The sequence below is a fragment of the Nonomuraea indica genome, assembly GCF_002850745.1.
Classification (GTDB): Bacteria; Actinomycetota; Actinomycetes; order Streptosporangiales; family Streptosporangiaceae; genus Nonomuraea; species Nonomuraea indica.
In genome coordinates, this window is the sequence record NZ_KZ559475.1 from 87,867 (window position 1) to 144,975 (window position 57,109).

Annotated in this window: 50 protein-coding genes, 1 tRNA gene and 2 pseudogenes (2 of these 53 only partly in view); 25 read left to right on the forward strand and 28 right to left on the reverse strand. The window is 72.5% G+C overall.

Features of this window, described 5'->3' with window-relative positions; translation table 11 throughout:
- Positions 1-171 carry the 3' end of a SpoIIE family protein phosphatase gene (locus CXR44_RS24495; protein WP_101788470.1) on the forward strand. 1,923 nt of this gene lie to the left of the window's left edge, so only the last 171 of its 2,094 coding nucleotides appear in the window; its start codon lies off the left edge, out of view; it ends in the stop codon at positions 169-171.
- A 242-nt stretch (positions 172-413) separates the two neighbouring features.
- Complete coding sequence (locus CXR44_RS24500) at positions 414-2,054, forward strand: RNA polymerase sigma factor (protein WP_180903682.1); 1,641 nt, start codon at positions 414-416, stop codon at positions 2,052-2,054.
- 239 nt (positions 2,055-2,293) lie between these two features.
- Here CXR44_RS24500 and CXR44_RS24505 read toward each other — a convergent pair whose 3' ends face one another.
- Complete coding sequence (locus tag CXR44_RS24505; RefSeq protein WP_101788472.1) at positions 2,294-3,028, reverse strand: YaaA family protein; 735 nt, start codon at positions 3,026-3,028, stop codon at positions 2,294-2,296.
- Between the two features lie 99 nt (positions 3,029-3,127).
- Here CXR44_RS24505 and CXR44_RS24510 point away from each other — a divergent pair, with 99 nt between their 5' ends.
- Positions 3,128-3,820 carry a GNAT family N-acetyltransferase gene (locus CXR44_RS24510; protein ID WP_101788473.1) on the forward strand — a complete coding sequence of 231 codons (693 nt, stop codon included), beginning with the start codon at positions 3,128-3,130 and terminating at the stop codon, positions 3,818-3,820.
- Positions 3,821-4,064: 244 nt separating this feature from the next.
- Here CXR44_RS24510 and CXR44_RS24515 read toward each other — a convergent pair whose 3' ends face one another.
- The gene (locus CXR44_RS24515) at positions 4,065-4,295 is read right to left on the reverse strand and encodes a DUF7455 domain-containing protein (RefSeq protein WP_101788474.1); all 231 of its coding nucleotides are present in this window, start codon (positions 4,293-4,295) and stop codon (positions 4,065-4,067) included.
- 246 nt (positions 4,296-4,541) lie between these two features.
- Between CXR44_RS24515 and CXR44_RS24520 the strand changes: the two genes are divergently transcribed.
- A complete protein-coding gene (locus tag CXR44_RS24520; RefSeq protein WP_101788475.1) occupies positions 4,542-6,608 on the forward strand; it encodes a DNA gyrase/topoisomerase IV subunit B in 2,067 nt (688 codons plus the stop codon).
- A gap of 419 nt (positions 6,609-7,027) precedes the next feature.
- Here CXR44_RS24520 and CXR44_RS24525 read toward each other — a convergent pair whose 3' ends face one another.
- Positions 7,028-7,783, reverse strand: a complete 756-nt coding sequence (locus CXR44_RS24525; RefSeq protein ID WP_101788476.1) for a tyrosine-protein phosphatase — start codon at positions 7,781-7,783, stop codon at positions 7,028-7,030.
- A 196-nt stretch (positions 7,784-7,979) separates the two neighbouring features.
- Here CXR44_RS24525 and CXR44_RS24530 point away from each other — a divergent pair, with 196 nt between their 5' ends.
- Both CXR44_RS24530 and CXR44_RS24535 read left to right on the forward strand, forming a co-directional pair.
- Complete coding sequence (locus tag CXR44_RS24530; RefSeq protein WP_101788477.1) at positions 7,980-9,164, forward strand: MFS transporter; 1,185 nt, start codon at positions 7,980-7,982, stop codon at positions 9,162-9,164.
- Positions 9,165-9,227: 63 nt separating this feature from the next.
- Positions 9,228-10,205: a zinc-binding dehydrogenase gene (locus CXR44_RS24535; protein WP_101788478.1), complete on the forward strand. Its 978-nt coding sequence runs from the start codon at positions 9,228-9,230 to the stop codon at positions 10,203-10,205.
- A gap of 30 nt (positions 10,206-10,235) precedes the next feature.
- Here the strand turns inward: CXR44_RS24535 and CXR44_RS24540 are convergent, their stop codons facing one another.
- Positions 10,236-10,730 (reverse strand): beta-class carbonic anhydrase, encoded by a 495-nt coding sequence (locus CXR44_RS24540; RefSeq protein ID WP_101788479.1) that lies wholly within the window; start codon positions 10,728-10,730, stop codon positions 10,236-10,238.
- Positions 10,731-10,868: 138 nt separating this feature from the next.
- Here CXR44_RS24540 and CXR44_RS24545 point away from each other — a divergent pair, with 138 nt between their 5' ends.
- A complete protein-coding gene (locus CXR44_RS24545) occupies positions 10,869-11,183 on the forward strand; it encodes a hypothetical protein (protein WP_101788480.1) in 315 nt (104 codons plus the stop codon).
- A 12-nt stretch (positions 11,184-11,195) separates the two neighbouring features.
- Here the strand turns inward: CXR44_RS24545 and CXR44_RS24550 are convergent, their stop codons facing one another.
- Positions 11,196-11,759, reverse strand: a complete 564-nt coding sequence (locus tag CXR44_RS24550; protein WP_101788481.1) for a thioredoxin family protein — start codon at positions 11,757-11,759, stop codon at positions 11,196-11,198.
- Between the two features lie 51 nt (positions 11,760-11,810).
- Between CXR44_RS24550 and CXR44_RS24555 the strand changes: the two genes are divergently transcribed.
- Positions 11,811-12,179 carry a VOC family protein gene (locus tag CXR44_RS24555; RefSeq protein ID WP_101788482.1) on the forward strand — a complete coding sequence of 123 codons (369 nt, stop codon included), beginning with the start codon at positions 11,811-11,813 and terminating at the stop codon, positions 12,177-12,179.
- 182 nt (positions 12,180-12,361) lie between these two features.
- Here the strand turns inward: CXR44_RS24555 and CXR44_RS24560 are convergent, their stop codons facing one another.
- On the reverse strand, positions 12,362-15,415 hold the full coding sequence (locus tag CXR44_RS24560; RefSeq protein ID WP_101788483.1) for a glycoside hydrolase family 3 N-terminal domain-containing protein: 3,054 nt from the start codon (positions 15,413-15,415) through the stop codon (positions 12,362-12,364).
- A gap of 360 nt (positions 15,416-15,775) precedes the next feature.
- Positions 15,776-18,361 (reverse strand): DNA gyrase/topoisomerase IV subunit A, encoded by a 2,586-nt coding sequence (locus tag CXR44_RS24565; RefSeq protein ID WP_245899379.1) that lies wholly within the window; start codon positions 18,359-18,361, stop codon positions 15,776-15,778.
- 345 nt (positions 18,362-18,706) lie between these two features.
- Between CXR44_RS24565 and CXR44_RS24570 the strand changes: the two genes are divergently transcribed.
- Complete coding sequence (locus tag CXR44_RS24570; protein WP_101788484.1) at positions 18,707-19,528, forward strand: TauD/TfdA dioxygenase family protein; 822 nt, start codon at positions 18,707-18,709, stop codon at positions 19,526-19,528.
- Positions 19,529-19,666: 138 nt separating this feature from the next.
- The gene (locus CXR44_RS24575) at positions 19,667-21,778 is read left to right on the forward strand and encodes a RecQ family ATP-dependent DNA helicase (protein ID WP_245899380.1); all 2,112 of its coding nucleotides are present in this window, start codon (positions 19,667-19,669) and stop codon (positions 21,776-21,778) included.
- 352 nt (positions 21,779-22,130) lie between these two features.
- Here the strand turns inward: CXR44_RS24575 and CXR44_RS24580 are convergent, their stop codons facing one another.
- Positions 22,131-23,024: a carbohydrate kinase family protein gene (locus tag CXR44_RS24580; protein ID WP_101788485.1), complete on the reverse strand. Its 894-nt coding sequence runs from the start codon at positions 23,022-23,024 to the stop codon at positions 22,131-22,133.
- Positions 23,025-23,235: 211 nt separating this feature from the next.
- Between CXR44_RS24580 and CXR44_RS24585 the strand changes: the two genes are divergently transcribed.
- The 4 genes from CXR44_RS24585 (at position 23,236) to CXR44_RS39635 (ending at position 28,701) form a co-directional block, all read left to right on the forward strand.
- The gene (locus CXR44_RS24585; RefSeq protein WP_101788664.1) at positions 23,236-25,932 is read left to right on the forward strand and encodes a bifunctional acetate--CoA ligase family protein/GNAT family N-acetyltransferase; all 2,697 of its coding nucleotides are present in this window, start codon (positions 23,236-23,238) and stop codon (positions 25,930-25,932) included.
- An 82-nt stretch (positions 25,933-26,014) separates the two neighbouring features.
- Positions 26,015-26,605 carry a DUF5998 family protein gene (locus CXR44_RS24590; protein WP_101788486.1) on the forward strand — a complete coding sequence of 197 codons (591 nt, stop codon included), beginning with the start codon at positions 26,015-26,017 and terminating at the stop codon, positions 26,603-26,605.
- A 132-nt stretch (positions 26,606-26,737) separates the two neighbouring features.
- On the forward strand, positions 26,738-27,865 hold the full coding sequence (locus tag CXR44_RS39630) for an alkaline phosphatase family protein (RefSeq protein ID WP_180903683.1): 1,128 nt from the start codon (positions 26,738-26,740) through the stop codon (positions 27,863-27,865).
- Between the two features lie 23 nt (positions 27,866-27,888).
- The gene (locus CXR44_RS39635) at positions 27,889-28,701 is read left to right on the forward strand and encodes a sulfurtransferase (protein WP_180903684.1); all 813 of its coding nucleotides are present in this window, start codon (positions 27,889-27,891) and stop codon (positions 28,699-28,701) included.
- On the opposite strand, the gene CXR44_RS24600 is transcribed toward CXR44_RS39635, so the two are convergent.
- The 4 genes from CXR44_RS24600 to CXR44_RS24615 all read right to left on the reverse strand — a co-directional run bounded on the left by CXR44_RS24600 (position 28,641) and on the right by CXR44_RS24615 (position 33,669).
- Positions 28,641-31,166 (reverse strand): CHAT domain-containing protein, encoded by a 2,526-nt coding sequence (locus tag CXR44_RS24600; RefSeq protein WP_144070070.1) that lies wholly within the window; start codon positions 31,164-31,166, stop codon positions 28,641-28,643. The two genes, CXR44_RS39635 and CXR44_RS24600, sit on opposite strands and share 61 nt — an antisense overlap.
- A 441-nt stretch (positions 31,167-31,607) precedes the next feature.
- Positions 31,608-32,054, reverse strand: a complete 447-nt coding sequence (locus CXR44_RS24605; protein ID WP_101788488.1) for a hypothetical protein — start codon at positions 32,052-32,054, stop codon at positions 31,608-31,610.
- The gene (locus CXR44_RS24610; protein ID WP_101788489.1) at positions 32,051-32,587 is read right to left on the reverse strand and encodes an RNA polymerase sigma factor; all 537 of its coding nucleotides are present in this window, start codon (positions 32,585-32,587) and stop codon (positions 32,051-32,053) included. Before CXR44_RS24610 ends, CXR44_RS24605 begins: the two co-directional genes overlap by 4 nt.
- 68 nt (positions 32,588-32,655) lie before the next feature.
- Complete coding sequence (locus tag CXR44_RS24615; protein WP_101788490.1) at positions 32,656-33,669, reverse strand: S8 family peptidase; 1,014 nt, start codon at positions 33,667-33,669, stop codon at positions 32,656-32,658.
- 175 nt (positions 33,670-33,844) lie between these two features.
- Here CXR44_RS24615 and CXR44_RS24620 point away from each other — a divergent pair, with 175 nt between their 5' ends.
- A complete protein-coding gene (locus tag CXR44_RS24620; protein WP_101788491.1) occupies positions 33,845-34,339 on the forward strand; it encodes a DUF3145 domain-containing protein in 495 nt (164 codons plus the stop codon).
- A 389-nt stretch (positions 34,340-34,728) separates the two neighbouring features.
- Here the strand turns inward: CXR44_RS24620 and CXR44_RS24625 are convergent, their stop codons facing one another.
- The 9 genes from CXR44_RS24625 to CXR44_RS24665 all read right to left on the reverse strand — a co-directional run bounded on the left by CXR44_RS24625 (position 34,729) and on the right by CXR44_RS24665 (position 43,000).
- Positions 34,729-36,147: an acyl-CoA carboxylase subunit beta gene (locus CXR44_RS24625; protein WP_101788492.1), complete on the reverse strand. Its 1,419-nt coding sequence runs from the start codon at positions 36,145-36,147 to the stop codon at positions 34,729-34,731.
- 5 nt (positions 36,148-36,152) lie between these two features.
- Positions 36,153-37,385 carry a beta-ketoacyl-ACP synthase II gene (fabF, locus tag CXR44_RS24630; RefSeq protein ID WP_101788493.1) on the reverse strand — a complete coding sequence of 411 codons (1,233 nt, stop codon included), beginning with the start codon at positions 37,383-37,385 and terminating at the stop codon, positions 36,153-36,155.
- 64 nt (positions 37,386-37,449) lie between these two features.
- Positions 37,450-37,689: an acyl carrier protein gene (locus CXR44_RS24635; RefSeq protein WP_101788494.1), complete on the reverse strand. Its 240-nt coding sequence runs from the start codon at positions 37,687-37,689 to the stop codon at positions 37,450-37,452.
- 84 nt (positions 37,690-37,773) lie between these two features.
- Positions 37,774-38,730, reverse strand: coding sequence for a beta-ketoacyl-ACP synthase III (locus CXR44_RS24640; protein ID WP_101788495.1), 957 nt, complete (start codon positions 38,728-38,730; stop codon positions 37,774-37,776).
- A complete protein-coding gene (locus CXR44_RS24645; protein WP_101788496.1) occupies positions 38,727-39,623 on the reverse strand; it encodes an ACP S-malonyltransferase in 897 nt (298 codons plus the stop codon). The genes CXR44_RS24640 and CXR44_RS24645 overlap by 4 nt, the downstream gene beginning before the upstream one ends.
- Before the next feature lie 98 nt (positions 39,624-39,721).
- Positions 39,722-40,846 carry a PucR family transcriptional regulator gene (locus CXR44_RS24650; protein ID WP_101788497.1) on the reverse strand — a complete coding sequence of 375 codons (1,125 nt, stop codon included), beginning with the start codon at positions 40,844-40,846 and terminating at the stop codon, positions 39,722-39,724.
- Between the two features lie 172 nt (positions 40,847-41,018).
- Positions 41,019-41,450 (reverse strand): DUF350 domain-containing protein, encoded by a 432-nt coding sequence (locus CXR44_RS24655; protein ID WP_101788498.1) that lies wholly within the window; start codon positions 41,448-41,450, stop codon positions 41,019-41,021.
- Positions 41,447-42,595 carry a glutathionylspermidine synthase family protein gene (locus CXR44_RS24660; RefSeq protein WP_101788499.1) on the reverse strand — a complete coding sequence of 383 codons (1,149 nt, stop codon included), beginning with the start codon at positions 42,593-42,595 and terminating at the stop codon, positions 41,447-41,449. Before CXR44_RS24660 ends, CXR44_RS24655 begins: the two co-directional genes overlap by 4 nt.
- 3 nt (positions 42,596-42,598) lie before the next feature.
- On the reverse strand, positions 42,599-43,000 hold the full coding sequence (locus CXR44_RS24665) for a hypothetical protein (protein WP_101788500.1): 402 nt from the start codon (positions 42,998-43,000) through the stop codon (positions 42,599-42,601).
- 96 nt (positions 43,001-43,096) lie between these two features.
- Here CXR44_RS24665 and CXR44_RS24670 point away from each other — a divergent pair, with 96 nt between their 5' ends.
- From CXR44_RS24670 to CXR44_RS24680, 3 genes are all read left to right on the forward strand, one after another.
- Complete coding sequence (locus CXR44_RS24670; RefSeq protein WP_101788501.1) at positions 43,097-44,122, forward strand: PHP domain-containing protein; 1,026 nt, start codon at positions 43,097-43,099, stop codon at positions 44,120-44,122.
- Positions 44,123-44,584: 462 nt separating this feature from the next.
- Positions 44,585-45,304, forward strand: a complete 720-nt coding sequence (locus CXR44_RS24675) for a helix-turn-helix transcriptional regulator (protein ID WP_101788666.1) — start codon at positions 44,585-44,587, stop codon at positions 45,302-45,304.
- A 92-nt stretch (positions 45,305-45,396) separates the two neighbouring features.
- Positions 45,397-45,756, forward strand: coding sequence for a VOC family protein (locus tag CXR44_RS24680; RefSeq protein ID WP_101788502.1), 360 nt, complete (start codon positions 45,397-45,399; stop codon positions 45,754-45,756).
- Between the two features lie 430 nt (positions 45,757-46,186).
- On the opposite strand, the gene CXR44_RS24685 is transcribed toward CXR44_RS24680, so the two are convergent.
- The 3 genes from CXR44_RS24685 to aceE form a co-directional block, all read right to left on the reverse strand.
- Positions 46,187-47,068 (reverse strand): maleylpyruvate isomerase family mycothiol-dependent enzyme, encoded by an 882-nt coding sequence (locus CXR44_RS24685; protein ID WP_180903685.1) that lies wholly within the window; start codon positions 47,066-47,068, stop codon positions 46,187-46,189.
- A gap of 133 nt (positions 47,069-47,201) precedes the next feature.
- Complete coding sequence (locus tag CXR44_RS24690; protein ID WP_101788504.1) at positions 47,202-48,698, reverse strand: alpha/beta hydrolase; 1,497 nt, start codon at positions 48,696-48,698, stop codon at positions 47,202-47,204.
- A gap of 157 nt (positions 48,699-48,855) precedes the next feature.
- Positions 48,856-51,603, reverse strand: a complete 2,748-nt coding sequence (gene aceE, locus CXR44_RS24695) for a pyruvate dehydrogenase (acetyl-transferring), homodimeric type (protein WP_101788505.1) — start codon at positions 51,601-51,603, stop codon at positions 48,856-48,858.
- 554 nt (positions 51,604-52,157) lie between these two features.
- Here aceE and CXR44_RS24705 point away from each other — a divergent pair.
- From CXR44_RS24705 to CXR44_RS24735, 7 genes are all read left to right on the forward strand, one after another.
- Positions 52,158-52,340: a DUF1918 domain-containing protein gene (locus CXR44_RS24705; protein ID WP_101788506.1), complete on the forward strand. Its 183-nt coding sequence runs from the start codon at positions 52,158-52,160 to the stop codon at positions 52,338-52,340.
- A 9-nt stretch (positions 52,341-52,349) separates the two neighbouring features.
- Positions 52,350-52,757, forward strand: coding sequence for a secondary thiamine-phosphate synthase enzyme YjbQ (locus CXR44_RS24710; RefSeq protein ID WP_101788507.1), 408 nt, complete (start codon positions 52,350-52,352; stop codon positions 52,755-52,757).
- 116 nt (positions 52,758-52,873) lie between these two features.
- Entirely contained in the window at positions 52,874-53,302 is a 429-nt protein-coding gene (locus CXR44_RS24715; protein WP_101788508.1) for a DUF3052 domain-containing protein, read from the forward strand.
- A gap of 41 nt (positions 53,303-53,343) precedes the next feature.
- Complete coding sequence (locus tag CXR44_RS24720) at positions 53,344-53,793, forward strand: peroxiredoxin (RefSeq protein WP_101788509.1); 450 nt, start codon at positions 53,344-53,346, stop codon at positions 53,791-53,793.
- 13 nt (positions 53,794-53,806) lie between these two features.
- Positions 53,807-54,115: a hypothetical protein gene (locus CXR44_RS24725; protein WP_101788510.1), complete on the forward strand. Its 309-nt coding sequence runs from the start codon at positions 53,807-53,809 to the stop codon at positions 54,113-54,115.
- Positions 54,116-54,161: 46 nt separating this feature from the next.
- Positions 54,162-55,112, forward strand: coding sequence for an ROK family protein (locus tag CXR44_RS24730; protein WP_245899381.1), 951 nt, complete (start codon positions 54,162-54,164; stop codon positions 55,110-55,112).
- Positions 55,113-55,129: 17 nt separating this feature from the next.
- A tRNA-Val gene (locus CXR44_RS24735) sits at positions 55,130-55,201 on the forward strand.
- A 174-nt stretch (positions 55,202-55,375) separates the two neighbouring features.
- On the opposite strand, the pseudogene CXR44_RS42220 reads toward CXR44_RS24735, so the two are convergent.
- From CXR44_RS42220 to CXR44_RS42305, 4 genes and pseudogenes are all read right to left on the reverse strand, one after another.
- Positions 55,376-55,636, reverse strand: a pseudogene (locus CXR44_RS42220) (site-specific integrase); the annotation flags it as partial.
- Positions 55,543-56,193 carry a site-specific integrase gene (locus CXR44_RS41130; RefSeq protein ID WP_281260300.1) on the reverse strand — a complete coding sequence of 217 codons (651 nt, stop codon included), beginning with the start codon at positions 56,191-56,193 and terminating at the stop codon, positions 55,543-55,545. The pseudogene CXR44_RS42220 and the gene CXR44_RS41130, both read right to left, overlap by 94 nt.
- A 23-nt stretch (positions 56,194-56,216) precedes the next feature.
- A pseudogene (locus CXR44_RS42300) lies at positions 56,217-56,372 on the reverse strand (site-specific integrase); the annotation flags it as partial.
- Positions 56,372-57,109: the 3' portion of a replication initiator gene (locus CXR44_RS42305; RefSeq protein WP_342748594.1), read on the reverse strand. Its footprint extends 12 nt past the window's final position; only the last 738 of its 750 coding nucleotides appear in the window; the start codon falls outside the window, past its right edge; it ends in the stop codon at positions 56,372-56,374. The pseudogene CXR44_RS42300 and the gene CXR44_RS42305, both read right to left, overlap by 1 nt.

The window sequence follows — 57,109 nt, forward strand, 5'->3', positions numbered from 1 at the left end:
GCGGGACTCGCGGAGATTTGCAGTGTTGTGACCGAAGCGCCGCCCGAGGTCGTGAGAAGTCCGCACATGCTGCTGGACTTCCTGGTTGACCGGATGTTGTCGGGATATGAACAAGATGATGACGTTACCGCCCTGGCCATTCACGTGCCGCCCGCCACGAAGAGTGACTGAATGAAACAGTCATAAGGGTTGCTTTCGGGTATCAGTGGCGCGCTTACGTACGCACTACTGTCTGGGTCGGCCTAGGGTGGAGGTCAACCGCCGGGAGGTGGCCGTATGGAGCGCGAGGTCGTGCCACAATGCTGGGCAGGTCCGTCGCGGTCCGCACGGCCTCACCGATCTCCGAGAGAGGCATCAGCCCCCCAGCGGGCATCTGGGTCCATTGTCGCCACGCGTTCGTTCGAGAGGTGTTCGTGTCGCCTGCAAGTTCGACTCGCTCGAAGCCACAAGAGCTGAACGAGCCCGTCATTCAGCGACTGCTCGAGCGTGGGCGCTCGCAGGGTTTCCTCGAGTCCGAGGATGTCCGCCAGGCCTTCGAGGAGGCGGACATCCCCATGTCGCACGCCGCCGCGTTCTTGCGGAACCTCAGCAAAGAGGGCGTGACCGTGGTGGTGACCGCCGCGGATTCGGCTGCGCCGAAGAAGTCTCGTGGTCCAGCAAAGCGCCGCACTGCCGCCCCCGTCAAGACCAAGGCCGCAGCGGCCGCCAAGGAGCAGAAGCCCGAGACCGTGACCGCGGTCGTGGGCACCGCCGAGGCCGAGCCCGCTGCCAAGAAGCCGGTCCCCGCCAAGAAGGCCGCCCCGGCGGCCAAGAAGGCGGCGCCGCCCGCCAAGAAGGCCAAGCCCGAAGCCGCTGGGCCTGCCGAGACCAAGCCGAAGCCCGTCGACGGCGTGGACGACGACGAGGACATCGAGCTCGACGGTGACGTGGAGCTGGAGGACCTCGAGGACATCGCCATCGACGACGACGAGATCGTCGCCGAGGCCGAGTCGGAGTCCGACGACGACTCCGACTCCGACGACGAGCCCAAGGCCGCCGACGTGGCCGCCACCGTCGCGACCCAGAAGAGCGAGGACGAGGTCCTCATCCTGTCCGACGACGACGATGACGCCCCGGTCGCGCAGGTCGCCGCCGCCGGTGCCACCGCCGACCCGGTCAAGGACTACCTCAAGCAGATCGGCAAGGTTCCCCTGCTCAACGCCGAGCAGGAGGTCGAGCTGGCCAAGCGCATCGAGGCGGGCCTGTTCGCCGAGGAGCAGCTCGGCAGCCCCGAGGCCGAGAGCCTGCCGGTCGACGTCCGCGCCGAGCTGGAGTGGATCGCCGAGGACGGCCGCCGCGCCAAGAACCACCTCCTGGAGGCCAACCTCCGTCTGGTGGTCTCGCTGGCCAAGCGCTACACCGGCCGCGGCATGCTGTTCCTGGACCTGATCCAGGAGGGCAACCTCGGCCTGATCCGCGCGGTCGAGAAGTTCGACTACACCAAGGGCTACAAGTTCTCCACCTACGCCACGTGGTGGATCCGGCAGGCGATCACCCGCGCCATGGCCGACCAGGCGCGGACCATCCGCATCCCGGTCCACATGGTCGAAGTGATCAACAAGCTGGCCCGGGTTCAGCGGCAGATGCTGCAGGACCTCGGCCGCGAGCCCACGCCCGAGGAGCTGGCCCGCGAGCTGGACATGACGCCCGAGAAGGTCGTCGAGGTCCAGAAGTACGGTCGCGAGCCCATCTCGCTGCACACCCCCCTCGGCGAGGAGGGCGACAGCGAGTTCGGCGACCTCATCGAGGACTCCGAGGCCATCGTCCCGGCCGACGCCGTCAGCTTCACGTTGCTGCAGGAGCAGCTGCACTCCGTTCTCGACACGCTGTCGGAGCGCGAGGCGGGCGTCGTGTCGATGCGGTTCGGCCTCACCGACGGGCAGCCCAAGACGCTCGACGAGATCGGCAAGGTCTACGGGGTGACGCGTGAGCGCATCCGGCAGATCGAGTCGAAGACGATGTCCAAGCTGCGCCACCCGTCCCGGTCCCAGGTGCTGCGCGACTACCTCGACTGACCGTCCCGCACGACGCCCGAGCCCCGCCCTGCCGCGCAGCGCGGGGCTCTCGCGTTCCCGATCCTCCCCACGCCCTTGCCGCCCTGAAGCTGGTGGACGGCGGGCCCGGACAGCACGCCGGGGCCGGCGTGGCGGCCGCGGGCCCGAGGGCATGCCCGCTTGATCGGAAAGCTCACCGGGAGAGCCGGGCAGGTGGTGCTGTCCGGGCCGTCAGGGCGTCGTCCGGGGCGGGACGGTGCTCACAGGCGGATGTCGAGCGTCCACGGGCGGGTGGGCCGGGCAGGGGCCGACAGGTCTACGACGTAGCCCAGCGCGTCCAGGGTCTTGGCCAGCTCGGCGGGGGAGGCGGGGTCGGCGCCGGACTCCAGGAGCGCTCTGGCGACCTGGCCGCGGGTGGCCTTGGCCATGTGGCTGACCACCTTGCCGTCCTTGAACACCCGTACCGCCACCGACCGGTCGCCCGGCTGCCAGGCCCCCGCGTACGTGGCCGACCGCAGGTCGACCACCAGCCCCGGGAGCGGATCGAGCTGCTTCGTCACCAGCGGGCGCCAGAAGGCGGCCAGCCCGCCGAGCGGAGGCAGGTTGACGCCCATGGACAGCCGGTACGGCGGCACGCGGTCGGTGATCCGCAGCACGCCCCACAGCCCCGAGAAGACCAGCACCGACTCCTCGGCCCGCCGCCTGGCCTCGCCGTCCAGGGTGCCGAGGCCGAGGTTGTCGTACAGGACGCCGGTGTAAAGCTCGGCCGCGGGCAGCGTGGCGGCCGTCTGGAGCACCAGGTTTTTGGCGAGCTCGCCGGCCAGGCCCGGGCTCAGCCCCAGCACCTCCAGGGCGTCACGCCGCCGGGACGCTTTGGCGAGCGCGGTGCGCACCCGCTTGCGCGGCCGGTCGAGCGCCGGGAAGGAGAGATCGCCCAGGGGAGGGCCACCGCCTTCGGACGCCTTGCCCTCGGACGGCGGCAACAGAATCAGCACGGCCCCATTGTCCCAGGCCAGCCCGCCGCGTCGGCCACGGCCTCCCGTCCGCGCGGCCCGCTCCCCGCGCGACGGAGCGGGGTGGCTAGGCTCCTGTGGGTGAACGTCGACCTCCTCGTCCACGAGGCCTGGCCCGCGTACGAGCAGCGGCGGCACGGCGGCTGGATCCTCCGGTACGCGGGCGGGGTCACCAAGCGGGCCAACTCGGTCCTCGCGCTGGACGTCCCCGCCGACCTGGACGCGGCCATCGGCGTCGCCGAGGACTTCTACGCCTCCCGAGGCCGGCGCTGCGTGTTCGCGGTGGGGGCCGCCCCGGAGCTGGACGCCGCGCTGGAGGCCAGGGGATACGCTCTCGTCGACCCCACCGTCGTCATGACGGGCCCCGGCGGGTCGCCGGAGCCCGAGCACGAGGTGCGCGTCGAGGACCGTCCGTGGCCCGCGTGGCTGCGGGCGTGGTGGTCCGTGGACGGCCGCTACGGCAGCGGGCTGGAGGAGGCCGAGCGCATCTGCACCGGCGTGCCCGCCTGGTACGCCGCCGTGGAGGAGGACGGCGTGCCACTGGCGGTGGGGCGCGGTGTGCCGCAGGGGGACACCCTGGGCGTCTACTGCATGGCGACCCTGCCGCGGGCGCGCCGCCGCGGGCTGGCCCGCAGCGTTCTGCGCGCTCTCGTGCGTCAAGGCGGGACCCGCTCGGCCTACCTCGTCACCACCACGTCCAACGTGGCCGCGCAGGCGTTGTACAGGAGTGAGGGCTTCGAGATCCGGGGCGGCTACCACTACCGGATCCGCTGACCCGGCCGGCCGCGTCTCGGCCCCTCGGGCGGGAAGGCCGAACGCGGGACGAGAACGCGGGACGAGAGCCGAACACGGGACGAGAGCCGAGTCCGGGACGAGAGCCGAACGCGCGGCGGAGCCGAACCCGGGCGGGCGGAATGTCGAAGGTGGGTGGGAATGCTGAACGGCGGTCACGGGCATGCCGCGACCGCCGTTCGACGCTTGTGCGATATGTGGTTATCTCATCACGACCAGCGCGGTGTCAGCGCTCGTCGTTGCGGGCAATGGAAGGGGTTTCGCTGAGCCGAGCCGACTCGTCCAGGATGTCGGCGCCCTTTTCGCGCAGTGCCGCGATGTGCTGACGCCCGTGGTGGGCGCAGAACAGCAGCTCCCCACCCACGGGCAGGGTCGCGCGAATGTAGGCCTGGGCGCCGCAACGGTCGCAGCGGTCGAGGGCCGTCAGCGGCTTAACGGGGGCGAGAGCTCCAGTCACGTATCGCCTTTCGGGTCACCCCCGCCGAAGCGAGGATCTGGCGTCAGTCACTTGGAACAACATCTAACCGGACGTGGACGTTCCCAACCGCCCCCTCGCTACGCCGAGAGCGGAATGTGTCCGAAAGTAATGACGGACAGCCGCCCGGTAACGGCAAACGTGACGGCATGGCAAGCTTGTACGCGCGCGCAGGGGAAGAACGGTAAGCTACGCACTGGTGTTCGATGCTAGACCAGAGGAGCTGGAGTGACGCTAGTCGAGGCGGGTTACACGGCTCGTCACCTGTCGGTGCTTGAGGGCCTCGAAGCGGTCCGCAAGCGGCCCGGCATGTACATCGGGTCCACCGACAGCCGCGGGCTCATGCACTGCCTCTGGGAGATCGTGGACAACGGCGTCGACGAGGCGCTGGCGGGCCACTGCGACCGCATCGAGGTCGAGCTGTACGCCGACGGGTCCATCGAGGTGCGCGACAACGGCCGGGGCATCCCGGTCGACGTCGAGCCCAAGAGCGGTCTGGCCGGTGTCGAGCTCGTCTACACCAAGCTCCACGCGGGCGGCAAGTTCGGCGGCGGCTCCTACGGCGCGTCCGGCGGCCTGCACGGCGTCGGCGCCTCCGTGGTCAACGCCCTGTCGGCGCGCCTCGACGTGGAGGTCGACCGCGACGGGCGGGTGCACGAGATCAGCTTCCGCCGCGGCGTTCCCGGCGTGTTCGACGGCGACGGGCCGACCGCGAAGTTCCGCAAGAAGTCGGGGCTGCGCGAGGGCGGCAAGCTGGCCGCCGACGTCACGGGCACCCGTGTCCGCTTCTGGGCCGACAAGCAGATCTTCCTGCCCGACGCCGAGGTGTCGCTCGACGAGATCCACGTCCGGCTGCGCCAGACCGCCTTCCTGGTGCCCGGCCTCACCCTCGTGGTCGTCGACAGCAGGCACGAGGAGCGCGTCACGGAGGAGTTCCGCTTCGACGGCGGCATCTCCGAGTTCACCGACTTCCTCGCCCGCGACGAGGCCGTCTGCGACGTGCTGCGCCTGCAGGGCGTCGGCCACTTCCACGAGACCGTGCCCATCCTCGACGACCAGGGTCACATGACCCCCACCGAGGTGCAGCGCGAGCTGACCGTCGACGTGGCGGTGCGCTGGGGCAAGGGCTACGAGTCCACCGTCCGCTCGTTCGTCAACGTCATCTCCACCCCCAAGGGCGGCACCCACCTGACGGGCTTCGAACGCGGGCTGGTCCGCACGATCAACGAGCAGCTGCGCGAGACCCGCCTGCTCAAGAACGGCGACGACCCGGTCACCAAGGAGGACATCCACGAGGGCCTGACCGCCGTGGTGACCGTCCGGGTGCCCGAGCCGCAGTTCGAGGGCCAGACCAAGGAGGTGCTCGGCACCTCCGCGGCGACCCGCATCGTCTCCCACGTGGTCAGCCGCGAGCTCAAGGAGCTGTTCGCCAACCCGCCGCGCGGCTTCAAGCAGCCGCTGCGCGCCGTGCTGGAGAAGATCGTCGCCGCCGCCAAGGCACGCATCGCCGCCCGCGAGCACCGCGACAACCAGCGCCGCAAGAGCGCCCTCGAAAACTCCGCGTTGCCGGCCAAGCTCGTCGACTGCCGAAGCGACGACGTCGACCGCAGCGAGCTGTTCATCGTGGAGGGTGACTCGGCGCTCGGCACGGCCAAGCTGGCCCGCGACTCGGAGTTCCAGGCGTTGCTGCCGATCCGCGGCAAGATCCTCAACGTCCAGAAGGCGTCGATGAGCGACATGCTCAAGAACGCCGAGTGCGCCGCCATCATCCAGGTGGTGGGGGCCGGGTCCGGCCGCTCGTTCGACATCGACGCCGCCCGCTACGGCAAGGTCATCCTCATGGCCGACGCCGACGTCGACGGCGCCCACATCCGGTGCCTGCTCTTAACGCTGTTCCACCGCTACATGCGGCCCATGGTCGAGGCCGGCCGCGTCTTCGCCGCCGTCCCGCCGCTGCACCGCATCGAGCTCACCAACCCGGGCCGGGGCAAGGAGAAGTACATCTACTGCTACTCCGACGCCGAGCTGCAGCGGGTGCTGCGCGACCTGGAACGGCGGGGCAAGCGCTGGAAGGACCCGGTGCAGCGCTACAAGGGTCTGGGTGAGATGGACGCCGACCAGCTGGCCGAGACCACCATGGATCCGCGTCACCGCATCCTGCGTCGCGTGCGCATCGAGGACGCCGAGGGGGCGGAGAGCATCTTCAGCCTGCTGATGGGCAGCGAAGTGGCGCCGCGCCGCGAGTTCATCGTCAACAGCGCCGCCGAGGTGGACCGCGACCACATCGACGCCTGACGACGATGCCGTGACGAGCGCCTCCAGGCGTGACGCCTGTCGCCCGGCGCGGTGATCGTGTCGGCACCGGGGCGCGGGCGTCCGCCACGGCGGTCCCGGTGTCGTCTCCTGGCGTCTCTCGGCGTGGGTGCGGTGCCTGAGGGGCGCGCCCCTGTCCCCGGGCCGTGTCCTCTGTGCGGCGGTGAGGGGCTGCGTCGCGGCCTGACGTTGTGGGCTGTGTCCCGGTCTGATGTTGTGGATCGCGTCCCGGTCTGGCTTTGTGGGCTGCGTTCCCTCGGTCTGTGGCTCCCCCGTGACGGTGCAGGACCGCATTCCTGGGCTGTGGCTGCCGTGTGACGGTGTCGGGCCGCGTTCCCTGGCTGTAGCTCCCGGGTGACGGGGGTTCCTGGCCTCGCTCCGGTGGGGCGTGCCTGAGCCTGTCAGGCAGCGGTGCCGGTCGCCGAGGGGCCGTCGGTGAGGAGTCCGGCGCGGAGGCGTAGGAGCAGGTCGTCGTCCACGCCGAGCACGTCCGCCGCGTAGCCCCGGACGGACCCGTGGCGGGACGTCAGGTCGGCGAGGAACAGCCGCATGACCTCCGCCGGCGCCCGCCCGTACCCGGGCCAGCGCAGCACCCGCGACGGATGGGCGGCCCGCCAGTCGGCCACCAGCCGTTCCGTGGCCAGCTCGGTCAGCGCGAAGTCCTCGACGATCTGCTCCTCCGACACCCCGGCCAGCGACAGGACCAGGGCGGCCAGGATCCCGGTGCGGTCCTTGCCCGACGCGCAGTGGAACACCAGCGGACCGTCGCCGGCGGCGATGACCTCCAGCGCCTGCCGCAGCTCGCCGGCCCCGTCCGCGGCGACCTCGGCGTACCGGTCGGCGAGATGACGCCACGGGTCGACGTCCGGGTCGATCTCCGCCTGGTCGTAGGGCCGGTGCTCGACGCTCAGGTTCATGTACGCCATCCCCGCGCACTCCGGCACCCGGCCCTTGGCCGCGATCTCCCACGGGTAGCGCAGGTCGATCACCCTACGCACACCGAGCGTGAGAAAGCGGTCCCAGTCGTCGCCCGCCAGCTTGGCCAGTGAATCGGACCGGTAGAGCCGCCCCCACCGCACCGCCCGGCCGTCGCCGGCGAGGTAGCCGCCCAGATCGCGAAAGTTGTGCAGGCGGCTGAACGCGATGTGTCTCTCCACTTGGGACACCCTACGGGCTCCGCACGCAGCGGTCCGAATCCTGCCAGCCCCTTCCGGCGGGGCCCTGCTTGGCTGGTGCGCATCCACCCACTGACGCGCGCCACCCACTGACGCGCGCCACCCACTGACGCGCGCCACTCCCTGACGCGCGCCACCCCCGAGCCCGCCTACCCACCGACCCGCCGAACGAGGAACCATGCCGAGCCCCACGACGATGACCCGTCCCACACGCGCCGGCTGGCCGGCCGTGGTGTCGCTGACCCTGGGCATCTTCACCATTGTCACCAGCGAGATCCTGCCGATCGGCCTGCTGACGTCCATCGGCGCCGACTTCGGCGTCTCCGACGGCACGGCCGGCCTGACGATGGCCATGCCGGGGATCGTCGCCGCCGTCGCCGCCCCCGTCGTCACCGTCACCACCGCCCGCCTCGACCGCCGCCTCATGCTGGGCGTCCTCATGGCGGTGCTCGCCGTGGCCGACCTGCTGGCGGCCGTCGCGCCCGCCTACGGGGTCATGCTGGTGTCCCGGGTGCTCGTGGGCCTCGTCATCGGCGGGTTCTGGTCCATCGGGGCGGGGCTGACCGCCCGCCTGGTGCCGCCGCGCTCGGTCGGCGCGGCCACCACGCTGATCTTCTCCGCGGTCCCGCTCGGGTCGGTGCTCGGCGTGCCCGCCGGCACCTTCATCGGCCACCTGGCCGGCTGGCGGGCGGCCTTCGTCGTGCTGGGCGTCATGTCGCTGCTCGTGCTGGCCGCCCTGCTGGTGCTGGTGCCATCGCTGCCCGCCGTCCGGGCCACCCGCCTCGACGTGCTGCGCGGCCTGCTGCGCGAGCGGGGTGTGCGCGTCGGGTTGCTGGCCACGTTCCTCGTCGTGCTGGCGCACTTCGGCACCTACACCTACGTCACCCCTCTCCTGCAGCAGGTCACCCGGGTCGGCCCGGCCGCGGTCAGCTCGTTCCTGCTGGCGTACGGCGTCGCCGGGATCGCCGGGAACTTCCTGGCCGGCGCGGTCATCGCGCGCAGCCTGCGGACCGCGTTCGCCGGCGCCGGCGCGCTGATCGCGGCTGCCACGCTCCTGCTGCCCGTCGTGGGCACCGCGGCCGTGGGGGCGCTCGCGCTGCTGCTGGTGTGGGGCCTGGCCTACGGGGCGGTGCCGGTCTGCTCGCAGACGTGGTTCGCCCGGACGGCGCCGCACGCGCCGGAGGCGGCCACGGTCGTGTTCACCTCGTCGTTCCAGGCGACGTTCGCGCTGGGCGCGTTCGCCGGCGGGGTCGTCGTCGACGCGGCGTCCGTCTCGGCCGTCATGGTGTGCGGCGGCGTGGTCGCCGCGGTCATGGCGGTGTCCCTGTGGACCCTCGGCGGGCGAGGACACGGCACGGGTTGACCTCAAGGGCGCTTGAGGCAGCACCCTCGAAGGGTCGAACCGACGTCGAACCCGGAGCACCCCATGCACGCTGTCGTCCTGCGTACCTTCGGCCCTGCCGAGAACCTCCACTACGAGACCGTCCCCGACCCCGTGCCCGGCCCGGGGGAGGTGCGCATCGCCGTCAAGGCGGCGGGTGTGCACCTGGTGGAGACGATGATGCGGGCGGGCCTGGGCGGGGACTCCCTGCCGCCGCTGCCCGAACTGCCGTCGATCCTCGGGGGCGAGGTGGCGGGCAGGGTGGACGCGGTGGGCCAGGAGGTGGACCCGTCCTGGACAGGGCGGGACGTCGTGACCTCGGCCGGCCGGCCCGGAGGGTACGCCGAGCTGGCCGTGGCCGACGTGACGTCGCTGCACCCGCTGCCCGGCGCGCTCCCGTACGAGACGGCCGTCGCCATGATCGTCACCGGGGCCACGGCGCTGCGGTTCCTCGACGTGGCCCGGCTCACGGCCACCGACGTCGTCCTGGTCACCTCGGCCGCGGGCGGGATCGGGCGGCTGCTCGTGCAGGACGCCCGCAACCTCGGAGCGACCGTGATCGGCGCGGCGGGTGGCCCGGCCAAGGTGGCGGCCGTGGCCGGGCTCGGCGCGGACCTCGCCGTGGACTACGACCAGCCCGGCTGGGACAAGGCCGTCGCCGAATGGCTGGACGGCCGCCCGCTCACGGCGGTGCTCGACGGGGTCGGCGGCGACAGGGCGCGGGAGGCGTTCGGGCTCATCGGCCGCGGCGGCCGGTACCTGACCATCGGCAACGCCTCCCGGCAGGACTTCCGGCCCGACCCCGCGACGCTGGCCGACCGCGACGTCACCGCGGTCAACGCCCTGCTGCACCTGCTGGGCAGGCCGGAGGAGCGTCCGGAGTCCGAGGTGCGGGCGCTCGCGGCGGCGGCCGAAGGCAGGCTCGTGCCCGTCGTGCAGACGTTCCCGCTGTCGAGGGCGGCCGCCGCGCACGCCGCCCTCGAAAGCAGGCGCACCACAGGCAAGGTCGTCCTCGTCCCCTGAGGGCGACGACGCGACGCCGGTGGCGGGTGTCTAGAGCGCCACCGGCAGCAACCGGCCCGTGTGCACGTCGTAGATGGCGCCGCCGATCGGCATGTCCTTCGGCAGGAACGGGCTCGTACGGATGCGCGTGAGGTCGTGGCGGAGCGCCGCGTCCTGGTCGGGCACCGTGTGGAACTCCAGGCTACGGGTGTCGACCCCGCGCAACTGGGTGAGGTCGTGGACGTCGGCGTCGGTGACCTTCGCCATGCCGCAGTCGGTGTGCGGCATGACCAGCACCCGCTCCACGCCCAGCAGGTAGACGGCCAGGACGAGAGTACGCAGGACGTCGTCGGTCACCCGCGCGCCGGCGTTGCGCAGGATCTTGGCGTCGCCCGATTGCAGGCCGAGCAGGCCGAGGGGGTCGATGCGGGAATCCATGCAGGTCACCACGGCGAGGCCGCGACCTGCGCGGCCGGTGAGGCCGGAGTAGGCGAAATCCTTGGCGAAATCCGCGTTGGCGGCTAGAACGTCGTCGAACGCACTCATGGCAGAGATACTCCCGCATGCCCGTTTCGTGGAAGTTGCCGGGGTGGCGACAGGCGGCACTTCGCCAACGTCCCACGATCAGCACTGACGATGCGTGATGATAGCGTCACCCAGTGTACGTGATCGAAGAAGGTTGTCGTGAGTAGGTCCGAATCGCTCGCCGCGTATCTCCGCGCCCAGGCCCGGCGCCGTCTCGACCGTGTGGAGTCCAACGACGGCGGACGCAACGCCCGCACCGCTCTGGCCCTGCTCGACGCCGCGCTCTACGCCGACGGGCTCGCGGACGACGACGCGCTCATCCTCATGCTCGAGGAGGCGGGCTGTTTCGGCCCGCAGGGCGGCGACGGCTTCGACCCGGGGCCCGAAGGCGCCCGGCTCATCCGCGACTGGCAGGGCGCCGAGCCGTACGAGCTGCTGCTCGCGCTGCCCGGCGCCATGACCGCCTCCGCGTAGCGGCGCCGGGCCTCAGGCCGGGGCGTTGCCGGGCTTCCACTTGATGCCGCAGCCGATCGACGGCCGCTGGTCGGCGCTGACCGGCTCGCCCGCCAGCACGGCGTCGATGGCGGCACGCAGGGAGGCCCCCGTGACCGGGATGTCGTTGCCGGGCCGCGAGTCGTCGAACTGTCCTCGGTAGACCAGCCGCAGCTCCCCGTCGTACAGGAAGAAGTCGGGCGTGCAGGCGGCGCGGTAGGCCTTGGCCGTCTCCTGCGTCTCGTCGAGCAGGTACGGGAAGGTGAAGCCCGCCCGGGCGACCTGCTCGGCCAGGTGTGTGGCGTCGTCGTCGGGGTACGTGACGCTGTCGTTGCTGCAGATGGCGACGACCGACAGCCGGGAGCCGTAGCCGGTGGCCAGGGCGCCCAGGGCCGTCTCGATGTGCCGGACGTACGGACAGTGGTTCGACAGGAAGGTCACCAGCGTGGCGGGAGAGCCTTTGAAGTCGTCGAGCGCGACGCTGCCGCCGTTGACGGCGGTCAGGTCGAAGGCGGGCGCGGGTGTGCCGAGCGGGACCATGAACGAGTTGGCAGCCATGCTCCCATTGTGGTCGGTCGGCGCGGAAGACCGTATGCGGAGGTACAGCCGGTGAAAGGCATCGCGGAATACCACTCGACCGTCCTCGACTGCGCCGACCCGCGCGAGCTGGGCAGGTTCTACGCCAGGTTGCTCGGGTGGAGCACCGTGTCCGACGAGGACGACTGGGTGTCGGTGAGCGACGGCGGCTCGTCCAAGCTGGCGTTCCAGAAGGTGGACGACTACCGGCCACCGGTCTGGCCGCGCTCGGAGCGGCCCCAGCAGGTCCACCTCGACCTGCTGGTCGACGACATGGAGCAGGCGGAGAAGGCGGCGCTGGAGATCGGCGCGACCAAGCACGAACACCAGCCGAGCGAGGACGACGAGTTCCGCGTCTTCCTCGACCCGGCCGGTCATCCGTTCTGCCTCTGCCGGCGGTAGCCGCCCCGGACCGGTGCGGGCCGCCACCTGTGCGGGCCGCCACCTGTGCGGACCGCCCCTGACCTGTGCGGACCGCCCCAGACCTGTGCGGGCCGCCGGACCTGTGCGGACCGCCCCTGACCCGTGCGGGCCGCCGGACCTGTGCGGACCGGCCCGGGGAGGGCCGGTCCGCACGCGCGTCCTCAGCGGGCTGCCCGCGTCAGGAGGTCCACCGCCTTCCTGAGGTGACCGGCGGCCAGCTCGTGGTCGGCTGCGGCCTGCAGGTCGGGACGCTTCCCGGCGGCCTGCGCCACGTCCCTGGCGACCGAGACGAGCGTGTCGCCCTGGGCGAAGGTGTCCGTCCGCGACCTGTCCAGCAGCGTCGCCGCCGCCGCGACCGCCCCGAGCACCACCCGCGGCTCGCGTACCGCGCCACCGGCGCTCCAGTTGCGTTCCGGCAGCGCGGCCGTCAGCGCGACCGCCGCCGCCTTCGACGCGGCGTCGCCGCGCGCCAGCCGGTCCCTGAGCGCCTGGAGGCGGTCACGGCCGGGATCGGTCCGCAGACCCCATCCGTACGGGAACAGCGGATCGTACGCCGTGTCGCCCACGTTGATCGGCACCTGCGCGGGCGTGCGGAACCAGGTGAACGGCAACCGCCCCGTGTACGGCACGGCCCCGAACAGCGGGTCGGCCACGCCGGCGCCCTCGGTGCCCGGCAGCCACGACGCCACCACGGCCGGCACCCGCGACAGGTCGCCCAGGTGCAGGGGCCGCCCCGACACGACCAGCACGACGCACTTCATGGCGCCGCACACCCGGTCGATCGCGGTCCGGTCGGCGGCCGTCAGGTCGAGGGTGCGCCCCGCCCGGCCGACGTCGCCGAAACCCTCCGCGTACGGCGTCTCCCCGACGACCACCACGCCCACGTCGTGCCCGGCCGGCGGGGCCGAGGCGTCCGGCGAGTGGGTGACGGCGGCGGCGCGTGAGCGGATCGCCGACAGGATCGTGGTGCCCGGTGTGATCGGCCCGGAGGAGCCCTGCCAGGTGATCGTCCAGCCGCCCGACTGGTTGCCGATGTCGTCGGCGTTCGACCCGGCCACGTACACCTTCGCGTCGCGCCGCAACGGCAGCAGGCCGCCCTCGTTCTTCAGCAGCACCTGCGACCTGGCCACCGCCGTACGGGCCACCTCGCGGTGCGCGGGCGAGCCGACGTCGGCGAGGCGCGACCGGTCGGCGTACGGCCGTTCAAACAGGCCCAGCCGGAACTTCTGCGTGAGGATCCGCGCCACCGCGTCGTCCACCCGCGCCATCGGCACCCGTCCGGCCTCCACCTCGCCCTTGAGCGTCCGGACGAACTCCGGATAGGCGTACGGGACCATGATCATGTCGAGCCCGGCGTTGACCGCGGTGCGCACGTCGCTCGGATAGTCGCCGGGGATCTGGTCGATGGCCTGCCAGTCGCTGATCACGAAGCCGGTGAAGCCGAGCCGGCCCTTGAGCACGTCGGTGATCAGCTCGCGGTGGGCGTGCATCTTGGTCGGCCCCTGGCCGAAGTCGACGCTGGAGAACGACGGCATCACCGTGCCGACGCCGCGCCTGACCGCCTCGGCGAAGGGCGCGAGGTGGATCGCCTCCAGCGTCTGCCGGTCGACCTCGGTGACGCCCTGGTCGATGGTGTAGTCGGCGGTCGTGGACGAGCCGTACGTCGTGCCGCCGTCGCCGACGTAGTGCTTGGCGGTGGCGAGCACGCCGTGCTCCTGCAGCCCGTCGACGATCGCGGCCATCCGGGTCACCAGCGCCGGGTCCTCGCTGAACGACTCGTAGACGCGGCCCCAGCGGTCGTCGCGCGACACGCACAGGCACGGCGAGAAGTTCCACGGGACGCCCGTGGCCTTGACCTCGCGGGCGGTCACCTCACCCACCCGCTCCACCAGGCCCGGATCGCGGGCGGCGCCGAGACCGATGTTGTGCGGGAAGATCGCGGCGCCGACCACGTTGTTGTGGCCGTGCACCGCGTCCACGCCGTAGACGAGCGGGATCTGCAGCCTGGTCCGGCGGGCGCGCATCTGGTAGCCGTCGACCATGTCGGCCCAGGCCACCGGGGTGTTCGGGGTGGGAGTGGAGCCGCCGCCCGACAGCAGGGAGCCGAGCAGGTGGGTGGCGATGTCGTTCGGGGTGGCGAGCGCGCCGCGCTCGGCCTGCGTCATCTGGCCGACCTTCTCGTCGAGGGTCATCCGGCCGAGCAGGTCGGCGACGCGCTGCCGGACCGGCCTGCGCGCGTCGAGGTACGGCAGCCCGTGCGCGTCGATCACGACGGCCGGGGGCTCCGCAGGCGGCCGCGTGCCCGTGCCGGACAGCTCGATCGGGATCGTCTCGGCCGTCTCCGCGTGGCGGTCGCCCAGCGTCCTGACCGTGAACGTCCGTGCCGAGCCCGAGGCCGTGCCCGCCGGGAACGTCAGCGTGCCCTCGGCCGGCGCGTAGTCCTCGCCGGGGGTGGCCGTGCCGGTGCCGGTGCGGTAGCCGACGGCCAGGTCGGCGGGCAGCGGGGCGCCGGTGGCCGTGGTGACCGACACGCTCACCCGGACCTCGGCCTTCTCGCCCGTGGTGTAGACGGGGCGGTCCGTGGCCAGCCGTACGGGGCGCGGGGGAGCGGTGCCGTAGACCTGCACCTCGTCCCAGACCAGGATGCCGGAGGCGACCGGCAACCGCATCGAGTAGCCCCACATGGCGGTCAGGTCGAGCGTGCCGTCGGCCGGCGCGCCGCCCGGCTGGTAGTCGGCGCGGCGCACGAAGCCGGCGAACGGCGTCCTCACCTGCCGCCAGCCCGCGGTGTCGTCGGTGAACGACGACTCGAACAGCTCCGCGGCGCCCGCCCCGGTGCCGCCGTCCTTCACCTCGAAGAAGATCTTCTGTCCCGAGCCGGTGCCCTTGACCCAGAACGCGAACCCCTCGTACGGGGACCAGTCCTGGGGCGCGGCCAGGTCGTGGGACCAGCCGCCCCACTGGGCCACGTCGTAGACGGACGTGAGCACGCGGTTCCCGGCGGGGGCTCCGGGCCGGTCGGCGTCGGGCCCCAGCGTGAGCGTCGGGGTGGAGGGGCCGTCGTTGCCCCACGCGGCCACGCCTGGCGGCAGGGTGTCGGCCTCGAAGTCGGTGATGGTGAGATCGGCCTGGAACGTGGCGTGGACGGGTGGTGCGACGAGGAGCGAGGCCAGCAGCGCGACGGCCGCGCCCAGAGGGGCTGTTAATCGGAACACGGGACCTCCCGGTCGGAGAGAGCGCTCTCTCCGATGAGATCGGGAGTCGGGGGCATTTCATAACATCTCCCCCTGCGGCGGGCAGTGCCCGATCCCTGACGGGCCGCGCGGCTGATCTTGACAGGGCTTGTCGTCACCCCGAATACTCGGCTCCGCCCCGGAGGCCCGGTGGGACGCGGTCACGGCCGGCGGAGCGGTCCGCTCCTCGGGCCTGCGCCGCCGTGGCAGGTGCTGCGGGCCGCCGGACGGCGAACCGGCGTGAGGTGGCCCCCGTGGCAGGGGGGCCACCTCACGGGTGACCGGGATGACGGCGCCGCGGTCAGAACAGTCGTGGCTCGACGGCGGTCGTGGAGGCCGCGGTCAGAACAGCGGTGGTTCGTCGGCGGTCGTGGGCGTCTCGCCGGCTCGCGTGTCGTGCCCGCTCTGGAAGCCCGGCGCGGTGCCGCTCTGGCCGTCCGCGTTCTCCTGGCCGGCGGGGGCGTCCTGGGACGAGGCGCCGGAGGCGGCCAGGGAGCCGCCGACGGCGCCGATGGTGTGGGTGAGGCGGACTCCGGAGCCGTCACGACGGCCGATCTCGTCGGGCAGCGGCACCGGCTTGCCCACCACCGAGACCGCCTTGGCCGGGGCCGGGCCGGCCCAGGCCAGCAGCAGCACGTCCTCGCCCTTGAGGAACCGCTGGGCGCGCACCCCGCCCGTGGCCCGGCCCTTGGCCGGGAACTCCGCGTAGTCGGACACCTTGCCGCCGCCCACCTGGGTGCCGGCCAGGGCCGTCGAGGAGCCGGCGACCGTCACCACCTGCGCGGGCCGCGACGGGTCGACCGCGCCGAACCAGATCACCCGGGCGGCACCGTCGAGCCGGATGCCCGCCATGCCGCCCGCCGGCCGCCCCTGCGGGCGCACCAGCGCGGCATGGTAGCGCAGCAGCTGCGCGTCGGAGGTGATGAACACCAGGTCGTGCGCCTCGGACTCCAGCTCGACCGCGCCCACCACCGTGTCGCCGTCCTTGAGGGTGATCACCTCGAAGTCGTCGCGGTTGGGCGGATAGTCGGGCACCACCCGCTTGACCACGCCCTGCGCGGTGCCGAGGGCGAGGCCCGGGCCGTCGGGGTCGAGGCCGCCGAGACCGACGACCTTCTCGTCGGGCCCGAGCGCCACGAACTCCGACACGGGGTGCCCCCCCGACAGCGACGGCGGGTTGGCCGACGGCGGCAGGATCGGCAGGTCGACCACCTGGACCCGGATCAGCCGCCCCAGGGACGTCACCACCCCGACCTCACCGCGGGCGCTGGTGCGCACCGCGGCGACGAGCACGTCGTGCGCCGATCGGTCGCCGTCGCCCGCCAGCGGGGAGGCGTCGGTAGTGCGGGCCAGCAGGCCCGTGGACGACAGGAGGGCGAGGCACGGCTCGTCGGCCACCTGGAGCTCCACCGTGGCGGTGCGGGCGACGCCGGACGACTCCAGCAGCACCGTGCGGCGCGGCGTGCCGTACTTCTTGGCCACGTCGGCCAGCTCGCCCGAGACCACCTGGCGCAGCCGCGTCTCGGACGACAGGATGCCGGTCAGGTCGGCGATCTCGTCGGTGAGCTGCTGCTTCTCCCGGTCGAGCTCCAGCTTGTCGTAGCGGGTCAGCCGGCGCAGCGGCGTGTCGAGGATGTAGGCGGCCTGGATGTCGGTCAGGTCGAACACGTCCATCAGGCGGGTGCGCGCCTCGGCGGAGTCGTCGGAGGAACGGATGACCTGGATGACCTCGTCGATGTTGAGCAGCGCGATGATGAGGCCGTCGACGAGGTGCAGGCGCTCCTCCCGCTTGCGGCGGCGGAACTCCGACCGGCGGCGCACCACCTCGAGGCGGTGGTCGACGTAGACGCGCAGCAGCTCGCGCAGCCCCAGCGTGCGCGGCTCGCCGTCGACGAGCGCCACGTTGTTGATGCCGAACGTCTCCTCCATCGGCGTCAGCCGGTAGAGCTCCTCCAGCACCGCCTCGGGGATGAAGCCGTTCTTGATCTCGATGACCAGGCGCAGGCCCTTGTGCCGGTCGGTGAGGTCCTTGAGGTCGGCGATGCCCTGCAGCTTCTTGGAGTTGACCAGCTCCTTGATCTTGGCGACGACCCGCTCGGGGCCGACGTTGTAGGGCAGCTCGGTGACGACGATGCCCTTGCGGCGCGGCGTGATCTGCTCGACCACGCACTTGGCGCGCATCCGGAACGTGCCGCGCCCGGACTCGTAGGCGTCGCGGATGCCCTGCAGGCCGATGATCGTGCCGCCGGTCGGCAGGTCGGGGCCCGGCACGAACCGCATGAGCTCGTCGAGCGTGGCCTCGGGCTTCTTGATCAGGTGGCGGGCGGCGGCGACGACCTCGGTGAGGTTGTGCGGCGCCATATTGGTGGCCATGCCGACGGCGATGCCGGTGGTGCCGTTGACCAGGAGATTGGGGAACGCCGACGGCATGACCGTGGGCTCGGTCTCCTGGCCGTCGTAGTTGGGCTTGAAGTCGACGGTGTCCTCGTCGAGCGACTCGACCATGAGCATCGCGGCCGGTGCCAGCCTGGCCTCGGTGTAGCGCATGGCGGCCGGCAGGTCGTCGGGGGAGCCGAAGTTGCCGTGGCCGTCGACGAGGGGCAGCCGCATGGAGAACGGCTGCGCCAGCCGGACGAGGGCGTCGTAGATGGCGCTGTCGCCGTGCGGGTGCAGCTTGCCCATGACGTCGCCGACGACGCGGGAGGACTTGACGTGACCCCGGTCGGGTCGCAGGCCCATCTCGCTCATCGAGTAGAGGATGCGCCGCTGCACGGGCTTGAGGCCGTCGCGCGCGTCGGGCAGGGCGCGCTGGTAGATCACCGAGTAGGCGTACTCGAGGAAGCTCGTGCGCATCTCGGAGGAGACGTCGATGTCGACGATCCGCTCCTCGAAGTCCTCGGGCGGGGGTGCAGTCGTGCGTCGGGCCATCTTGTGCTGCGCGGCTGCCTCGGCCGTCGGGTGGCGCCGAGGGGAAGCGCATCCTCCTTTGCTCTGTGCGGTAACCGTAGCCGTCGGCTCGCTGGAGAAGCGTCAGATCGGCGTGTGCGAGGTCAACGTAACCTACCTGTGGCATGACCATGATGCCCCTCGGCCATGAGGACGGGCCCCGGCGAGGAGCGCATGACGACGTCGCGCACGGCGCCGATGTCTCGCATGCTACTGGATCCCGCCTCCTTATGGCACACGTGTTCGACTGCCGGTCGATCCTCTTGACCAAGCAATTGCTTGGGCGTTACGTTCCGGGAAGAGAGAACTCCCGGCCCCGGAGGCGTCATGATCGAGTTCCATCCTGTGACCAAGCACATCGGCGCCGAGGTGACCGGTGTCGACCTGCGCAAGCCGCTGTCCCAGGAAGAGGTCGCGACCCTGCGGGCGGGCTGGCTGAGACACCTGGTGCTGTTCTTCCGCGACCAGCCGATCGACGACGAGCAGCACCTGCAGTTCGCCCTGAACTTCGGCACGCTCAACCACCCGGCGTTCAAGAAGGACGCCGCCACCCCCATCCACGTGCTCGACCAGACCGACCCCAAGGGCGAGGGCGGCGACGAGTGGCACAGCGACAACACCTTCGAACCGGTGCCGCCCATGGGGTCGCTGCTGCGGTGCGTGCAGCTGCCGAGCGTCGGCGGCGACACCCTGTGGGCCAACACCTACCTCGCGTACGAGACGCTCTCCCCGTCGATCCAGCGGCTGTGCGACGAGCTCACCGCCGTCCACGACATCACCAACTCGATGAGGAAGGCCATCGCCAAGGGGCACCCGTTCGACCTGGAGGAGGTCCAGGCGGCCTGGCCGCCGATCGAGCGGCCGGTCGTCCGGGTGCACCCCGAGACGGGACGCAAGGCGCTGTTCGTCAACCGCTCCTCGACCACGCGGCTCGTCGGGCTCACCGACCGCGAGAACGAGGCGCTGCTGCCGCTGCTGATCGACCACATCCGCTCGCCGGAGTATCAGGTGCGGCTGCGCTGGCGCCCCGGGACGCTGGCGTTCTGGGACAACCGGCCCACCCAGCACTACGCGGTCGCCGACTACACCGAGCGCCGGCGGATGCACCGGGTCACGATCAACGCGTTCCCGGAGCACGCCGACCGGTAGCTCACAGCCGGGCGGCCCACCCGGTGAAGGCCGGGGCGAGCTCGGGGAGGAGTCAGTCGTCGGCTCTGCCGGGCGTGGCGGGGTGGCGCGCGGCTACCCGGTGCCGAAGTGTCGGGGAAACCTGGTAACAAGGAGGGCATGACTGAAGCCCCCGACGTGGCGATGCTCCGCGAAGAGGCCGAGGAGCGGCTGCGGGCGCTCGCCGGAGACCACGCCAGGCTGCGCGACGACCAGTGGGCCGCCATCCGGGCGCTCGTGGTCGACCGCCGCCGGGTGCTCGTGGTGCAGCGCACCGGATGGGGCAAGTCAGCCGTCTACTTCGTGGCGACGGCCCTGCTCCGCGAGCTGGGTGAGGGCCCCACCGTCATCGTCTCGCCGCTGCTGGCGCTCATGCGCAACCAGATCTCGGCGGCCGAGCGGGCCGGCATCCGCGCCGTCACGATCAACTCCGCCAACCCGGAGGCGTGGGAGGAGATCTACGGCCAGGTCGCCGACGGCATGGTCGACGTGCTGCTGGTCAGCCCCGAGCGGCTCAACAACCCCGACTTCCGCGACAACGTGCTGCCCGAGCTGGCCGAGAGCGCCGGGCTGGTCGTCGTCGACGAGGCCCACTGCATCTCCGACTGGGGCCACGACTTCCGCCCCGACTACCGCCGGCTGGCCACGCTGTTCGAGGAGCTGCCGCCCGGCATCCCCGTCCTGGCCACCACGGCCACGGCCAACGCCCGTGTCACCCGCGACGTCGCCGAGCAGCTCCAGCCGCCCGCCGGCCATCCCGACGCCACCGACACACTCGTGCTGCGCGGCCCGCTGGAGCGCGACAGCCTGCACCTCGGCGTCGTCCGCCTGCCGACGGCCGAGCAGCGGCTGGCGTGGCTGTCCCAGACGCTGCACGAGCTGCCCGGCTCCGGCATCGTCTACACCCTCACCGTGGCGGCGGCGCACGAGATCGCCGCCCACCTGCGCGAGCAGGGCCACGAGGTCGTCGCCTACTCCGGGCAGAGCGACCCGGCCGAGCGGCTGGCCGCCGAGGAGGCGCTGCTCGACAACAAGATCAAGGCGCTGGTGGCGACGAGCGCGCTCGGCATGGGGTTCGACAAGCCCGATCTCGGGTTCGTCGTGCACGTGGGCGCCCCGCAGTCGCCCGTCGCCTACTACCAGCAGGTCGGCCGAGCCGGGCGCGGGGTCGAACGAGCCGAGGTCATCCTGCTGCCGGGCGCCGAGGACCGCGACATCTGGGCCTACTTCACCTCCCTGGCCTTCCCGCCGGAGCCGGTCGTCCGCGCCACGCTCCAGGCGCTGGAGGAGCACGGCACCCTGTCCACCCAGGCGCTGGAGACGCGGGTCGACCTGAGCCGCAGCCGGCTGGAGATGATGCTCAAGGTCCTCGACGTCGAGGGCGCGGTGCGCCGCGTCAAGGGCGGCTGGCAGGCCACCGGCGAGCCGTGGGCCTACGACTCCGAGCGCTACTCCCGCATCGCCGCCGAGCGGCGCGCCGAGCAGGAGGCCATGCTCGGCTACCTCACCACCACCGAGTGCCGGGAGCAGTATCTCCGCGCCCGCCTCGACGACGACGCGGCGCGGCCGTGCGGCCGCTGCGACAACTGCACCGGCCGGCACCGCTCGGCCGACATCGCCGCGCCCGCCGTGGAGAGCGCCCGCCGCAGCCTGACCCGGCCGGGCGTCACGGTCGAGGCGCGCCGTCAGTGGCCCACCGGGCTGTCCGACCTGTCCGGCCGGATCAAGCCCGAGCTCGGCGCGGAGCCGGGCCGGGCGCTCGGGCGGCTGACCGACATCGGCTGGGGCAACCGGCTGCGCGAGCTGTTCGCCGCAGCGGACGGGCCGATCGCCGACGACATGTTCAAGGCGGTGATCCAGGTGCTGTCGGCGTGGGAGTGGGGCGAGCGTCCCGTCGCCGTGGTCAACGTCCCTTCGGCGACCCGGCCGGTGCTGGTGCGCAGCTTCGCCGAGCGGCTCGCCCAGGTGGGGCGCTTGACCTACCTCGGCGAGCTGGGCTACCGGGCGGGGCCGCCCGGGCAGCAGTTCAACAGCGCCAAGCGGGTGCAGGCCGTCCGGGCGACGCTCGCCATGCCCAAGGAGCTCGGCGCGGCCGTGGCGCAGTGCGGCGGCCCGGTGCTGCTGGTGGACGACCGGATCGACACCGGCTGGACGATGACGCTGGCCGCGGCGCTGATCCGCCACGCGGGCGCACCCGCCGTCCTGCCCCTGGCCCTGGCCACGACCTCCTGACAGCCGTCGCCGTCCGACGAGGAGTGAGGGGGCGTGCCACCCTGTGGCCCGCCGCCGGCAGGGTGCCCGCTCGCTGAACCGTCCCTTCGCGTCCCTTCGCGTCCCCGCGAGTGACCCGCCGGTGACCGCCAGTGTCCCTGCCTGTGTCCTGCCTGCGTGGCGGTTCTCGCGGCGCAGGAGGTGGTCGTGCGGCGGTGAAGGCGGTCGTGGAGCAGCGGAGGTGGTCGCGGAGCGGTGGAGGCGGTCGCGGAGCCGGTGGAGGTGGCGGCCACGCCGGCGCCGGACGACGGGGCCGGTGGGCGCGGCGGCGGCACCTGGCGTCGAGGCGGCGTGAGCGCCGTCCACGTCCGCGTCAGAGCCGCGGGCGCGCGCCCAGGTGCACGATCGCCTTGGCGGCCAGGCGGCACCCGGCGGCCAGCGACTCGGCCGGCGGCTTGCCCTCCAGCCACGACGGCAGGAATCCCGCGCAGAACGCGTCACCCGCCCCCGTGCCGTCGACGATGCGGTCGACGGGCTCGGCCGGGGCCCGCGTCGGCTCGCCGCGGCCGTTGCCGTACCACAGCGCGCCCTCGGCGTTCATCTTGATGACGACCTGCGGGAACCACGCCGTCAGCACCTTGGCCGCCGCCTCGGGGTCGTCGCGGCCGGTCAGCACCTTGGCCTGGTCGGCGTTGGCGAACAGCAGCTTGGCGCCGCTCGTCCACTCCAGGAACGGCTCGGCCCCGGTGCGGTCGAGCGGGGCCGACGAGGCGCAGTCGACCGAGATCGACATGCCGGAGCGGTGGGCCATGTCGAGCGCGGCGAGCCCGGCGTCACGGGAACCCTCGTTGATCAGCGTGTAGCCCGACAGGTGCAGGTGGCCGCCGCCGTTGAACAGGTCGCGCGGCAGGTCCTCCGGGGACAGCGCGGCGTTGGCGCCGGGGTCGGACAGCATCGTGCGCTCGCCCTTGTGCGTGACGAGCACGACGCAGGTGCCGGTCGGACGCTCGGGGTCCATGACGAGCCGCGCGTCGACGCCGTAGCCCATCAGCTCCATGTCGCGGTTGCGCCCGGTGATGTCGGCGCCCCTGCGCCCGATGAAGGCCACCTCGGCCCCCTCGACGGCCAGCCAGGAGGCGATGTTGGCCCCCGAGCCGCCCCCGTGCATGGTCACGACCGCCGGGGTGTCGCTCGCCCTGGCGAGGGCATAACGGGCGCGCGCGACCGCGTCGGTCATGAGATCGCCCACCACGACGACCCGCGTCATGATGTCACCACCTTGCTTGCCTTCAGAACGACCTGGCCACGGCAGAACGCCACCGCAAAACTAACAGCTTCCGGACTGCTCGTGGGGCGGACCGCGGACACCGGTCGGCAGTCGATGCACAAGCGTTGCCCAACAGGCCCTGGCGTCCTGCGATACGGGACGCGGGGCTACCCTCGGGTCTGTGGACGCCGAGTCTGTGGAGGACCGGAACGTGGATGCCCCGAACACGGATGCGCCTGACACGGACGCGCCTGACACGGACGCCCGGTACCCCGCCCATTGGGAGGCCGACGTCGTCCTGGCCGACGGCGGCACCGCGCACGTACGCCCGATCAGGCCCGCCGACGCCGACCGGCTGCGTTCCTTCTACTCCCGCCTGTCCGCCGAGTCGATCTACTTCCGGTTCTTCGGGCCCCGGCCGCGGCTGTCGGACAAGGAGGTGGCCTGGTTCACCACCGTCGACTACACCGACAGGGTGGCGCTGATCGCCACGATCGGCACCGAGATGGTCGCCGTGATCCGCTACGACAGGGTGGAGCCGGGCGAGGCGGAGGTGGCGTTCCTGGTGGAGGACGCCCACCAGGGCAGGGGAGTGGCGTCCGTGCTGCTGGAGCACCTGGCCGCCACGGCCCGTGAGCGGGGCATCGAGAGGTTCGCCGCCGACGTGCTGCCGGCCAACATGAAGATGATGGGCGTGCTGCGTCAGGCCGGCTACACCGCCGAGAGCAGCTTCGCCGACGGCGTGGTCCGGATGACGCTCGACCTCACGCCGACCGAGACCTCCACCGAGGTCACCATCGCCCGCGAGCACCGCGCCGAGGCGAGGTCCATCGCGAGGCTGCTCACGCCGGGCTCGGTGGCGGTCATCGGCGCCTCGCGCGAGCCCGGCGGCGTCGGGCAGACCGTGCTGCGCAACCTGCTGGCCGCCGACTTCACCGGCCCCGTCTACCCGGTGCACCGCGAGGTGCGCGCCGTCGCCGGCGTGCGCGCGCACCCGAGCGTGTCGGCCATCGACGACGAGGTGGATCTCGCCGTGGTGGCCGTGCCCGCCGAAGGCGTCGCCGACGTGGTCAAGGAGTGCGCCGAGAAGGGCGTGCACGGGCTGGTCGTGGTGTCGTCCGGGTTCGGCGAGACGGGCGACGAGGGACGCGCCCGGCAGGACGAGCTGGCCCGCATCGCCCGCGCCTACGGGCTGCGCGTGGTCGGCCCCAACTGCCTCGGCATCGCCAACACCGATCCCGCGGTCCGGCTCAACGCCACCCTGGCCGCCACCGTGCCGCACCGCGGCAGGGTGGGGTTCTTCAGCCAGTCGGGTGCCCTCGGCACGGCGCTGCTGCAACGGGTGGCGCAGCGCGGCATGGGCATCTCGTCGTTCGTCTCCGCCGGCAACCGGGCCGACGTGTCGGGCAACGACCTCCTGCAGTACTGGGAGGAGGACGCCGCCACCGAGGTGATCCTGCTCTACCTGGAGTCCCTGGGCAACCCGCGCAAGTTCGCGCGCCTGGCCAGGCGCATCGCCCGCAGCAAGCCGATCGTCGTGGTCAAGAGCGGCGGCACCCCCTCCGGCCACTCGGCGCGCGAGCTGGGCCTGCCCGACTCGGCGATCAGCTCCCTGTTCGCGCAGGCGGGCCTGATCCGGGTGGACGATCTCATCCAGCTCTTCGACGTGGGCCAGCTCCTGGCCTACCAGCCGCTGCCCGCCGGGCCCCGCGTCGGCCTGGTCACCAACTCCGACGCCCTCGGACTGCTCGCCGCCGGGTTCTGCGTCTCCGCCGGGCTGTCGCCCCGCCCGCCCGCCAACCTCGGCGCCTCCGCCGGGGCCGCCGAGTTCGGCGCGGCGCTGGCCGATCAGCTCGCCTCCGACGAGGTCGACTCCGTGGTCGTGATCTACATGCCGCCCATCCCGGGCGGTCCGGAGGAGGTGGCCGCCGAGCTGCTCCGGGTGTCGCAGGGGTCGGCCAAGCCCGTGCTGGCCACGTTCGAGGGGCATCTCGGCATGCATCCGGCGCTCCGCACGGGCACGACGCCCGAGCGGGGCTCCATCCCGTCGTACGCCGCGCCGGAGGAGGCCGTCCGGGCGCTGGCGCACGTGGTGCGCTACGCCACCTGGCGGGCTCGCCCCGCCCCGCCGCCGCCCGCGCTCGACGACATCGACCCCGCGCGCGCCCGCGAGCTGGTCGCACTGGCGCTCGGCGACGAGGGCCCCGCCACCGCCCCCGGCACGTTCGCCGAGCCGGGGCCGCCGGTCGAGGTGGACGCCACCGACCTGCTGTCCTGCTACGGGCTCAGCGTGTGGCCGGCCGAGGTGGTGCGCTCGCCGGAGGAGGCGGTCGAGGCCGCCGAACGGCTGGGCTGGCCCGTGGTGCTGAAGGTGGCCGACCCCGAGGCCTCCCGCCGCGCCGGCACCGTACGGCTGGGCCTGTCCGGGCCCGACAGCGTCCGGCACGCCTACGCCGAGTTCGCGGCCCAGCTCGGCGCGGACACCGAGCTGGCCGTGCAGCGGATGGCGCCGCAGCCGGCCGTGCCGACCGTGGTCGGCGTGGCCGACGATCCGGGGTTCGGGCCGGTCGTGTCGTTCGGGCTGGGCGAGGTGACGGCTCGCCTGCTGCTCGACCAGGGTTACCGGCTGGCGCCGCTCACCCACGAGGACGCCGCCGAGCTGGTGCGCTCGGTACGGGCGGCGCCGCTGCTGTTCGGCGAGTACGGCTACCCGCCCGTCGCCGTCGACGCCCTGGAGGACCTCCTGGTGCGCGTGGGCCGCCTGGCCGGGGACCTGCCGGAGCTGGCCCGGCTGAACCTCGACCAGGTCCTCGTGGGTGAGTCCGGCGTCATCGTGCTCGGTGCCAGGGCGCGCCTGCGCACCCCTGCCGGGCCGCGGCTGGACGCGGGCCCGCGCCGGCTCGCCTGACCCCGTACGTACAGGATCAGACCGTTATAGAGCGTTATGCACGGCGGGTGAGGGCGCAGCGCGCTCCTGGCAGGATGGACCCATGAGGGAAACCCGAGTCTCAGCCGCGGGACTGCGCGAAGCGATCGAGCGCAGCGGCTACTACCCCGACCTCGTCACCGATGCGGTCGAATCCGCGCTGGGCAAGGAGGCCGTGGCCGCGTTCGTGGTGCACCACGAGGCCACCTTCGATCCCGCCATGGAGGTGCGCCGGCACGTCACGGTGCTGGTGCTGACCCCGTCGAGGCTGCTGGTGTGCCACACCGACGAGCATCCGGCCGTCGAGGGCGTCTCCGCCTCCCACGCCTCGACCACCACCGAGGCGGTCCGCCTGAGCCGGGTCCAGTCGGTCGCGGTCACCCGCGTCGTGCCCGACCCCGCCTCCTACGCGCCGGGCTCGCCGCCCACCGAGGTCACGCTCACGATCGGCTGGGGCGCCATCTCCCACATCGACCTGGAGCCCGCCACCTGCGGCGACGACAACTGCGAGGCCGACCACGGCTACACGGGCGCGATCACGGCCGACGACCTGTCGCTGCGCGTCAGCGAGGCGGCCGACGGTCCCGAGGCGGTCGGCCACGTGCTTGCCTTCGCCAAGGCCCTGTCCGCGGCCACCGCCCACGTCACCGGCTAGCTCGTTCCCGCGGAGAGGAGCAGGCCGGCCGCGGAAGCCCCACAGGCCGAGGTCCACCTGCCCGGCCGGTGACATTCCACTCCGTGGCCGGTGAGCCGCGGCCACGCGCGTCCACGCCGATAAGCTCGGGGAATGGTGGACACCGCGCCCCTGATCCCGGCCTACGGCGGAGCGTCGCTGGCCGACCTGCCCCGATCGCTGCTGGCCGCCCTCGGCCTCGACGACCCCAACCCCCTCGGCGTCCTGCCCGCCGAGAGCGTCTGCGTCTTCCTCGTGGACGGGCTCGGCGCCGCGCTGCTGCGCGCCCACCCCGACACGGCCCCCTTCCTGACGGCCGTCGGCGGACGGACGTTGACGGCGGGCTTCCCGGCCACCACCGCCACGAGCCTGTGCTCGCTCGGCACCGGGATCCCGCCGGGCGAGCACGGCATGCTCGGACTGATGCTGGCCGTCCCCGGCACCGGCCGGCTGCTCAACTGCCTCAGATGGACGATGCCCGACGGGTTCGCCGTGACCCCCGAGGAGTGGCAGCCCGCCCCCACCGTCTTCCAGCGGGCCGGCCAGGCCGGGATCTCCGCGAGCTACGTCGGCCCCGCCGCGTTCAAGGGCACCGGGCTGACCGAGGCCGTCTACCGGGGCGTGCGCCACCTCGCCGCCGACACGGTGGACGAGCGCGTCGAGGCGGCACGCCAGGCGCTGCTGGAGCCTCCCGCGTACGTGACCGTCTACTACGGCGACCTCGACGCGGTCGGGCACATGTGCGGATGGGGCGGCGAGGAGTGGCTGCGGCAGCTCGCGATCGTCGACCGGATGGCCGAACGGCTGGCCGAGGCGCTGCCCGCCGGCTGCGCCCTCTTCGTCACCGCCGACCACGGCATGGTCAACGTCACCGCCAAGCTCGACGCCCAGAGCGACCCGGCCCTCGCGGCCGGTGTGGCCCTCCTCGGCGGCGAGGGGCGGGCCCGGCACGTCTACGCCGAGGAGGGCGCGGCCGCCGACGTGCTCGCCGCCTGGCGCGAGACCCTCGACAGCCGGGCCTGGGTGGTGTCCCGGCAGGAAGCGGTCGAGTCCGGCTGGTTCGGCCCCCGCGTACGGGCCGGCTGGCTGCCGCGCATTGGCGACGTGCTGGCGGTGCCCTACACCGATCTGGCCATCACCGCCCCCGGCGTGCACCGCCTCGAAGCGGAGTTCGTCGGCTACCACGGCTCGATGACCGCCGCCGAGCAGCACGTGCCCCTGCTGGAGGTGAGCACCCGTTGACGTCCCGACTGGAGGAACCTGTCTTGAGCCCACTGATCACCCCTGCCGGCCTCGCCGCGCTCCACGGCGCGAGCGTCCTCGACGTCCGCTGGCGTCTCGGCGGCCCGGCCGGCGTCGACCTCTACCGCGAGGGGCACCTGCCGGGCGCCGTCTTCTGCGACGTCGACGCCGACCTCGCCGCCGCGCCCGGCAGCGCCGGCCGGCACCCGCTGCCGTCCGCCGAGCACTTCCAGCGGGCGGTGCGGCGGCTCGGCGTGGACGACGGCCGGCCCGTCGTGGTGTACGACGACGCGGGCTCCACCACCGCCGCCCGCGCCTGGTGGACGCTGCGCTACTTCGGCCACCAGGACGTGCGGGTCCTCGACGGCGGGCTGCCCGCCTGGGTCGAGGCGGGCCTGCCGACCGACAAGGACCCGGTCGAGGTCGCGCCGGGCGACTTCACGGCCAGGCCCGGCGGGATGCCGATGCTCACCGCCGAGCAGGCCGCGGCCCTGGCCGGCGACGGCGTCCTGCTGGACGCCCGCGCGGCTGAGCGTTACCGGGGCGAGGTGGAGCCCGTCGACCCGGTGGCCGGGCACATCCCGGGCGCCGTCAGCGCGCCGACCACCGGCAACGTGGGGCCCGACGGCAGGTTCCTGCCCCCGGAGCAGCTGCGGGCCCGCTTCGCGGAGCTCGGCGTGCGCGAGGGCGTGGCGGCCGGGGCCTACTGCGGCTCGGGCGTGACCGCCGCCCACCAGGTGCTCGCCCTCGAACTCGCCGGGCTGCCCGCCGCCCTCTACGTCGGCTCGTGGTCGCACTGGGTGGCCGACCCGGCGAGGCCCGTCGCCACCGGCTGATCCCCGGCACCGAAGCACGCGAACCCCACCACCCCCGTCTCGGCGGCGGCCGCCGCCAGCGCCGAGGCGGGGGAGCGGCCGCCGGCCAGCAGTCCGTGGAACGCCGTCATCACGGCGAGCGCGTCGGCGTCGCGCACCGGCACCAGCCCGGCGACCACGCACCTGGCGCCTTTGGCCAGGAACGTTCCCGCCAGGCCGAGCGGCGCCCCCTCCGCCGGCGTGCGCGCCATGCCCGAGTCGCACGCCGACAGCACCACCAGCCGGGCCGCTGCCGCCACCTCCAGCAGGTCGTACGCCATGAGCGGCCCGTCCTCCAGCGTGATGGCCGACAGCAGCGGGCTGCGCGCGTGGAACACCCCGTGCGCGGCCAGGTGCAGCACGTCGGCCCCGGCGAGCGCCCGCAGCACCGCGCCGGTCCTGGCCGGCACCTCGCGCCCGCCGGGATGCAGGCGGAGCACCCGGCGGACCTCCTCCCGGGCGTGCGCCAGCCCCGGCCCGGCGGCGGCGGCCACCGCGGGCCGCCCCGCCCCGGCGGTGCGCGTGGCGGCGCCGGTGGGTGTGCGCCGGGAGGCCGCGAGCCAGGCCGCCGCGCTCGCGGCCACGCTCACCGGACGGCCCGCCAGGCCCGGCAGCGCCGCCCAGGGCAGCGTGTACAGCGCCCCGGTCGGCACGACCACCACCGGCCGCCCGTCCACGTCGCGCTCCAGAGGCCGCAACAGCAGCCGTTCCACCTCCTCGGCCGCGACGCGCACCAGCCCGCCGCCCACTCCGGGTGCCGCGCCGTCCGGGAAGGCGCCGTCGCGCAGGTTGTGCCTGCGCAGCGCGTAGCGCAGCCGGATGACCGCCTCGATGATCGCCTCCATCGGGCCCAGCGGCCGCAGCGCGACCCCACGGCCGGTCACGACCAGGGCCAGCAGCGACGACTCCTGCGCCACGAACTCCACCACCACCGTCCCGCGCAGAGCCTCCCGCAACCGGCCGGCCTCGACCGGTCCGCGCGCGTCCGCCGGGCCCGCGAGCGCCCGCCAGCGTTCCGCCCAGGCGAACACCTCTTCGGCATCGCCCTCCCGCACCGCCAGCCGCAGCCCGAAGCTCGCCAGCCGCGCCCCCGCCCGCGCCGCGTGCGCCCGCAGCGCCGGGTCGTCGAACGCCCCCACCGAGCCGCCCACCTCGGCGAGCCCGCGCCGCACCGCGCATAGGGCCGCGCCGTGGTCGCCGCGCATCGCGGCCTCCAGCGCGCGGGCGTGCTGCCGCACCGGTCCCGGCACCTTGGACGTCCTCACGGTCGCGGTCGGCTGCTCGCCGTCCGGCCGGGTGAGCCGGGCGAGCTGGCCGGCGGCCGTCCGCTCGTCGCCCAGCGTCAGCGCGATCTCGGCCGCCTCCAGGCGCAGCGCCGCGGCGGCGGTGCGGTGGGCGGCGTGTTCGTCCAGCTCATCGGCGCAGCACAGCACCTCCGCCAGCAGCGCAGGGGTGGGGCCGTCGAGGGCGAGCCGCGCCCGCAGCGCCACCTCCCGAGCCGGAGGCAGCCACGACCGCCGGCCCTGGAGCTCCAGCTCCTGGGACGCCCGTTCGGCCACGGCCAGCGCCCGCCGGGCGTCTCCGGTGAGCAGCTCCGCCTGGGCCAGCTTCAGCCGCGCGTCGGCCAGCGCCACCTGCGCGCCCGACGCCTCCAGCTCGGGTACGGCACGGCTCAGCAGCTCCCTGGCCTCGCCCGCCAGGTGGGCGGCCAGCAGGGCGGCGGCGAAGTCGGCCCGCATCGTCGCCAGCCGCTCGGGGTAGCCGAACAGGGTGTCCTCCGCCGCCCGGTAGTGCCCGAACGCTCCCGCGACGTCGCCTCGTCGTACGGCGAGGAACGGCAGGTTGGCGGCGGCCAGCCGGGACAGGTGGTCGAGCCCGGCGCCGCGGGCGATGCGCAGGCACGCGGCCACGTCACGGGTGGCGGCGTCCCAGACGCCCCGGTAGGCCTGCACCAGCCCGCGGTTGAGCAGCCCACCGGCCAGGAACCTGCGGTCGTCGAGCGTGCCCGGAGCGTCGGCGAGGGTGGCCACCGCGCGGTCGCACGCGGCGACGGCCTCCACGTAGCGGCCCAGGTGGGCCAGGGCCACGGCCCGCTGGGTGTCGAGCTTGGCGCGGTCCAGCGACGACAGGTGCGGCCGGGCCAGGGCGGCGAGGCTGAGCGCCTGTACCGGGTGGCCGCGCTCGGTCCGTACGGTCACCAGGGAGAGCCGGGCCTGGGCGAGCCGGGCCCGTGGGGCGCCGCGGGAGGCGATGGCGCGGCGCAGGTGGTCCTCGGCCGCCTGGAGGTCGCCCAGTTCGCGGGCGGCCAGCGCCATCGCCCGCAGCGCCACGACCACGGCCTCCACGGCCCCGGCGGCCTCGGCCGCGGCGAGCACGGCGCGGCCCGCGTGGAGCGCCTGCCAGGGGTCCACGACGGCCTGCGACACCGCCGCCTCGGCCGCGTCCACCAGCGGCTCCACGGATCGCGGCCCGCCGTGGTCAGGGTCGGTCGGCCGGCCACCGCGGGGGTCGCCGGTCTCGGATGGGTCGGTTCGCAGGCCGCCGTGGGGGTCGCCGGTCTCGGATGGGTCGGTTCGCAGGCCGCCGTGGGGGTCGCTGTCCTCGGGCGGGTCTCCTGGCCGGCCGCCGTGGGGGTGGCCGGTCTCGGGTGAGGCGTCCCGCCGCCGTGACGTGGGGTGGAGTGCGTCAGGAACAGCCTGGTGGAGCGTTCCCGTCTCCTCGGGCGGCGGATGGCGGGGCGATGCGGGGGGTTCGTGGAGTGCGGTCAAGGGTGGGGGTGCGGACCTCTCGGACGGGCCGCCGACGCCGGCGACGAGGGCGGGAGACAGGCGGCGGGCGCGGGCCGGTGCGGCGCCGCACAGACGGCGCCGCACCGGTTCCGCACCCGGTCAGGGGCGGATACGCACCCACCTGGTCTGGACGGGCGCGTGACCCGGCCGGTGGCAGACCACGCTGAGCCAGCCCGGAGGCAGACCCGTGGCCGCGAACTGGCCGGTGGCGGGCAGACGCCTGGTCAGCGTCAGGTGGGGGGTCCGGACATCGACGTGGCTGCCCTCACCCGGGGGCGGGATCACCTGCCCCGCGACGTCGATGAGCCCGTCGCCGACCGTCACCTCCAGGTCGAAGGTGAGGCCGGAGGCGACGAACCGGACCATGTGGCAGCCGTCCGAGCCCCGCACCTCTGCGGAGACGGGAAGCTCGGCGGGCGCGGCGGTGACCGCTTGGGGGACCCTGAGCCCGTAGGCGTCGCGTGCGGCGGCGGACACGTGCCCGGGGATCGGGTCGTTCCCGGCGGCCAACCGCAGAGCCGCCAGGAAATAGTCTTCGTTGATCATTGCACCGTCTCCTGTAGTGAGATCAGGGTGCGCAGTTTTTCCAGGCACCGCGTCCGGGTGGGGCCCACGCTGCCAATGGGCACTCCCAGGCGCAGTGCGACTTGCTGGTATCCAACATCTGCCGCGACCAGCTGGAGCAGTGTGCGACAAGGTTCGTCCAGGGAGGAGACCGTCTTCCAGAGCAGGCGGCTGCTGTCGGCCTCCAGGACGGCCGCCGCCGGGTCGGGCTCACGCACCAGGTCGAAGCGCGGGGCGAAGGTGAGGTCCTTTCTGGAGATGAGCATGGCTTCGCGGCGCGTGGTCGTCGCGAGCCACGCGCCCACCCCTGCGGGGTCCCTGATGGTGTGGAGATGCTCGAGCAGACGCAGCCACGCTCCTTGGACAGCGTCCGCGGCATCGGTTTCGTTCAGCCCACAGGCCCGCGCGACGGCCCACATGCGGGGTCCGAAGCGGGTCTCGAGCTCGTCCCAGGCCGTCTGGTCGTCGTCGGCCGCGGCTTCGAGCAACTCCTTGGGATCGCGTGGCTCCCGCATGCGGCCTCCTTCGCCCAGTGCCTCACGATGTTGCCTCATCGTGATGGACCGAGGACTGAGCGTAAACTCTACAGACTCGCCGGGACCAGAGCTCCGAGATCGCGAATTTGCCGCGCCTCCCCGGGATCCAGCAGCATCCTGGCCGCCTCCTGCGGCGGCCGGTCCCTGGCCGCGTCGGCGACGGCCCCCGCCACCAGCGCCGCCGCGAACGACGTGCCGCTCCACGCCGCGTAGCCGCCGAACTCCCCGCCCTCCAGGTAGGTGCTGGTCAGCCACTCTCCCCGGGCGCAGGCGTCGACCCAGGGGCCGTAGGAGGAGAACGGCGCCCGGCGCTCCTGTGCGGCGTCGACCGCGCCCACGCCCACCACGCCCGGCAGCGCCGCCGGCCAGAAGGGCCGTTCGCCGGCGGTGTTGCCCGCGCAGGCGACCGTCACCGTGTCGGGGAACGCGCTGAGCGCGTCGGCCAGCAGGGGTGGCGGCCGGTCGTCGAAGGTGTGACAGCCGAACGACAGGTTGAGCACGTGCGGCGGCCGCTCGCGCAGCCGGTTGAGCGCCCGGATCACGTGCGCCTCGTCGCCGACGCCGTCGCCGTTGAGCACCCGGCACGACGTCAGCGTCACGCCCGGCGCCTGCCTCAGGATCAGCCCGGCGATGAACGTGCCGTGCCCCGCCTGGGCGCCCTCGGTGGAGTCGGCGTCGTCACGGCCCAGGGCGCCGTACCACTCGCTGCCCGTCCACCAGGGGTGCTTGCCGACGCCGGTGTCGAGCAGGCTCACGACGACCGGTGAACGCGCCCGCCCCGGCCGGTAGGAGAGCGGGCGGACGGGGAACGGCCGGGACGCCGGCCCGCCGAAGAACAGCGGCTGCCCCACCACGACATGGTTGGGCGAGGCCCGGAACCCGTGCTCGCGGAGCTCGCCGGCGACCTCCCACGGGTCCGCTCCGGACGTCAGGTGGATCACGCAGACGCCGTCGCTCTCGGACACCGCCCGGGTCCAGCGCGCCACGACCGACACCGCGCCGCGGTCGGCCAGCACCTGACCTGGCCGGATGAGCGACCCGCCGGCGGATTGGATGTCCATGAGGCGTTATCTATCCGCGCGTGGGCCGCTGTCACCCGCCCACGCCGCAACAACTTGGTATGGGCCCCCTCTGGTGCCGGATTGCGACCGACGGTAGTCTCTCCCTAGTCACTTGTGATCATCCCAGGACGAGGCCGTTGGGGAAGGCGCACCTCGTACCGAAACGGGAGGTCCGGTGTCTGCTCGTGGCGTGCTGTACGTCCACTCGGCTCAGCCCGCGCTGTGCCCTCATATCGAATGGGCGGTCGCGGGTGTCCTTGGCGTGCCCGTGGACCTGACGTGGACGCCACAACCTGCCGCGCCCAACGTCGTACGGGCTCAGGCGGAGTGGGAGGGCCGCCCGGGCATCGCGGCGGCCATCGCGTCCTCCCTCATGGGCTGGCAGCGCATCAGGTTCGAGATCACCGAGGACGCCTCGCCGGGCGTCGACGGGTCCCGCCACGCCTACACGCCGACGCTCGGCGCCTTCAGCGCGGTCATCGGCGCCGCCGGCGACATCATGATCCCCGAGGACCGGCTCCGGTCCGTGATGCTGATGGCCGCCCAGGGGCGCTGCGAGCTCGAAGAGGAGCTCGACCGGATGCTGGGCAAGCCGTGGGACGAGGAGCTGGAGCCGTTCCGCTACGCGGGCGACGGCGCTCCGGTGCGCTGGCTGCACGCCGCCGTCTGACACGCCCGCGGCGAACCCTCCCACCGCGACCGGCACCCGCGCGCGATCGGGCTCTCCCCGCGCAGCTGGGTTTTCCACGCGACCGGCTTCCCCACGCGACCGGCTTCCCCACGCGATCGGCTCTCCTGCGCGATCGGTTTCCCACGCGATCGGCTCTCCTGCGCGATCGGTTTCCCGCGCGATCGGCTCTCCTGCGCGATCGGTTTCCCGCGCGATCGGCTCTCCTGCGCGATCGGCTTTCCCAGCGCGATCGGCTCTCCCGCGATGTCCTCCCGCCGCGACGCCCTCCCTTCCGCGCCTGCCGCTCCCCGGAGCGGCTCCGGACCGCGAACGGCCCCGCACCGGTCACCGGTGCGGGGCCGTTCGGCCGTTCTACGGACGCGGGGCCGCTAGAGAGGGATGTTGCCGTGCGCGCCCCTGGCCGGCGTGGCCTGGGCGAGCACCCTGGCGATCGCGCCGCGTGTCTCCCCGGGCTGGACGACCTCGTCGATCACACCGATCTCCTGCGCGCGGGCCAGGCCGCCGGCGAGCTTCTCGTGCTCCCGGGCCAGGCGCTGCTCCAGCTCGGCCCGCTCCTCCTCCGGGGCGGCCGCCAGCTCGCGCCGCTTGAGCACGCGTACCGCGGCCACGGACCCCATGACCGCGACCTCCGTCGTCGGCCAGGCGAAGACCCTGGTCGCGCCGAGCGCGCGGGAGTTCATCGCGACGTAGGCCCCGCCGTAGGCCTTGCGGGTGACCAGCGTGACCCGTGGCACCGACGCCTCGGCGAACGCGTGCAGCAGCTTGGCGCCGCGCCGCACCACGCCGTCGTGCTCCTGGCCGACGCCCGGCAGGTAGCCCGGCACGTCCACGAGGACCACCAGCGGCACCCCGAACGCGTCGCACATGCGCACGAACCGGGCGGCCTTCTCGGCGGAGGTGGCGTCGAGGCAGCCGCCGAGCCGCAACGGGTTGTTGGCGATCACGCCGACCGTCCGGCCGCCGAGGCGGCCGAGGGTGGTGACGATGTTGGGCGCCCACTTGGGGTGCAGCTCGACGCCCTGCTCGTCGAGCAGGCCGTTGACCAGCGGCTTGACGTCGTAGGCGCGGCGTGCCGACTCGGGCAGCAGGCTGGAGAAGTCGACCTCCGCCACGTCGGGGACGCGCACCCGGCCCTGGTGGCCGAGGAGCACGGCGAGCCGGCGCGCGGTGAGCAGCGCGTCGGCCTCGGTCCTGGTGACGACGTGCACGACGCCGCTGCGCTTGCTGTGCGGCTCGGGGCCGCCCAGCGCGGCGCTGTCGACGTCCTCGCCGGTGACGCTGCGGACCACGTCGGGGCCGGTGACGAAGATGCGGCCGGATTCGGCCAGGATCACCAGGTCGGTGAGCGCCGGGCCGTAGGCGGCGCCGCCGGCGGCCGCGCCGACGACCACGGAGAGCTGCGGGACGACGCCGGAGGCCTTGGTCATGGCGGCGAAGACCCGGCCGACGGCGTGCAGCGACTCGACGCCTTCGGCGAGTCGCGCACCGCCGGAGTGCCAGATCCCGATGATCGGCACCCGTTCGCGGACGGCCACGTCGTAGGCGTGCACGATGTGCTCGCAGCCCTCGCTGCCCATCGCGCCGCCCTGGAAGCGGGCGTCACTGCAGAACGCGACGACGGGCACACCCTCGACGCGGCCCATGGCGGCGAGCGCGCCGCTCTTGTCCTGGGGAGTGATCAGCCGCAGCGAGTCGTCGTCGAGCAGCGCGGTCAGGCGGACGACCGGATCACGGGGGTCGGCGGGCTCGACGCCGGAGCCCGCCGGCGCCGCCCGGTTGTCGAGCACGGGCGTCAGGCCCCCTTGAAGACGACTGCCACGTTGTGCCCGCCGAAGCCGAACGAGTTGTTGAGCGCGGCGACGTCGCCGTCGGGCAGCCGGCGGTTGTCCCCGTGGACCAGGTCCACCTCGATGCCGTCATCGGGGTTGTCGAGGTTGATGGTCGCCGGCACGATCCGGTCGTACAGCGCCTTGATCGTGAAGACGGACTCGATGCCGCCCGCGCCGCCCAGCAGGTGACCCGTCATCGACTTGGTCGAGGTGACGAGCGGGTGGGTGCCGATGGCCTTGGCGACCGCCTGCACCTCGATGACGTCCCCGGCGGGGGTCGAGGTGGCGTGCGCGTTGACGTGCTTGACGTCGAGCCCGGTGAGGCCGGCGTCGGTGAGCGCCTGGGTCATCGCCATGATGACGCCGCGGCCCTCGGGCTCCGGCTGGGTGATGTGGTGGGAGTCGGCGGAGTAGCCGACGCCGGCGGCGTAGGCGTAGATCCTGGCGCCGCGCGCCCGGGCGTGCTCCTCGGACTCCAGCACGACGATGCCGGCGCCCTCACCGAGCACGAACCCGTCGCGGTCGCGGTCCCACGGCCGCGAGGCCCCGGCGGGGTCGTCGTTGCGGGTGGACATGGCCCGCGCGGCGGCGAAGGCCGCGACGTTGAGCCCGTGGATCGCGGCCTCGGTGCCGCCCGCCACGACCACGTCGGCGCGGCCGGCCCTGATCATGTCCATCGCGTAGCCGATGGCCTCCGCGCCGGAGGCGCAGGCGGACACCGTCGCGTGCACGCCCGCCTGGGCGCCCCGGTCGAGGCCGATCCAGGCGGCCGGGCCGTTGGGCATGAGCATCGGCACGGTGAAGGGCGACAGGCGGTTCCAGCCGCGCTCCTTGTAGGTGTCGTAGGCCGACAGCGTGGTGTTGATGCCGCCGATGCCGCTGGACACCACGACGCCGAGCCGCTCGGGCGCCACCTCGGGGGCGCCCGCGTCCTGCCAGGCCTCGCGGGCCGCGACCATCGCGAACTGCTCGCTGCGGTCGAGCCGGCGCGCCTCCGGCCTGGGAAGCACCTCGGCCGGGTCGACGGCGGCCGTCCCCGCGAACTTCACGGGGACGGTGTCGACCCAGTCCTCGGTGATCGTCTTGATGCCCGACTGACCGGCGAGGAGCGCCGACCAGGTCGAGGTGACGTCTCCACCGACGGGCGTCGTCGCGCCAAGCCCGGTGACGACGACACGTACCCGGTTCGCACTCACGTTTTCGCGCTCCTTGTCGATCTGAGGGTCGTTCGGCGGTCCGGCCCGCGAGGGGCCCGGGCCGCTAGTTCTTGATGAAGTTGAGGACGTCCTGGACCGTCTTGAGGTTCTTCAGCTGGTCGTCGGGAATCTCGACGCCGAACTCGTCCTGGGCGGCCACGGCGATCTCGACCATGGACAGCGAGTCGATGTCGAGGTCGTCCACGAAGCTCTTGTCCGGGGTCACCTCGCCGGCCGGAATGCCGGTGATCTCGTTGATGATCTTGCCGAGGCCCGCGAGGATCTCCTGCTCGGTGGCAGCCATGTCGTTGGTTCTCCTTCGGTTTCTGCTGGTTCGGTACGGCTCACGCCGTACGAGCTGAGGGTGCGGCGTGAGCCGTACCGGATCCTACGGAATCTCGATCACTTGGCCCGCGTAGGTCAGGCCGGCGCCGAAGCCCAGGGCGAGCACGAGGTCGCCCGAGCGGACCTCGCCGCGCTCCAGCATGCGCGACAGCGCGAGCGGGATGGACGCGGCGGAGGTGTTGCCGGCGGTGACGATGTCACGCGCGATGACGGCGTTGTCGGCGCCGAGCTTGCGCGCGATGGCTTCGATGATGCGCAGGTTGGCCTGGTGCGGCACGAACGCGGCCAGCTGTGACGGGTCGACGCCGGCACGTTCGCAGGCCTCCTTGGCCACCGGGTGCAGCGCGGTGGTGGCCCAGCGGAAGACGGTCTGGCCCTCCTGGTGCAGGAAGCTGTCGCGGTCGTTGATGATGATCGCGTCAGACCTGTCGCCGGCGCTGCCCCACACGACCGGGCCGATCCCCGGCGTGTCGGACGCGGTGACCACGGCGGCGCCCGCGCCGTCGGCGAAGATCACAGCGGTCGCCCGGTCGGTCCAGTCGATCCACTGCGACAGCTTCTCCGACCCGATGACGAGCACGTTGCGCGCGGCACCGCCGCGGACGGCGGCGCTGGCGGTGGCGAGCGCGTAGCAGAACCCGGCACAGGCGGCGTTGACGTCGAACGCGCCGGGGGACTGGATGCCGAGGCGGTGCGCGACGACGGCGGCGGCGTTGGGGATCTGGCTCTCCAGCGTGCAGGTCGCCACGATCACCAGGTCGACGTCGGCGGCCGACAGCCCGCTCGCCGCCAGCGCCTTGCCGCCGGCCTGCACGGCCATGTCCTCGACCGTCTCGCCCTCCGGGGCGATGCGGCGCTCCTTGATGCCGACCCGCGACTGGATCCACTCGTCGTTGGTGTCCATGGTCTTGGCCAGGTCGTCGTTGGTGACGATGGTGGCCGGCTGGTAGTGGCCGAAGGCCAGCACCTTCGCGCCGGAGGCGACGTCGGGAATCCTCACTTGGTCAGCTCCCTGGCAGCGTCGAGGTCGTCGGGGGTCTTCAGCGCGACGGTGGCCACGCCCCGCAGCCCGCGCTTGGCCAGGCCGGTCAGGGTGCCGCCGGGCAGCAGCTCGATGATCGCGGTGACGCCCCGGTCGGCCATGGCGGCCATGCACAGGTCCCACCGGACGGGGCTGCTGACCTGCCCGACCAGCCGCTGGAGGAGGTCGGCTCCGCTGGTCACGGCCTCGCCGTCGGCGTTGGACAGCAGCGTGACCGCGGGGTCGGCGGGTGTGACGGCGGCGGCCGCCTCGCGCAGATGCGCGACGGCCGGGGCCATGTGGGCCGTGTGGAAGGCGCCCGCCACGGACAGCGGTATGAGCCGGGCGCGCGCCGGGGCGTCGTCCTTGAACGCGGCGAGCTGCTCCAGGGTGCCGCCGGCGACGATCTGGCCGGCGCCGTTGATGTTGGCGGGGGTCAGGCCGTGGCGCTCCACGGCGGCCAGCACGTCGGCCTCGACGCCGCCCAGCACCGCGGTCATGCCGGTCTCGGCGACGGCGGCCGCCTTGGCCATGGCCTGGGCACGCTCCCTGACGAGGCTCAGCGCCTGCTCGGCGGTCAGCGCCCCGGACAGCGCGGCGGCGGCGAACTCGCCCACGCTGTGCCCGGCCAGCACGCCCGGCGTGACGCCGAGCGCCTCGGCCGAGGCGAGCGCGGCGGCCACCAGCAGCGGCTGGGCCACGGCCGTGTCGCGGATCTCGTCGGCGCCCGCGGTGGTGCCGTAGGCGATCAGGTCGAGGCCGGTGACCTCGGACCAGCCGGCGAGCCGGTCGGCGAAGCCGGGCACCTCGAGCCAGGGCGTCAGGAAACCTGGAGTCTGGGCGCCTTGGCCCGGCGCGACGATTGCAAGCACGAAATCAACCCTGCCCTGTAGAGGTCCGACACGCGGATAAGGAAGCGTACGAACTTTGTCCAAGGTCTTTTGTAGGTTCTCCACAGTGGTTCGGTGGACTACGTGAGCGACCGCCACGACGCGGCCGATTCGGCGAGCCGGCCGAGGATGAGCCCGACCTGCAGCGTGAAGGCGGAGCGGCCCTCGGTCGGCTGGTAGCCGGTCAGCTCGGTGATCTTCTTCAGGCGGTAGCGGACCGTGTTCGGGTGGACGAACAGCAGCCGGGCCGTGGCCTCCAGCGAGGTGCCCTGCTCCAGGTAGGTGGCCAGCGTGTCGAGCAGCGGCGTGCCGGCCAGCGGCAGGTAGACGTTCTCGACGAGCTGCTCCCTGGCGTCCTCGTCGCCGTCCAGCGCCCGCTCGGCCAGCAGGTCGTCGGCGTGCACGGGACGTGGCGCGTCGGGCCAGCCGGCCGACGCCTTCAGTCCCGCCAGGGCGGCCCTGGCGGAACGGGCGGCGGCGTGCAGGTCGGGCACCTCGGGGCCGATGACGATGGGCCCCGGCCCGAAGCGCGCCACGACCTGCCGCGCGGCGTGCTGGACGCTGTCGGCGCCGCCCACGATCACGATGAGCCGGTCGGCCTGCACCCCGGCGAGCAGGTCCATGCCGATGCGCCGGCCCTTCTCGCGCAGCCCGTCGATCACCGCGCGCGGGTCGTCGTCGGGGGCGTGGCCGGCGATCACGACCACGGGGGCGGAGGTCCAGCCGAGCGCCGCCGCCCACGAGTGGAGGCCGTCGTCCACCTCGCCCCGCACCAGCGCGTCCACGATGAGGGCCTCCAGCCGGGAGTCCCAGGAGCCGCGCGCCTCGGCCTCGCGCGCGTAGACCTGCGCGGCGGCGAAGGCCACGTCACGGGTGTAGCGCAGCATGGCCTGCTGGAGCTGGTCCTCGCCGCCCGGCGCGGCCAGCTCGTCCGTCTGCGCCTCCACCACCTCCACCACGATCCGGACGATGTCCACGGTCTGCTGGAGCGAGATGGAGCGCTTGAGCTCGCGCGGCGCCGTGCCGAAGAACTCGATGCTGGGCGTCGGCCGGTCCTCGCCCGCGTGCTGGAACCACTCGACGAAGGCCGCGATGCCCGCCTGGGCCACCAGGCCCACCCATGAGCGGTCCTCGGCGCTGAGCGCGCGGAACCAGGGCAGCTGGTCGTCCATGCGGGCCATCGCCGCCGTGCCGAGCGAGCCCATGGCCCGCTCCAGCCTGCGTGTGGTGTCCTCCCGGGTCCGGTCTGTCACGCCTCTAGCCTGCCAGGTCCCGCAGGTGACCGGTCCCGCAGGCCACGCGGAGCGCGCCCGCGCCCGTACCGAACGGGCCGCTCCGGACACGTACGGCGGCGCGATCGTACGGCTGCGCTGGTGCTCAGATGACGGCGACGGCGGTGATCAGGCCGATCGCCAGGTGGGTGACGGCGAGCAGCCGCGCGCCCGGCTGCAGCTCCGGCTCCTTGACCAGCTCGCGCACCGAGATGCCGACCACCTTGTCGAAGGCGAGCATCGCGACCGTCTGCACGACGATGCCGACCAGGCCGAACACCGCGGTGCCCGCCAGGCCCTCGGCCAGCCTGCCGCCCGACGACCAGATCGACGCCGCCACGATGAGCCCCACGGCGGCCAGCGCCGAGGTGGCCAGCAGCGTCGCGTTGGGGTTGCGCTCGCTGCGGATGATCGAGCTGAGCTTGCCCGGGGTGGCCAGATCGATCACGTAGAAGCCGATGATCATCAGGATCACGCCGACGGCGGCGTACGCGGCGATGGCACCCGAGCCGCGCAGAAGGGTTTCCAGCAGGGTCATGGTCGCTCGATTCGGTGAGGTACGAAGGAGGAAGTGTCGTCGGTGATGAGTCCGGAGGTCTCTCTGATGCCCAGCCCGGCCGGCTCGTCGGCGACCATCCACGCGCCGAGCACGGGGCGCTGGCCGTCGAAGTCAGGCAGCGCGTCGAACGCCTGGTGGACGTACCCCTCCCGGCCGTAGGAGCCGGGCGTCTCCTGGCCGCCGTCCGGGGTGACGATCCGCATCGAGGCGCCCTCCCGGCCCAGCAGCGGCTTGGCGATGTAGGAGGTCAGGTCGCGGGGCCCGTCGAGGTAGGCGGGCAGCAGGTTCGGGTGCCCGGGATACAGCTCCCACAGGATCGCCAGCAGCGCCTTGTTGGACAGCAGTGCCTTCCACAGCGGCTCGATCCAGGTCGCGTGCCGCACGGCGTGCCGTCCGAACGGGTCGGCGAGCATCCACTCCCACGGGTAGAGCTTGAACACCGAGCGGATCATCCGCTCCTCCACGTCGACGAAGCGACGGTTGAGGGAGTCCCAGCCGATGTCCTCCATGGCGATGGCGACCGTGTGCAGCCCCGCCTGGTCGGCGGTCTCCTGCAGGTAGGCCAGCGTCATCGCCTCCTCGCCCGTCTCGTCCATGTTGGTCCAGGAGAAGTGGGTGGGGCCGGGCGGCAGCGTCATCGCCGACCAGCGGTCGATGAGCCGCTCGTGGACGGAGTTCCACTGGTCGTCGTCGGGGTGGGTGTCCTTCAGCCAGAACCACTGGACGACCGACGACTCCAGCAGCGAGGTCGGCGTGTCGGCGTTGTACTCCAGCAGCTTGGCCGGGCCCGTGCCGTCGTAGCGCAGGTCGAAGCGGCCGTACAGGTGGGGGTCGCGGCGCTCCCACGACCGGGCGACGTCCTCGGCGGCCCACTCCGGGATGGCGAACTCGGCGAAGCGGCCGGTCTCGACGACGTGTCCGGCGGCGCGCAGGCACATCTCGTGCAGCTCCTCGACCTGCGCCTCCAGCGCATCCACCTCGTCCATGGAGAACACGTAATGGACGGACTCGTCCCAGTAGGGGCGGCTCAGTCCCTCGGGATGGGCGGCCCGGTGGTAGGCCAGCCCCTGACTCTCGATGATCTTTTCCCAGCCGGGCCGGGGCGCCCCGCGCTCGCGTCGCACCCGTCAGCCCCCGCTGCTGGACTTGCTGCCGAAGCCGCCGCGCTGGATCGACTTGCCGCTGCGGGAGTTGATCTCCACGTCGGAGGGGCGGAGGGTGGTGCCCTTGCCCACGCGGGTGCCGACCCGGTTGCCGCCGTAGTACCAGGTGTAGGCGCCGTGAGAGCCGCGGTAGAAGGCGGTGTGGCCCCCGTCGTCGTCGCAGTATTCGTCGTCCACGACCTCGTAGGTGCCGTCGGGCAGCTGCATCTCCAGGTTGACGCAGTCGGCCTCGACCTCGTCGTCCTGGACGGCCGAGCAGAACCCCACCACCATGAGCGACACCACGCCGATGACCGACAGCGTGATGATCTTGGAGGATTTGCCGGAGGGCTTCTGCTGCTGACCGGAAGGTTTGGGTTGCGCCATCAAGCTCCTGCTCTCATTGGCCGAACAGCATATCGGTGACGTTCCTGCCGCATCAATCTGCAAAAAGGACGAACGCCGAGGGGGTAGGAGTTCCCCATGACGCCCGACGAAGCGCTGCGCGAGATCGCCTTCCTGCTGGAGCGCGCGGGGGAGCCGACCTACCGCGTGCGCGCCTTCCGTCGCGCCTCCGCCGTGGTCGGCGACCTGCCGCCCGGCGAGCTGGAACGGCTCGCCGGCTCCGGCGGACTGCCCGGCCTGCCCGGCATCGGCAAGGTCACCGCCCTGGTGATCAGCGAGGCGCTCGCCGGGCAGGTGCCCACCTACCTGCGCCGGCTGCGCGACACCGCCGGCGCCGACCTGGACGAGGAGACGGCCGCGCTGCGCACCGCGCTCCGCGGCGACCTGCACAGCCACTCCGACTGGTCCGACGGCGGCTCGCCGATCGAGGAGATGGCCGAGACGGCCCGCGCGCTCGGCCACGACTACTGGGCGCTGACCGACCACTCGCCGCGCCTGACCGTCGCCCGCGGACTGCCGCCCGACCGGCTGCGCCGCCAGCTCGACGAGGTGGCCCGGCTCAACGAGCACCTCGCCCCGTTCAGGATCCTGACCGGCATCGAGGTCGACATCAACCCCGACGGCACGCTCGACCAGGAGCCCGCGCTGCTGCGCCGGCTCGACGTCGTCGTGGCCAGCGTCCACTCCAAGCTGCGCATGGAGCGCGAGGAGATGACCCGCCGCATGGTGACCGCGATCGCCGACCCCGACGTCGACGTGCTCGGCCACTGCACCGGGCGTGTCGTACGCGGCGACGGCAGGCGGGGCGGGCGGCGGCCCGAGTCGGAGTTCGACGCCGAGGTGGTCTTCGAGGCGTGCCGCCGCTTCGGCGTGGCCGTGGAGGTCAACTCCCGGCCCGACCGGCTCGACCCGCCCAAGCGGCTGCTGCGGCTGGCGTACGAGACGGGGTGCCACTTCGCGATCGACTCCGACGCGCACGCGCCGGGGCAGCTCGACTGGCAGCGGTTCGGCTGCGAACGGGTGGCGCTGTGCGGGATCCCGGCGGAGCGCGTCGTCAACACCTGGCCCCTCGCCGACCTCCTCGCCTGGACCGCCCGCCGCTGACGCCCCGGGACACGGGGCCGGAGGAAGCCCCGGCGCACCGCCCTCGCCGCCGGGGCGCGGGCCTCCGCGAGTGAGGTCGATGAATCTTCCACCCGGCTCTGGGGGGACGGTCTGCCGGTTCTGGCGCTGGGCGCGGGCGGTCTAACGGTGAGCTGTGGGGTCCGGGGCGGACGGTCTGCGGTGGGCACCGGGGTGCGGAGCGGCCGGTCCATGGCGGGCGCCGGTGTCCGGGGCGGCCGTCCTGGCGGGTGTCGGTGTCCGGGAGGCCGGTCCGTGGCGGGCTCTGGTGTCGGCGCGTGGCCGCGGGGGAGGGCGCAGGGGAGATCGGCGAAGCGGTGGGCGGGAGAGGGCGAGTGGCGAACTGGCGAGGCGGTCAGACAGGGGTGGCGCGGTGGTGACGGGCCGGTGGCCCTGGCCGGGCGGGGCGCGCGATTGTCGGTGGCCGAGCGTACCGTCCGGACTGTGAACCGTACCGACCGGCTGTACGCGCTCGTCGAGGACCTCCGCGCGATCTCCCCACGCTGCCGCTCCGCGCGCGAGCTCGCCGAGCGGTTCGAGGTGAGCGTCCGCACCATCGAGCGCGACATCGTCGCGCTGCAGGAGTCGGGAGTGCCGATCTACGCCGAGCCTGGGCGCAGGGGCGGCTACGCCCTCGACAAGCGGATGTCGCTCCCGCCGCTCAACTTCACCCCCGCGGAGGCGGTGGCGATCGCCGTGGCGCTCAGCCGGGCGGGCGACCAGCCGTTCGGCAGGCAGGCGCGCAGCGCGTTACGCAAGGTGGTGGCGGCCATGCCGGGCCGGGAGGGCGAGCTGGCCAGGGAGCTGGCGCGCAGGGTCCAGCTGATCGCCGAGCCGGGCGGCGCCGCGCGGCCGCTGGGCGCCGAGGGCGTGCAGCGCGCGATCGAGGAGGCGCTGCTGCGCCGCCGGGTGCTCAAGCTCGACTACGCCGACGCCAAGGGGGCGCTCACCTCGCGCGAGGTGGAGCCGGGGGTGTTCCTGGGCGGGCGGGGCGGCTTCTGGTATCTCGTGGCCTGGTGCCGCCTGCGCGGCGACGTGCGCGTCTTCCGGCTCGATCGCATCGCCGGCGCGGCGGTCACCGAGGAGCGCTGTCCCGACCGGCCCGTCGAGAGGTTCGCCACGGACGCCCCCGAGTTGATCGTCCAGGGGGCTGTCCTTGATTGAGCACATTTGTTCCACAAGTCAAGAGGAAACACCGACATAGGGTTGTCGCCTCGCCGTTGGATCGTTGTCCTGTTCGAGAAAGTGAGGAAACGATGAACAACACGGTGACCTGGTTCGAGGTGGCGACGGCCGACCCTGAGAGCGCCGAGCGCTTCTTCGGCGGGTTGTTCGGCTGGACCTTCGTCCGCGACGAGGGCCCGCTCGACTATCGGCTGATCGGGCACCCCGGTGGCGAGGGCCCGGTGGGTGGCCTGTTCAACACCCGGGGTGAGTTCCCCGACCACGCGGTCTTCCACGTGCATGTGGCCGACGTCGAGGAGACCTGCCGCCAGACGGAGGAGCTCGGCGGCAAGGTCGTCATGAAAGTCATCGACGACGGCGCCGGCACCGACTTCGCCTACCTTCGCGACACGTCGGGCAGCCTTTTCGGAATCTTCCACCGGAGGTCCTGACCGGGGTGGGGCCCGCGCCGGCGCCTTCCCCGCCGGCCGGGGTCCCGCCCGCACGGGTTCGATGACGGACCCGTGCACCGGGCCGCGTCACCCGCGGCCCCCGTCCTGGACTCGCCGCCGACCGCCGAGCGGCGGCGCGTCCAGGTTCCGGCCCCGAAATCTCGGGGCCGATGTTCCGCCCCCGAGCCCCGGCGCCGATATCCCGGTCCCGGACCACAGTCCCGGAACCACGTTTCCGGGCGCGTGGGAAGGGCGACCGCTTGTCCAGTGCCGTGGGCCCGGGTCCGGTGGTCGTGTGGGTCCGGTGGTCCCGTGGGGTCAGGCGGGCGTGCAGGTGCTGCATGTCGAGCGTACGCACCGGCCGGTCGCCCGCCCAAGTGGTCGTGTGGGGTCGGTCGTCCGTGACAGCACCGGCGGGTGGGCGGGGGCGTCAGAGGGCGGCCTTCTCCAGCCAACGGTCCAGGAAGGCGCGGTCGCCGTGAACGGTGAGAGTGTCGGCGAAGCGCCGGCCGTACACCATCAGGAGCAGATCCTTGGCCGGGCCGCGGACCGCGACGTCGGCCTTGTCATGCCCGTGGACGCAGGTGAGCGCCCCGTCGGCGCCCTGGGTGAGAGTCCATTCGCCCGTGATGCCCGACTGCGTGCCCTCACCGGGTGAGACGTCGCCGCCGAAGCCGCCGCGAGGAGGGCCCGCCTCCGTGGGGTGGTCGTGCGGGCCGGGGTCGGTCGCGTGCAGGTGGAGGGTGGCGCCCGCCGCGTCCAGCTCCGCCAGCCGGTGGGTGACCCATCGGGCGTACGGCAGGTTGGTGAGCAGCTCGTCGATCGCGTCGAGAGCCACGGCCGGGGGCACGTCCGGTTCGACGCCGAGGGCGAGCTCGGCGTCGATGCGGTGCACCAGCGCCTCGTAGGCCATCCGGCGGGTCCACCACGCGGCCGAGCGGCCGTGGCCCCACGTCCACACCGGCAGGTCAGGGTCGGTCGAGCGGAGCGTGGCCAGCAGGCTGCCGGCGCCGTCCGCGAGCCAGGCGGGATCGCCGCTCTGGCCCTCGGCGAGCCCGTTGGGCACCTCGCGCGACCAGATCCGCTCCTGGAGACGGTGCCGGAAAATGTGGATCACCCACCGGTGCGTGGAGCCCACGTGGGTGACCAGGTCGGAGAGCGTCCAGCCGGGGCACGTGGGCACCGGCGTGCCGGGATCGGCCCCGGCGAGCAACTCGGCCAGGCGAGCGGTCTCGTCGCGGATGCGGATCAGATGAGTCTCGGCGGGGCCGGCCGAGGGCGAGATGTCGGTGGGTCTGCTGTCGGCGCTCACCTGATCGACATTAGGCCACGCCACCGACCGCGTCACGCGGCCGATCGCGTCATGCGCCGACCGCCTCGCGCGGCCGATCGCGCCATGTCGCCGGTCCCGGGGCGCGTGGCCCCGGGACCGGTGCGGACGGCGGTCAGGCGGCCGGGCAGCTCGCGTTGCGGCCCGGCACCTTGCCGTCGAGCAGGTAGCCATCGACGGCCCGCCGGATGCAGGCGCTGCCCGAGGAGTAGGCGCCGTGCCCCTCGCCCTCGTAGGTGACGAGCGTGGCGGTCTTGAGCTGCCTGGTCAGCCTGGGCGCCCACTGGTACGGCGTGGCGGGGTCGCCCTTGCCGCCGACGACCACGATCGGGGCGGACCCGGTGGCGTCCACCTCCTTGGCCTCGTTGCTGCCGCGGGCCGGCCAGATGCTGCAGAGCCCGCCCGAACCCTCGCTGCCGAACAGCGGCGAGATGCGCAGCGCGGCCTGCCAGGTGCCCTCCAGCTGCGCCTCGCCGGGCCGTTCGGCGGTGTCGACGCAGGTGATCGCCGGGAAGCTGGACATCTGCGTGGAGTAGGTGCCGTCGGGGTTGCGGCCGGTGTAGGAGTCGGCCAGGTACATCAGGGTCTCGCCCCGGCCCTTGATCGCCTGGCTGAGCGCCTTCTCCAGGAACGGCCACGACAGCTCGGAGTAGAGCGCGGCGGCCACGCCGGTGGAGGCCAGGCCCTGGGTGAGCTGGCGGCCGGTGACCGGCAGCGGCTTCTTGACCAGCCGGTTCATCAGGCGGTCGACGCCGGCGTTGGCGGCCTGCGTGGTCCTGCCGATCTCACAGCCCTCCTTGACGCACCAGCGCAGGAAGCTGCGGTAGGCGTCCTGGAACCCGCGCGTCTGGGCCAGGGTGCGCTCGCGGAAGGTGACCGTGGGGTCGAGCGGGGCGTCGAGCACCATGCGGCCCACGTTCTTGGGGAACATGGTGGCGTAGACGGCCCCGAGGTGCGTGCCGTACGACATGCCGAGGTAGTTGAGCTTCGCGTCGCCCAGCGCGGCGCGCAGCCGGTCCATGTCGCGGGCGGCGTTGACGGTGCCCACGTACGGCAGGACCCGGCCGGAGTCGCGCTGGCACAGCCGGGCGAACTCGCGGTTGGCCGCCGTGCTGGCCGCGCGCGTGCGCCGGTTGGCGGGCAGCGTGTTGAGCGACAGCCACCGGTCCATGTCGGCGCCGGTGCCGCAGCGCACGCCGGCGCTGCGTTCCACGCCACGTGGGTCGAAGCTGATCAGGTCGTAGCGGGCGCGCAGCGTCGCGAACGACTTGGCGGCCTGGTCCAGGGTGTCGACGCCCGAGCCGCCGGGGCCGCCGAAGTTGAACACCAGCGAGCCCAGCCGCCGGCTCGGGTCCGTGGCCGCCACCTTGATCAACGCGAGCTGGAGCGTGCCGGCGTCGGGGTTGGCGTAGTCGAGCGGCACGGCCAGCTTCGCGCAGCGGACGTTCGGGTCCTGCCGGGCGGGCGGCTGGCCGTCAGGCCGCTTGATGTCCGTGCAGGGGCCCCAGGCGATGGGTGGGACGGTGCCCTTGGGATCGGTGTCGGGCTTCGCCGTGCCGGCGCAGGCCATGGCGGACACGCTCAGCGTGACAACGGCAAGGACATGACGCATGAAACTTCCCCCTAGATGTTTCCGGGGGAAGTAGTGCCCACAATACGTGAGATCGCGCCAAGAGGGTTGTGGCGGCACGTACCGCGCCGTGGTTCTTTTACGCGGAAAGGGTGCCCCCCCGCGAGCCTCGCGGCGGGCACCCTGATCCGTGTGCCTGTCAGACGCCCATCGACTGGGTGTCGTTGCTCTCGGCGCCACCGGCCTCGGTCACGCCGTTCTTGAGGTGGTAGCGGGCGATCGCCTCGCGCAGCACCTCGCCGTCGAGCTCGCCCCGCTTGACCAGGCTGGTGAGCACGGCCAGCGTGATCGACGCGGCATCGACGTGGAAGTGGCGGCGCAGCGCCGAACGGGTGTCGGACAGGCCGAACCCGTCGGTGCCGAGCGACGACCAGTCACCCGGAACCCACTGGGCGATCTGGTCCTGGACGGCCTTCATGTAGTCGCTGACGCCCACGAACGGGCCCTGCGCCTGCGAGAGCGCCTGGGTCACGAACGGGACGCGCTTCTCGGCGTCGGGGTTGAGGAGGTTGTGCTCGTCGCACGCCAGCGCCTCGCGCCGCAGCTCCGTCCAGGAGGTCGCCGACCACACCGCGGCCGACACGCCCCAGTCCTCGGCCAGCATCCGCTGGGCCTCCATCGCCCACGGCCCGGCCACGCCGGAGGCCAGGATGTTGGCCTTCGGGCCCTGCGTCGCGGGGCCTTCGGCGAACTTGTACAGGCCCTTGAGCAGGCTCTGCACGTCGAGGTCGGCCGGCTGCGGCGGCTGCTGGTAGGGCTCGTTGTAGACGGTGAGGTAGTAGAAGACGTCCTCGGGCTGGTCGCCGTACATCCGGCGCAGACCGTCCTTGACGATGTGCGCGATCTCGAACGCCCACGACGGGTCGTAGGACACCGCCGCCGGGTTGGTCGAGGCGATGAGCGGCGTGTGGCCGTCCTCGTGCTGCAGGCCCTCGCCGTTGAGCGTGGTGCGGCCGGCGGTGGCGCCCAGCAGGAAGCCGCGGCCCATCTGGTCGCCCATCTGCCACATCGAGTCGCCGGTGCGCTGCCAGCCGAACATCGAGTAGAAGATGTAGATCGGGATCATGTGCTCGCCGTGCGTGGCGTACGAGGTGCCCGCCGCGATCGCCGAGGCCATCGAGCCCGACTCGCTGATGCCCTCGTGCAGGATCTGGCCCTCGGTCGACTCCTTGTACGACAGCAGCAGCTCCCTGTCGACGGCCTCGTACGTCTGGCCGTGCGGAGAGTAGATCTTGGCCGTCGGGAACATCGCGTCGAGGCCGAAGGTCCGGGCCTCGTCGGGGATGATCGGCACGAACCGGTGGCCGATCTCCTTGTCGCGCATGAGGTCCTTCAGCAGGCGCACGAACGCCATCGTGGTGGCGACCTGCTGCTTGCCCGAGCCCTTGCCGAACTGGTCGTAGACCGAGTCGGCGGGGAGCTTGACCGGCTTGGCGCGCACGACGCGCTTGGGCAGCACGCCGCCGAGGGCCGCGCGGCGCTCCTTCATGTACTGGATCTCGGCGTCGTTCTCGCCCGGGTGGTAGTAGGGCGGCAGGTCACCTTCGAGCGCGGAGTCGGGGATCGGCAGGTAGAGCCGGTCGCGGAACTCCTTCAGCTCGGCCTTGGTGAGCTTCTTCATCTGGTGCGTGGCGTTGCGGGCCTCGAAGTCCTTGCCCAGGGTCCAGCCCTTGATGGTCTGGGCGAGGATGACGGTCGGCTGGCCGACGTGCTCGCGGGCCGCCTTGAACGCCGCGTAGACCTTGTGGTAGTCGTGACCGCCGCGCGACAGCTTGCGGATGTCGTCGTCGCTGAGGTGCTCGACCATCTTGCGCAGGCGCGGGTCGCCACCGAAGAAGTTGTCGCGGATGTAGCCGCCCGATTCGACCGAGTAGGTCTGGAACTGCCCGTCGGGCGTGGTGTTCATCTGGTTGACCAGGACACCGTCGACGTCGGCCGCCAGCAGCGGGTCCCAGTCGCGGCCCCAGACGACCTTGATGACGTTCCAGCCGGCGCCCCGGAAGTAGGACTCCAGCTCCTGGATGATCTTGCCGTTGCCGCGGACCGGGCCGTCGAGCCGCTGCAGGTTGCAGTTGATGACGAACGTGAGGTTGTCGAGCTCCTCACGGGCGGCCAGGCCGATCGCGCCGAGCGACTCGGGCTCGTCCATCTCGCCGTCGCCGAGGAACGCCCAGACGTGGCTGCGGCTGGTGTCCTTGATCTGGCGGTTGAGCAGGTAGCGGTTGAACCGCGCCTGGTAGATCGCGCCGATCGGGCCGAGGCCCATGGAGACGGTCGGGAACTCCCAGAAGTCGGGCATCAACCGCGGGTGCGGGTAGGAGGGCAGGCCGTGGAAGCCGTGCGACAGCTCCTGCCGGAACGCGTCGAGCTGCGCCTCGTTGAGGCGGCCCTCCAGGTAGGCGCGCGCGTAGATGCCGGGAGCGGCGTGGCCCTGGAAGAAGACCTGGTCGCCCGACTCGCCGTGGTCCTTGCCGCGGAAGAAGTGGTTGAAGCCCACCTCGTAGAGCGACGCGGCGGAGGCGTAGGTCGCGATGTGACCGCCGACGTTCGTCCGGGCGTTCGCGCGGGACACCATGACCGCGGCGTTCCAGCGGATGTAGGCGCGGATGCGCCGCTCGACGTGCTCGTCGCCCGGGAACCACGGCTCCCGCTCCGGCGGGATCGTGTTGATGTAGTCGGTGCTGCGCAGGCCCGGCACGCCGACCTGGTGCTCGCGGGCCCGCTCCAGCATGCGCAGCATGAGGTAGCGGGCTCTGGTGCGGCCTTCGGTCTTGACGACGTTGTCGAGAGACTCGAGCCACTCGTTGGTCTCACTGGGATCGACATCAGGCAGCTGGCTGGGTAGGCCGTCGCTGATGATCGAGAAACGCTGGCGTCCGGAAGCCACTGGGTCTCGCCTTCCGAGGATGACTGATGTCTGGTCTGGTCGCCTTCCATCCTGGTCGCTGGTCGTAGAAAGTGCATCTCTACTGACCGGTAACCAAGACGTCCCCGCTGGCAGGGCGGCTAGTGGTGGCCTAGACCACCGATGGTAGGACGAATCCGAGGCCAAGGTTACATTGGGCCGTCAATTTAACAAGTCCGGAAAACCTTGGAAATTTCGCCCTCATGTCTGGAGTATCCCCCGGAGGAGAACAGCCGTCACCAGCGGGGGACTCAGGGCGTCGCGCGAGTCTAGCCGGACGCCTTCCGTGACCTTTTTCCGGGGCGTCCCACCGCAGGCCGGGGCCCTTTCCCGGCCGGTGGCCGCCGCCGGCCCGGGCGGCCGCCGGCCATGCCCCCGCCGGTGCCGGGCACGGCGCGCGTGACGGAAGCGCCGGGATCGGCGTCGTCCGGGCGTGTCGGCCCCGACCGTAACGGTTGGGTCAGGATTCGCCTCTCTCTTCGGACGGGCTCGGGCGGCCTCTTTTCGCGGGGCGCGGGGCGTACGAATGTGGAGGTATGAATGCGACGGTAGGCGACCGGCTCCTCGTCCACGGCAACACCGTGGGCGAACGGGACCGGAGCGGGGTCATCCTCGAGGTGCAGGGCCCCAACGGCGGCCCGCCCTACATCGTGCGGTTCGACGACGGGCACACCGGGCTGGTCTTTCCCGGTCCGGACGCCGTCGTCGTGCCTCAGTAGAATTCTCGTGTGAGATCCCAGATCATTTCCGTGGCCACGGGTTCACGCGAGACGGTGCACGACATCACCGCGGAGTGCGCCGCGTTCGCGGAAGAGCAGGGCCGGGACGGGCTGCTGCACGTCTTCGTCCCTCACGCGACGGCCGGCGTGGTCCTCATGGAGCTGGGATCGGGCAGCGACGACGACCTGCTCGCCGCGCTGCGCGACCTCCTGCCCGCCGACGACCGGTGGCGGCATGCCCACGGCTCCCGCGGGCACGGCCGCTCGCACGTCATGCCGGCGATGATCCCGCCGTACGCCACCGTCCCCGTGTTAGGCGGCCGGCTCGCGCTGGGCACATGGCAGTCGATCGCGCTCGTCGACCTGAATGTCGACAACGCGCAACGCCGGATTCGCCTGTCGTTTCTGGCCGATTGACATCGGTGGACCACGGCCGTACCCGTGGCGACCGTTGACGACTGAGGGTCACAGCGTGTGGACTGTCCCGAAGCGATAACCGCACAAGCGGGGCCACTCAAGCAGGAGGGATAAACGTGAGCGCGACCGCGGGTCAGGCGCAGGGCGAGCGCGGCCTGGCCGAACGACTCGGCCTCAAGCCGGGTCAGGTGGTGCAGGAGATCGGTTGGGACGAGGACGTCGACGACGAGCTTCGCGACTCCATCGAGGACCTGACCGGCAACGAGCTGTTGGACGAGGAGACCGACGACGTCGTCGACGTGGTGCTGCTCTGGTGGCGTGACGGCGACGGAGATCTCTTCGACGTCCTGAGCGATGCCATGCGTGCACTCGCCGACGGCGGCCAGATCTGGTTGCTCACTCCGAAGGCCGGACGCGAGGGCCATGTGGAGCCGAGCGACATCGGGGAGGATGCCGCGACCGCGGGTCTCTCGCAGACCAGCAGCATCTCCGCGGCCCCCGACTGGTCGGGGACCAGGCTCGTGACGCCCAAGGGCCGGCGTTAGGGAGCTCGAGCGGCGACCGTAGGGCAGGATGTACGTCCGTGATGACGCATCCGGTCGCGGTGGGCGCCCAGGCTCCGGACTTCGAGCTTCAGGACCAGCACGGCACTCCGATGAGGCTGTCGGACCTTCGGGGCAGGAAGGTCGTGCTGGTCTTCTATCCGCTTGCCTTCAGCGGGGTGTGCCAGAGCGAGCTTGCCGCTCTGCGTGACCTCTCCGCCGACGCGCAGGTGCTGGCCGTGTCCGTCGACTCGGTCTTCGCCCAGCGTGCCTGGGCCGATCGGGAGGGTTACGCGTTCCCGCTGCTCTCCGATTTCTGGCCACACGGACAGGTCGCGCGGGCGTACGGTGTCTTCGATGAGGAGAGGGGCCACGCTCGCCGGGGTACCTTCGTCATCGACGGCGAGGGCGTGATCCGCTGGTCGGTGGTCAGTCCGATCGGGCAGGCACGCGACGTCGCCGCCTACATCCAGGCACTCGCCGACATCGCCTAGACGGAGGGACAGCATGCCCTGCTACCGCTGCGGGGCCCGGCAGACGGACCCCGTCCGTGGCGCCAGCCCGTGGAAGCGCGGCGTGCGCCAGGAGTCCCAGGTTCTCATCTGCCCGGACTGCCAGCGTCTGCACGACCTCGACCTCGACGCCTGCGGCGCCTGCGGCTCCACGGCGCTGATCTGCCGGCTGGGCGAGGTCGAGTGCCGTTCCTGCGGCGCGGTCCGGATGGCGCGGGCACGCGAGTTCGCCTGCTCGGCGCCGCCGCCCGGGCTGTCGGCCGAGGTCGAGGCCGCGCTCGACCGGGTGCTCGGCCGTACCTGACCCGGGCTTTCCGGACATGTACTGAGCTGCGCTATCGTCTCGTACCGTGTCCGCATCTAGTTCGTTCGTCGTGGCGCTCGACGTCGGTGGCACGTCCATGAAGGGCGGCCTGGTCGACGACACCGGCGCGGTGCTGCTGAGCGAGCGACGCCCCACCCCCCGTGAGCAGGGCCCCGAAGCGGTCGTCGCCGCCATCCGCGACTTCATCGGCCACCTCGCCGCCTCCGGCGACGGGCACCCGGCGGGCGTCGGCTTGGCCGTGCCCGGCCTGGTCTCGGCGGACACCGCGCTCTACGCCGCGAACCTCGGCTGGAAGAACGTCCCCGCGATCGACTTCACCCCGCTCGACGTGCCCGTCATGCTGGGCCACGACGTCCGCACCGGCGGGCTGGCCGAGAGCGTCCTCGGCGCCGGGCGCGGTGTGCCCGACTTCCTGTTCCTGCCCATCGGCACGGGCATCGCCGGAGCGATGATCGTTCACGGCGAGCCGTACGGCGGCGCCTCCGGCTGGGGCGGCGAGATCGGCCACATCCCGGTCTTCCCCGACGGCGAGCAGTGCGCGTGCGGCCAGTTCGGCTGCCTGGAGACGTACGCCTCGGCGGCCTCCGTCGGCCGGCGTTACAGCCTCCGCTCGGGCCAGGAAGGCGTACGGGCCGAGCAGGTGGTCGCCTCCGACGACCCGATGGCCATCGAGGTGTGGGACGAGGCGGTCGAGGCCCTGTCGCTGGCGCTGGCCACGTACACGCTGCTGCTCGACCCGTCCATGATCGTGCTGGGTGGAGGACTGGCCGAGGCCGGCCCCGCCCTCCTGGACCCCGTCCGCACCCGCCTCGTCAAGCGCCTCACCTTCCGCGACGCCCCACCCCTGCACCCGGCCGCCCTCGGCGTGGACGCCGGCATGCTCGGCGCGGCCCTCCTGGGCTGGCGCGCCGCCGGCCGTCCCGACCTGGGACCGGGGTGGACGGTGGATGTGCGATCGGAGCCGTTGGTGTCGTAAGGTGTAGTGCCGATCAGGGGCGGTTAGCTCAGCGGTAGAGCACTCGCCTTACAAGCGAGGGGTCACTGGTTCGAACCCAGTACCGCCCACCTGCGAGAAGAGCCCCGTTTCCGATCATGGAAACGGGGCTTCGTGCCATTAGCGTGCCATTAGCTTTGTTGGATCTTCGCGTTCATGGCGTCGGCGATCCTGCGGTCGGCCTCTGCGGTGCTGTGCTGGTAGATCAGTGCGGCGCGGACGGAGTCGTGTCCCATCCGCTGCATGAGGTCTTTGAGGCTCGCGCCTGAGCTGGCGGCGATCGTGTTGCCAGTGTGTCTGAGGTCATGGAAGTGCAGGCCCGGGAAGCCGATCTTCCTTGTGCTCTCGTCCCATTTGGCTGCGCGCCGGAAGTTGCTGCGGCGGAGGATGCCGCATCGTGAGCCGGTGAAGATCAGGGCGTCGGGTTCTGGGGCTGTGTACTGGTCGAGGTGGTCACGGAGCGCTGGCGTGATCGCTTCCGGGATGGCGACGGTACGGACTCCGGCGCGGGACTTGGGTGGACCGACGAGGAGTTCGCCGGTGTCGAGTTCGACGTGCTGTTGCCGAACACTGCGGTCCGGGCTGCGAGGTCCAGGTCCATCCGGCGCAGGGCCGCGACTTCGCCCCAGCGCAGGCTGGCGAAGGTGGCGAGAAGGACGAGGGATCGGAGGCGCGCCGGCATGAGGTCGGCCAGCTCGAACACCTTGGCCACGGTCAGGACCGGCCGTTCTTCCGGTTTCTCCTCGCCGGCGCCCCGGATGCGGCACGGGTTGCGCGGGATGATCTGGTCGTCGGCCGCCGTCATGAGCACCGCCCGCAGGAAGCGGTACGCCTTGGCGACCTCGGACGAGCCGACGCCGTTGCCGAGCAGCAGGACGCGCCATTCGCGGACCGTGGCGGTGTCGAGCTTGCCGATGGGCATGCCGCCTAGATGAGGGCGGATGTAGCGCTTGAGCAGGCCCTTGTAGATCTCGACCGTGCGTGGGCGGAGGTTCGTGCGTTCGGCGATCCACTTGTCGGCGTAGTCGCCGAGCTTGACCTTGGAGCGCTGAGGTCGGTCCAGTCGCCCGTGATCATCTTGGCCTCGATCAGGGAGAGCGCCTTTTCGGCGTCGCGCTCGCGTGCGTACGTGTTCTCGCCGAGACGGATCTTGCCGTCAGGGCCGGAGTAGCGGATCTGGAATCTGCCGGACGGGAGCTGGCGGATGCTGCCGAAGCGCCGCTTGCCTGGTTTGTTGGGCATCAGGCAGCCCTCCCAAGGTCGGTTGCCGAAAGATCTTGCCCGTCTGCTTGGGCTTGGAGCTGTGCCATGTGGGTTTGCCAGCGTTGCCGTTCGGCGACCGAGCGGAGCAGGCGCATGGCCAGCGGTGGCATGTTGGAGTCGCCGGCGGGGATGGGCTTCCAGATGTAGCGGTGCGGGTCGGCCGGTTGGTCGGGTTGGCCGAGAGCTTCCAGGACCCAGGTGCGGCGGTCCTGCTTGTGTTCGGCGAGTGTCTTGTTGGACCACTTGCGGGAGACCAGGACGCGGCGGCCGGCGTAGCCGAGGTGGTCGGGCTTGTGGGCCTTGCTGCGACAGCGGCCCGGGAGCATGCCCGGCTTGGCGCCCTTGGGCTGGATGCTGAAGCGGAGCCAGTTCGGGCAGGCGGGGGAGCAGGGCTCGAAGCGCAGGGCCTCGACCAGGCGGGCAGCGTGTTGGCGCTGGGCGGAGTTGCCGGTGTCGAGGGTGTCGCCGAGGCTCTTGGTCAGGTACTTGGACAGGTAGCGGATGCACTGGTCGGCGTCCGGGGTGCCGGCGAGTACGCCCTTGACGTCGATCTGGTTGCCGAAGCGGATGACGTGCAGGGGCTTGGCGTTCTCGTCGGTGTCGAGCTGGTCGAGGGCTTCGTTCCACGTGGGCAACACCTCACCAGTGGTGGGGTTGAGGTAGCCGGCCCCGTCCTCCCAGACGGGCATGTGGGCGCCCTCGAAAACGACGGTGTT

Bases quoted from the DNA above. Each gene is read 5' to 3' on its own strand.
- CXR44_RS24570 (WP_101788484.1), top strand. From the start codon at position 18,707: ATGATCGAGTTCCATCCTGTGACCAAGCACATCGGCGCCGAGGTGACC.
- CXR44_RS24610 (WP_101788489.1), bottom strand. From the start codon at position 32,587: ATGCGGGAGCCACGCGATCCCAAGGAGTTGCTCGAAGCCGCGGCCGAC.
- CXR44_RS24550 (WP_101788481.1), bottom strand. From the start codon at position 11,759: ATGGCTGCCAACTCGTTCATGGTCCCGCTCGGCACACCCGCGCCCGCC.
- CXR44_RS24530 (WP_101788477.1), top strand. From the start codon at position 7,980: ATGCCGAGCCCCACGACGATGACCCGTCCCACACGCGCCGGCTGGCCG.
- CXR44_RS24590 (WP_101788486.1), top strand. From the start codon at position 26,015: ATGAGGGAAACCCGAGTCTCAGCCGCGGGACTGCGCGAAGCGATCGAG.
- CXR44_RS24705 (WP_101788506.1), top strand. From the start codon at position 52,158: ATGAATGCGACGGTAGGCGACCGGCTCCTCGTCCACGGCAACACCGTG.
- CXR44_RS24650 (WP_101788497.1), bottom strand. From the start codon at position 40,846: ATGGGCTCGCTCGGCACGGCGGCGATGGCCCGCATGGACGACCAGCTG.
- CXR44_RS24535 (WP_101788478.1), top strand. From the start codon at position 9,228: ATGCACGCTGTCGTCCTGCGTACCTTCGGCCCTGCCGAGAACCTCCAC.
- CXR44_RS24680 (WP_101788502.1), top strand. From the start codon at position 45,397: ATGAACAACACGGTGACCTGGTTCGAGGTGGCGACGGCCGACCCTGAG.
- CXR44_RS24605 (WP_101788488.1), bottom strand. From the start codon at position 32,054: ATGATCAACGAAGACTATTTCCTGGCGGCTCTGCGGTTGGCCGCCGGG.
- CXR44_RS24635 (WP_101788494.1), bottom strand. From the start codon at position 37,689: ATGGCTGCCACCGAGCAGGAGATCCTCGCGGGCCTCGGCAAGATCATC.
- CXR44_RS24670 (WP_101788501.1), top strand. From the start codon at position 43,097: ATGACGCCCGACGAAGCGCTGCGCGAGATCGCCTTCCTGCTGGAGCGC.
- CXR44_RS39630 (WP_180903683.1), top strand. From the start codon at position 26,738: ATGGTGGACACCGCGCCCCTGATCCCGGCCTACGGCGGAGCGTCGCTG.
- CXR44_RS24725 (WP_101788510.1), top strand. From the start codon at position 53,807: ATGCCCTGCTACCGCTGCGGGGCCCGGCAGACGGACCCCGTCCGTGGC.
- CXR44_RS24615 (WP_101788490.1), bottom strand. From the start codon at position 33,669: ATGGACATCCAATCCGCCGGCGGGTCGCTCATCCGGCCAGGTCAGGTG.
- CXR44_RS24665 (WP_101788500.1), bottom strand. From the start codon at position 43,000: ATGGCGCAACCCAAACCTTCCGGTCAGCAGCAGAAGCCCTCCGGCAAA.
- CXR44_RS24690 (WP_101788504.1), bottom strand. From the start codon at position 48,698: ATGCGTCATGTCCTTGCCGTTGTCACGCTGAGCGTGTCCGCCATGGCC.
- CXR44_RS24565 (WP_245899379.1), bottom strand. From the start codon at position 18,361: ATGGCCCGACGCACGACTGCACCCCCGCCCGAGGACTTCGAGGAGCGG.
- CXR44_RS24655 (WP_101788498.1), bottom strand. From the start codon at position 41,450: ATGACCCTGCTGGAAACCCTTCTGCGCGGCTCGGGTGCCATCGCCGCG.
- CXR44_RS24575 (WP_245899380.1), top strand. From the start codon at position 19,667: ATGACTGAAGCCCCCGACGTGGCGATGCTCCGCGAAGAGGCCGAGGAG.
- CXR44_RS24540 (WP_101788479.1), bottom strand. From the start codon at position 10,730: ATGAGTGCGTTCGACGACGTTCTAGCCGCCAACGCGGATTTCGCCAAG.
- CXR44_RS24720 (WP_101788509.1), top strand. From the start codon at position 53,344: ATGACGCATCCGGTCGCGGTGGGCGCCCAGGCTCCGGACTTCGAGCTT.
- CXR44_RS24580 (WP_101788485.1), bottom strand. From the start codon at position 23,024: ATGACGCGGGTCGTCGTGGTGGGCGATCTCATGACCGACGCGGTCGCG.